This window comes from Pseudochrobactrum sp. Wa41.01b-1 (genome assembly GCF_019464455.1).
Classification (GTDB): Bacteria; Pseudomonadota; Alphaproteobacteria; order Rhizobiales; family Rhizobiaceae; genus Pseudochrobactrum; species Pseudochrobactrum saccharolyticum.
Genome location: NZ_CP080493.1, coordinates 1862501 through 1920171, shown reverse-complemented (window position 1 = coordinate 1920171; position 57671 = coordinate 1862501). Strand labels below are relative to the sequence as shown.

Below are 57671 nucleotides of genomic sequence, written 5' to 3'. Positions count from 1 at the left end.
CCGCGACCATCAGGCTGCCGGCAGCCTCGGGCGCATCGTCCGCGTTCTGCGACATCCATGTCATCCAGATGACCGAGAACATGGTGTTCATCGCGCCCCAGATGGCCATGAACAGACCCACGGCGGCGACCGAAAAGCCGAGAAGCAAAAGCCCGGCGGTGGCGCCGCCCATGACCAGCGCCGGCAGCTTCAGGAGGGGGGCAACATTGCCCTTGATGAACCGACCCGCCGCCCATGTGCCGATGAAGCCCGCACAGCCCAGAAGCAGCAGGAGCACCGAAAGCATGGTCACATCGACACCCGTCACCTGCTCAAGAAACGGGCGCAGATAGGTGAACATGGTGAAGGCCGAACCCCAGGACAGCATGCAGGCCACGAGGCCGCGCAGGAAGTACGGGCGTTTCATCAGGCCGAGCATGGCCCGGAAGTCCTGCTTCTCGCCGGCAGGCAGGGACGGCAGCGCGATCACATGCCAGACGAGATTGACGGCGACGATCGGCGTCAGCGCCCAGAAGACTTCGCGCCAGCCGAACATGCCGCCGAGATAGCTGCCGACGGGCGCCGCGAAGGCCGCTGCAATCGCCTGGCCGCCATACATCAGCGCAAGCGCGCGCGGCACATCCTCAGCGGGAACCAGACGCATGATGACCGCGGTCGCCAGCGCCCAGAAGCCGCCGATGCAGATGCCGAGAAGCGCGCGGCCGATCATCAGTACCGTGAAATTCGGCGCGGCGGCGACCAGAACCAGCGACAGTAGCATGAACGCCGTCAGCGCGATCAGCACCCATTTCCGGTTCAGCCTTCCGGCAACAGTGGTCACGAGCATGCTGGCCACGACGGCGAACAGCCCGCTGATCGAGATTGCCTGCCCCGTCTGTCCTTCGGTCGCATGCAGCCCCTCGGCCATCGGCGTCAGCAAGCTGACCGGCATGAACTCGGAGGCGATTAGCATCGCCACGCAGAGCGCCATCGAAAAAACGGCGCCCCAGGCGGCAGCGGGCTTACTACTTACATCTGCTTTGGCGGCATCCATACTATCCGCTTTCTCCTGAAATTTTGGCTGGCCTGAAACTTAGCGACATTGTGATCAAGCGATTAGTCGCCAAAATCCGAATGAAGCAATCGATCTCATCGATTAATCTTCACATATTCATGCTGTACTTGAAGCGACCATATGGGCGCGGTTGGATCGGCTGTGGCCCGCCGTCGTTCGGTAGCGTGCCGCGCCGTGGGTTAGGTGTAGGCGAGGAGCCGACCGGCGAAGATCACACCCGTCCATGCGATCAGCGACACTCCTGCCCCGACGCAGGCGGCGACCGGGGCAACGGCGGCATCCTTCCACTCATCGACCCGGCGGTAGACGCCGTAGTGGAACACCAGCACATTGAGACAGGCGAGGATCAGCAGGCCGAACTTCCACGGTGCAGCTCCAGTACCGGCGACCACGGTCGCCTGCGCGCTGAGCAGCGCAATGCCCGTGGCAACAGCGATGGCCATGCCGATGTGGGAGACCGGCAGTAGATAGCGCGCGGCTGTGGTTACGGACACGACGCGATGCCCGACTCCCAGCAATCGAAGGTCGAAGCTGAAAGCCGGGCCAACGAGGACAGCAATCCCAAGGATGTGGGTGGCTTCGAGCACGGGATAGAGGTATTCGGCATTCCGTACCGTCTCGCCGAGCGCAGAGCCCTGCAACAGCTTCAACAACGAGTTGAGCAAATCAAGCATACTTCGTTCAATTCTGTCTGGCGCTATGGCGGGGGCGGCGGAAACCCACCGCACCGGCTACGACAACGATCTCCTGAGTAGCCGCTTGACCTCCCGATCTCGGAGTCTGGGGCTACGTCTTTGGCATGGTGTTCGGGCTGGCATTCGCATCTGATGCGGAAGCCTAGTCCGGTATCGGCGCTCTTACCGGAAGCGTATTGCCGAGCACCTGGTTCACCGGCACGGCGTCATCCCCGAACCAGAAGACAACCGGACGGAACAGGCCGTCATCCGTCCGATTGATGTAGCCGACAGCCTGGAAACGCTCACCGATCTTCAGCGCACGGCCGAGGCCCCATCTGCCCGACCAGGCCGGCGGCGCAATAATGATCTGAAGCGCCTTGTGGGGGCCTTTGTACGAGAGGGCGGCATTGACCCGGCGACTGTCCTCCGGATTTTGCAATTGCTCTGGAATCGCCAGCTTCGGCGTGCGGGCAGGCAGGTTGCCGTCCAGCGTTATGTCGAAGAGCGAGTGCGGATTACCCCAGGTGCCATCCGAGGAGACCTTTCCCGCGATATAGATGAGACGATCGGTATGGAAGCCGGGCCAGCCATGATGCGCGAACGCCGGCACGGCCATAAACGACGAAAGGAACGGCGCAGCCGCAAGGCCGGCAGTGGCGAGGAGAATACGGCGGCGAACAGGTGATATTGCATCGTCGTCTTGCGTCCGAATTCGGTCTTGTTCAGGCATGCTCGGTCTCCCTTGCTATCCGCTTGATTTTGAAATTCTTGTTGGTCTGTATTGTAACTGCTTTGCGATCAAGCGATTACCCGCTAAAATCCGCATGAATCAATCGATACTGTCGATTAATGTTTTTGTGGACGCAGCAGGCGAGGCACATGGAGCAAACCGATTTCAACCACCTGACCTGGTTCCGGATCGTGGCCGAAGAGCGGAGCTTCACGAAGGCGGCGGCACGGATCGGCGTGGCGCAATCAACGCTCAGCCATACGATCAAGCAGCTCGAAGCGCGGATGGGTATCCGGCTTCTGACACGCACCACGCGCAATGTCGCGACCACGGCTGCGGGCGAGCGGCTGCTTCGCACGATCACGCCGCGCATGGCGGAGATCGAGGACGAGATCGCCGCACTGATGGAGTTTCGCGACAAGCCGTCGGGCTCGATAAAACTCACCCTGTCCGACCATGCGCTGGAAAGCATCGTTTGGCCGAAGCTGAAACCCGTCCTCAAGGACTATCCCGACATCAGTGTCGAATTGCTGCTGGACAGCACCTTCCGCAATATCGTCGAAGAAGGATTCGATGCTGGCGTGCGCTTAGGCGAAAGCGTCGAGAAGGACATGATTGCGGTCCGCATCGGACCGGACTGGCGGCTGGTTGCCGTGGCATCGCCGGATTATCTCAACGCGCATGGCGTGCCAGCACACCCGAAGGATCTCGTCCGGCACATCTGTATCAACATGCGCCACGAGACCGCAGGCGGTCTCTATGGTTGGGAGTTTGCAAAAGACGGTGAGGAGTTGCGGGTTCGTGTCGACGGCCAGCTCACCTTCAATAACTCTTACGCAATGATCGACGCCGCTTTGAATGGTTATGGCATCGCCTATGTGCCGGAGAACATTGTGGAGCGGCAGATCGCTTCGGGCGAACTGGTCCAGGTTCTCGACGACTGGTCGCCGTTTTTCGATGGCTATTTCCTCTACTATCCCAGCCGACGCCAGAACCTCCCAGCGTTCAAGATCATTGTGGATGCCTTGCGGCATCGCGATTGATCAGTGCGTTGGCGATCAACTCATTGGGCAACGGCCCATGCCGCGCTAAACGGCTCGTCATGCGAATACCTGCGGATCAGGCTTTTTCCGAGCTCCCCACGTAGATGCACCACGAGTGTTTTCGATAGCCGAGATGTGGCGCGGTAACAGCGCCACTGCAGACTGGAGCGCGCGTCGTTCCCAACCCGTTATGTCCGTAGAGCTTGCCCAGTAAAAGACCGGTCAGCTCTTGTTTGAAGGCATGAGGGGACGGTGGCCCTCAGTAAGTTCTTCAACGACGCGCTGCGATCAACTGGCGACCATAAGGCTGAAAAAACGATTAGTTCGTGTTCATCCGCAAACGACACAAAAGCCGGTCGAACGTTGGGAAGACTGAATTAGCCGCTCCAACGATGGTGAGTGGCATTCAACGCCAACTCCCTTTACGCGGCCCGATATCTGGCCAAGTCGATCTTTGGCTGAGGAACCCGGTATGGCACACCGAGCCAGTTCAACTCGCGCGCGATGAAGGGGAATAGATTAGGCGACTTGATCGCGGGCCTAATTGGGTTCGGCCTCATTGGCGATCACATGGGATATCAGGCGCCTTTCGCCGTGTCGGTGCTCGTCGACGAGATCCTCTTCACGCTCTGGCATGCCGCTTCCCTGAATCGACCGCGAAGCCATCGTCCGGGCTGTGTCTGCTCGGACGATGATTCGGATGCCTACCACTTCACGCGCAAGCCGAGATTGCCCTTGAAGTTGTAGCTGTCGCCAAAATCGTTTAGGCTGGTCTCGATCGTGCCTTCGCCGTAGAGCGAGAACTGGTCGTCGTTCCAATTATATGTCCCGCCGAGACCGATGCCGCCCCAGGTGCGATCGTTGCGGCTGGCAAGTCGCAGGGCGTCGAGATGGACCCTGCCGTCGCCCAGGAATTCGCGATGCAGATTAGCGATGCCGTAGACCATGGCGCGACGCGTCATGCCGGCCTCGTCCTTCCAGCTCAGACTGTTTTCCACCGCGACGCCCAGCCGGCCGAGTAGGCTCCTGTTGCGGTCCATTTTGATCGTCGCGCTGACCGGGTCGGTGAAACTGTCGAAATCGACATGCGAATAGGCAAGCTGCGCCTGCGGCGTCACCGACCAGTGTTCGTCCAGCATGAAGCGCCTGCCGCTTTCCAAAGAGAGGGCATAGCCGAAGCCGTCATTGTCTTCGGCGAGCGTCGGCGTCAGCGCGAAATCGGCGGAAAGATCACTCCTGTACCATGTCGCGTGGGCCTGGCCATCGATATAGAAGCCGTTCTGCTCATACCAGGTTAGCGTGCCGGACAGACCGTAACCGTCTGTATCGATCTCGCCATCGCCGTAGATCGAGGAAATATCCGCCTTCGCATGGCCGTAATGCGCGCCCAGCCCGCCGATCAGTCTGCCATCCTGCGTTTCATGTAGCAGGCCATCGATACCGGCCCGCAGCTTCCACCAGTCCGCGTCATAGCGAGTGCCGGTGGTGGAGTGGTCCGGCCTGAAGCGGGAAGACGATCCTTCGACAATGCCCCATACGCCATTGTTCTCGACTAGCGCGCGGGCCTGCCGGTCGGGATCAGCATGGGCCTGCGACCAGTAACGGTTGCCGACGCGCTGCTGCAGCGTGCCGACCCGGTTGAGGCTCTGCAAAAGATTGCCATAGGTTTCGTAGACCGGTGCGCCACGCTGGTAGATCGAGCCTTCCGGCTCGCCCGGCCCTTCGCCTGGATTTCCGCCGGGGTTTTCTCCGCCTTCTCCGGGTTCTTCCGGTTGCTTGGCCGCGGCGGAGCGCAGATACCAGTCGCCGTCATCGGCCGTCTCGATGCCGTTCTTGTAGAGCCTGTAGCCATAGGCGCCGGCATAGACCACCTTGTCGCCTTGGAAATAATCCCGGCTGTCCAGCTCGAACGTGCCTTTGGAATCGCCGTCGATCTGCACGATACGGATGCCGTTGACTGTCGGCGCGCCTTCGCCCTGCAGGTTGATGACGCGCACATGGGTGTGGCCATAGGTGCTGCCGGTCACATGTAGAAGATCGGTGCTGGAATTGTCATCGCCCAGAACGGTTTCGATCTCCAGAAGGCCGTTTTCGCCGATATAGTCACCGGCCACCGTCAAGGTGCCGATGGAATTGCCGGGCGCGATCGTGCCGAGATTGAGTGTCGAGCCGACCTCCCCGATGCCCTGTAGGCGGCCATTTCCGTTCACGGTCATGGAGCCGCCGAGAATGCCGTCCACCTGCAGCGTACCGCCATGGACCGTCGTGACGCCGGTGAATTCGGAATTGTCGGCTGCCAAACGGGTCAGGCCCGCATGATGCTCGATCAGCCCGTTGCCATGGAGGGTCGGCTGGAAATCATAGGCCCCGGTTTGCGCTGTGGCGGTATGGTTAAAGACCAGTTGCCCCGCACCGTCGCCGAACCGGAGCGCAGGCGCATCTAGCGTGCCTGCCTTAGCGGCAGCTTCATCCGCGGCCGCCCCGATGTTTAGCATGCCTGTCGCGGTGCCGGCGGCAGCGATATAGATATCGCCGCTGCTGACAAGGGTACCTTCGCCGAGTGTCAGAATGGCTGCGCCAGAAATTCCAACAACCGTTTCCTTGGCGACCGTTATCTTGCCTCCACGTGTGATCCGCAGCACGCCTTGTGAGCCGGGGGCGGCTGCCATCAGCAGATCCGAGCCAACGTCAAGTTCTGCCTGATCTTCCACCGTGGCTTCGACCTGACCGAATTCTCCGATCAATCCCCAGCCTGTGGTCGTGATGCGCGAGTCTTCGCCAGTCAGAAGAAGGCTGGTCAGCGTGCCGTCGTTGCTACCTAGCTGCAACATCCCGGTTCGGTCCGCATGGCCCGTGCCGATGATTGAAATCTGACCGCCATTGCTGACCGTGGTTGAGGTGTCGCCTGTGAACCCGGCTGCTGAAAGGTCTCGGCCCGTGATTGTTAGAAGCGAGCCGTCACCATCCACTGTGAGCGTGCCTGAACCGTTAAGATTGCCGAGGCTGACATTCCAGGCGTCAACCTTCGCGCCATTAAGGATTTCGACATGTCCAACCCCATTGCGGTTGTTGCCGATATTGAGATTAGTAAAGCTATTTCTGATGGAGAGACGCGCATTTTCTCCTGAGATGGCGAGCTTGCCATAACCTGTGGCGCCGATATCGAGCGTGCGGTTCGCATTGACGACTGAGTCTATGATGTTGAACGTGCCGGAACTGTAAGCAGAGCTGTTATGGCCGACATAGATCATGTCGACATCAAAGTTCGAGCTATTAGTCAAATTCAGTGTGCCGCTAGTGCCGCTTGCAGTGCCGACGTAAAGCTGCTGCCCTTTGAAGGTCACACCGGAAGCGGAGGCCATGTTGGGCGTCGTGGTTTCGATCCTGACCGAAGCGTTGGTATTGGTTGCCGGCGCGATCCCGCCGGTCCAGTTCTGCCCGTTGCTCCAGTCGCTGGACTGCGCGCCTGTCCAGCTCTGGGAGAGGCCTGGCGTCGCGGACAGGATCAGAAGAAAGGGCAGAGCGGAGACGCCACCTGCCAGTATTACGATTCTCCTCGAAACAGTGTTTTTGAAGAAACGGTTTGTACGGCGCCCCACACCCATTGTCTACACTCCTATACTTATAAATACATCTTGTTTAATGTAAATACATATTCCCTAATGTAAATACATATTCTCTAAAAGACAGACTAAAAATTATCCATTTTGAGCAGAGCCTACTCAATACGAGGTGGATATTCGCTGAGCTTAGGACTTGTTAAATCAAATCCAGAAGATTACGGCTGCTACGCTGCATATTCTTAAGAAGAAGGTGTGAGCGAAACGGTCATATCTGGTGTGAATTCTCTTCCAGTCCTTGAGCTGGAGTGCTCCCCATTTCACCGGACACGTCGGCTAGATTGATTTAGCCCTGATGAACTGCCGAGGGGAAGCCATCTTGAGAGCGGAATGGGGTTGGATTTCGTTGTAGTCCTCGATCCATCCGTCGATGAGACGGAGCGCTGTTTCGGTTCTGGCAAGAATGATCATGGCCATCCCTGGTTCGGGCGTCTGAAGGGGGCAGTCTTTCCGGTAGAGGTTGCGAAGGAAGCGAGCCGCATTCTTGTCCAAAATGGTGTCCGCGACAGCTGCTGTCGATTGAAATGCACAAAGTAGTAGTCGCTGCCCAGGATCAGCTTTAGGAACTCGATCCACGGTGTTTCGCTACATTCCTGAAAGGGCAGGCTCAGATTGATCACCTTGTCGACCCTGCCTGGATGCAGCTAGGCCACCCACCCCACGCGACCACTGCACCCCAATCATGACCAACAAAGGTCGAATTTAGATATCCGTAGTAATTGAGGAGGGCGATGAGATCGTCCGTTCGGTGTTCGATGTTATAGGACATCACCTCGTCCGGGCGGGACGAGGTGCCGTATCCCCGGTGGTTCGGGACGATGACATGGTAACCGGTAGCTACAAGTAGGGGCACCGGGTGACGCCAGGAATAGGCATGCTCCTGCCAGCTGTGGCATAGCACGATGGGGCTGCCCCTGTTTTCGCGACCAGCCTCGAAAACTGCGAGATCAATGCCGTTGACCGGAAGAAGGGTGACTTTGGAAAATTCAATGTATCAAGCATCACTTTCTCATATTGTTGAAACTCGCTGTCGCAGGCTAGAGGAAAACGGTGCCGCATTTTGTCACCTTTGAAGAACAATGAACCCAAATGAAAGCCCGCTTCCGACAATACGCTATCATGCGTAGCCTTCGCCACAATAGCACATCGACGCTCGCCAGTCTTGCAGAGGCCGTTGGCGCATCCAGACTCACGGTGCTGCGTGACATCAGCGCGCTGCTTGATCAGGGCTTAGTCATGTATTCCGAGTCGGGGCGCGGGGCGGCCTGCAACTGGAGCCACAATCCGTTTAGACTACAGCTCGGCTCTCGGTTACCGAATTTTTGCTCTGCTCATTAGCGTCGCACTGCCAGCCTGCCCTTCTCAAGTCTGCTCGCTGCTGGGTTTGACAAGATCGAGAGAGCTTCCCCCCAGACAACCTGCGGGTCCTGCGACGGATATTGATCTGCTTATATGTTGGGCAGCTTTCTCCGCTGGTCGATATATCGGATATGGGGACGATAGACCCTTGTTGCTATGGACTCTCGAGGCCACATTTCTCCGGCTGCGGCATTTGGGCATTCAATATTGTGACTTGACGAGAATCGTGACCAGCCGAAATGTCGAACCGCAGGCCATGCTTATCTTGCCGCCACTTTGGTATCTGGTGGCCTGGGATCCGGCGCGAGAGGGGGCGCCATTTCGCATGGACTGGTTCGGCTGGCTGGAAATCGAAGAAGGTGTGACTTTTCAGCGACGCTATGTACCATTCGAGGATCATGTTCGCCCGGTTCGTGATTTGTCGCGCTAGAGCGTTTCCGTATTTTTCTGAATCTAATGCGATTTCAAAATCAGTTTTATTCTGATTCATTGATGCTGGCTGTATGAAGGCCAGCATCCGATGACCGCACTGATATCGAATAATCTTCGAGAGCGCGTTGTTGTCGCTGTTCTGAGTGGCGAAAGCGTTCGTTCAGTGGCGACGCCATTTGAAACTGCTGCGTCTTCAGTCGTGAAGTGGTCCCAGCGCTATCGTGCGACCAGATCGGTTCATCCCGGCAAGATGGGCGGACACCGCAGGCGAATACTCGGACCACCTAGTGATATCATTGTGCAACGGCTCGCCGAGAACCTGCACTTGACGTTGCATGGCCAGAAGGCGGAGTTGTCCGAGGGTGGTATTCCGGCTCGCACAATACAATCTGGGAATTCATTCGCTGCGAAGAGCTACGTTAAAAAACGCTGTTCGCTCTTGAGCAGGCGCGTGCCGACGTCACTCACAGATGGCAGCAGTGGAATGCCCTGCAAAATCATCTCAATCCTGAACGGCTGGTTATCATTGGCTTACAGCACCATGTGTCTTCGACAGGCCGATGTGTGGTTAGTGTTTCCGTGTCTATGTCGAGCAGCAGTTGGTGCCGGTGCTCATGCCAAGTGACATTGTCGTAATGGATAATCTCGGCAGCCACAAGTCGGCAACCATCCACTAATTGATCAAAGCCGCCGGTGCGCAACTCTGGTTCCTGCCATCCTATTCGCTGGACCTTAACCCGATCGAACGGGCCTTCTCCAAGATCAAACACTGGATGAGAAATGCACAAAAGCGCACCATCAATGACACATGGTGTCATATTGGTAGGCTGGTCGAAACCATCCAGCCCGCCGAGTGCCAAGATTATCTAGAAAATGCCGGATATGCTTCCCTCACCATCGCCGGCATCGAAGTCGCGCATATAAGCCGTAAAAACCAGTTTGTAAATGACAACTGCTTACCATTTCAGGTCTTTACTGAACTCGCAGCTTAAGTGCGTCTACAAATACGCATACTTAGAGCTTGACAAAAACTTTGCGACAGAACCAACGACGCAATACCAAGACGGCCAAGCTGTTTATTCGTAAACTCTTGTCAAGCCAGCCAGCAAGACCGCGTGTTATGGTGACTGATAAGCTTGGCTCTTATGGAGCCGCTAACTGGGAGATTGGGCTCACAGCCTTTGATCCCTGTCAGCATAAAGTCCTCAACAATTGGGCCGAGAATTCATATCATCCAATCTCCGTTGGCGGTGTCAGACCGCCAGAACATGTGGCGTGAACTCGCATACCTGAAATCCGCGTAATATCAATGGTATAGATCGAGCTGCGTCCGCCCATAGGCTAAGGTTGCAAAGCCGGTAACTCTGTCGCTGTGTTTGCATTATGGTGTATCTGTTCAGCGGGCAGAATTTAACCCTCTTTGCCTGCAAGTCTAGGCTGTTTGTGACAGCCACGATGAAAGTTATATTGTTGGGGATCAGAATGCACTGCTCTTAAGGGTGGCAGTCGAAGCGTCTTAAGGATTCGGATGCTGTCGATTATCGACGGTATATGAGGTTTTTCTGCTTTGGTACATTAATCGCGATTGTTTGATGTATTTCATCTGCTGAGTTTTGCAGGGACTTCGAATATAAGCATTAAATAATAAATTATTTTAGAATAATAATAATTTTATACAAAAAAAGTCGATATTTGCATAGATTCTGAGCTTATAATCAATTTCATTATAAAATTAGAACTATGGCTTTGAAAATCGAACAGAAACTGCAATGAAATTGGGGATGTATTTTTATTTGATTTTCATATGGAGCTTATATTTTATTAGCATACTATAGCAATATACCCGCTTTAATGAGTGCAGTTAATGTTGATCGATTTTCTTTGCTTTTAAATAAGCGAAGGAGAACGTTATGATTGTTGTTGTTACACATAAAAATAATGGTCACGTAAATACTGTTTCTGGAAACAATATCACGCTATCCGAACCCAGCATCGTGAAGTTGGCGCTTAGCCCTCGTGATGTTGGAGATTTTCAGCGAGCAGGTGAAGATCTTTTGATCCATTTACATAATGGTACGACAATACGTATCGTTAATTTTTATAAGTATTTTATTAGCAATCAAGATAATGATCTCATTCTCGAAGACGGTGACGGAAAGCTGTGGGCTGGCCAGTATTCTGATGGTTTGGCAGACTTTAACTTTGCGGAGATTCAATCTGTCGATCAGCTGGTCGAGAAAGATCGGAGTTTACTACCTATCTTGTTAGGATTGGGCGGCCTTGGTGCTATAGGTGCTGCCGTTGCAGGAGGTTCGGGTGGAGGGGGAGATCGAGGCCCTGACGGGCAGCCTGGTGAGAGTGATCCTACACCTCCGGAAGCTCCTGTCATCAAACTTGAAAATGATACTGGAATTGTTGGTGACGGTATAACGAAAGACGGTAGTGTTATTGTCAGTAATCTGGAAGCCGGAGCAACTTGGGAATACAGTATTGATGGCGGTAAAACCTGGCAAAAAGGGACAGGTAACAGTTTTGAGTTAGCAGCCGGTAACTACCAGGACGGAGAAGTGCTCGTTCGGCAGATTGATCAGGCAGGGAACATAAGTTCAAATGGTTCTCTGGGGGAAATTACAGTTGATGTGACAGCGCCGGGTGCCGAGTTTGTTCTGAGTGATCCGGAAGGCGACAATATCCCGACGGCAACAGGCACAACCGAGCCGAATTCTGATGTGACAGTGACCTGGCCGGATGGTACGCAGACGCAGGTGACAGCAGACGGTTCGGGTGAATGGAGTGCGACAGCACCGGGCGTTCAACCGGACGGCGATGTCAGTGTTGTTGTCACCGACCCTGCCGGTAACAGCGGCACGGGTAATGAGAGCTGGACGGCGGATGATATTACACCGCCCGATACCAGTGGCACGACGGTGAGTGTCGGCACGATTGCCGGTGACGGTGTAGTTAATGCGAGTGAGGCAGCCGGTTCTGTTGCGATCACCGTGACGATTGCCAATCCGCCAGCGGATGCAGCGACGACAGCGGTCAATGTTCTGGTTGACGGTGTGCCTTATGCGGCAACGGCGAATGGCGACGGCACCTGGACGGCGTCTGTTCCGGGCAGTGCACTTGCGGGCGCAACGACCCCGACGGTGACAGCGGAAGCCGTGTTCACGGATGCGGCAGGCAATGCGGCTGATCCGGTGACAGGCTCTGCCAATTACAGTGTTGATGTGACAGCACCGGGTGCAGACTTTGTTCTGAGCGATCCGGACGGTGACAATATCCCGACGGCAACAGGCACAACCGAGCCGAATTCTGATGTGACAGTGACCTGGCCGGATGGTACGCAGACGCAGGTGACAGCAGACGGTTCGGGTGAATGGAGTGCGACAGCACCGGGCGTTCAACCGGACGGCGATGTCAGTGTTGTTGTCACCGACCCTGCCGGTAACAGCGGCACGGGTAATGAGAGCTGGACGGCGGATGATATTACACCGCCCGATACCAGTGGCACGACGGTGAGTGTCGGCACGATTGCCGGTGACGGTGTAGTTAATGCGAGTGAGGCAGCCGGTTCTGTTGCGATCACCGTGACGATTGCCAATCCGCCAGCGGATGCAGCGACGACAGCGGTCAATGTTCTGGTTGACGGTGTGCCTTATGCGGCAACGGCGAATGGCGACGGCACCTGGACGGCGTCTGTTCCGGGCAGTGCACTTGCGGGCGCAACGACCCCGACGGTGACAGCGGAAGCCGTGTTCACGGATGCGGCAGGCAATGCGGCTGATCCGGTGACAGGCTCTGCCAATTACAGTGTTGATGTGACAGCACCGGGTGCAGACTTTGTTCTGAGCGATCCGGACGGTGACAATATCCCGACGGCAACAGGCACAACCGAGCCGAATTCTGATGTGACAGTGACCTGGCCGGATGGTACGCAGACGCAGGTGACAGCAGACGGTTCGGGTGAATGGAGTGCGACAGCACCGGGCGTTCAACCGGACGGCGATGTCAGTGTTGTTGTCACCGACCCTGCCGGTAACAGCGGCACGGGTAATGAGAGCTGGACGGCGGATGATATTACACCGCCCGATACCAGTGGCACGACGGTGAGTGTCGGCACGATTGCCGGTGACGGTGTAGTTAATGCGAGTGAGGCAGCCGGTTCTGTTGCGATCACCGTGACGATTGCCAATCCGCCAGCGGATGCAGCGACGACAGCGGTCAATGTTCTGGTTGACGGTGTGCCTTATGCGGCAACGGCGAATGGCGACGGCACCTGGACGGCGTCTGTTCCGGGCAGTGCACTTGCGGGCGCAACGACCCCGACGGTGACAGCGGAAGCCGTGTTCACGGATGCGGCAGGCAATGCGGCTGATCCGGTGACAGGCTCTGCCAATTACAGTGTTGATGTGACAGCACCGGGTGCAGACTTTGTTCTGAGCGATCCGGACGGTGACAATATCCCGACGGCAACAGGCACAACCGAGCCGAATTCTGATGTGACAGTGACCTGGCCGGATGGTACGCAGACGCAGGTGACAGCAGACGGTTCGGGTGAATGGAGTGCGACAGCACCGGGCGTTCAACCGGACGGCGATGTCAGTGTTGTTGTCACCGACCCTGCCGGTAACAGCGGCACGGGTAATGAGAGCTGGACGGCGGATGATATTACACCGCCCGATACCAGTGGCACGACGGTGAGTGTCGGCACGATTGCCGGTGACGGTGTAGTTAATGCGAGTGAGGCAGCCGGTTCTGTTGCGATCACCGTGACGATTGCCAATCCGCCAGCGGATGCAGCGACGACAGCGGTCAATGTTCTGGTTGACGGTGTGCCTTATGCGGCAACGGCGAATGGCGACGGCACCTGGACGGCGTCTGTTCCGGGCAGTGCACTTGCGGGCGCAACGACCCCGACGGTGACAGCGGAAGCCGTGTTCACGGATGCGGCAGGCAATGCGGCTGATCCGGTGACAGGCTCTGCCAATTACAGTGTTGATGTGACAGCACCGGGTGCAGACTTTGTTCTGAGCGATCCGGACGGTGACAATATCCCGACGGCAACAGGCACAACCGAGCCGAATTCTGATGTGACAGTGACCTGGCCGGATGGTACGCAGACGCAGGTGACAGCAGACGGTTCGGGTGAATGGAGTGCGACAGCACCGGGCGTTCAACCGGACGGCGATGTCAGTGTTGTTGTCACCGACCCTGCCGGTAACAGCGGCACGGGTAATGAGAGCTGGACGGCGGATGATATTACACCGCCCGATACCAGTGGCACGACGGTGAGTGTCGGCACGATTGCCGGTGACGGTGTAGTTAATGCGAGTGAGGCAGCCGGTTCTGTTGCGATCACCGTGACGATTGCCAATCCGCCAGCGGATGCAGCGACGACAGCGGTCAATGTTCTGGTTGACGGTGTGCCTTATGCGGCAACGGCGAATGGCGACGGCACCTGGACGGCGTCTGTTCCGGGCAGTGCACTTGCGGGCGCAACGACCCCGACGGTGACAGCGGAAGCCGTGTTCACGGATGCGGCAGGCAATGCGGCTGATCCGGTGACAGGCTCTGCCAATTACAGTGTTGATGTGACAGCACCGGGTGCAGACTTTGTTCTGAGCGATCCGGACGGTGACAATATCCCGACGGCAACAGGCACAACCGAGCCGAATTCTGATGTGACAGTGACCTGGCCGGATGGTACGCAGACGCAGGTGACAGCAGACGGTTCGGGTGAATGGAGTGCGACAGCACCGGGCGTTCAACCGGACGGCGATGTCAGTGTTGTTGTCACCGACCCTGCCGGTAACAGCGGCACGGGTAATGAGAGCTGGACGGCGGATGATATTACACCGCCCGATACCAGTGGCACGACGGTGAGTGTCGGCACGATTGCCGGTGACGGTGTAGTTAATGCGAGTGAGGCAGCCGGTTCTGTTGCGATCACCGTGACGATTGCCAATCCGCCAGCGGATGCAGCGACGACAGCGGTCAATGTTCTGGTTGACGGTGTGCCTTATGCGGCAACGGCGAATGGCGACGGCACCTGGACGGCGTCTGTTCCGGGCAGTGCACTTGCGGGCGCAACGACCCCGACGGTGACAGCGGAAGCCGTGTTCACGGATGCGGCAGGCAATGCGGCTGATCCGGTGACAGGCTCTGCCAATTACAGTGTTGATGTGACAGCACCGGGTGCAGACTTTGTTCTGAGCGATCCGGACGGTGACAATATCCCGACGGCAACAGGCACAACCGAGCCGAATTCTGATGTGACAGTGACCTGGCCGGATGGTACGCAGACGCAGGTGACAGCAGACGGTTCGGGTGAATGGAGTGCGACAGCACCGGGCGTTCAACCGGACGGCGATGTCAGTGTTGTTGTCACCGACCCTGCCGGTAACAGCGGCACGGGTAATGAGAGCTGGACGGCGGATGATATTACACCGCCCGATACCAGTGGCACGACGGTGAGTGTCGGCACGATTGCCGGTGACGGTGTAGTTAATGCGAGTGAGGCAGCCGGTTCTGTTGCGATCACCGTGACGATTGCCAATCCGCCAGCGGATGCAGCGACGACAGCGGTCAATGTTCTGGTTGACGGTGTGCCTTATGCGGCAACGGCGAATGGCGACGGCACCTGGACGGCGTCTGTTCCGGGCAGTGCACTTGCGGGCGCAACGACCCCGACGGTGACAGCGGAAGCCGTGTTCACGGATGCGGCAGGCAATGCGGCTGATCCGGTGACAGGCTCTGCCAATTACAGTGTTGATGTGACAGCACCGGGTGCAGACTTTGTTCTGAGCGATCCGGACGGTGACAATATCCCGACGGCAACAGGCACAACCGAGCCGAATTCTGATGTGACAGTGACCTGGCCGGATGGTACGCAGACGCAGGTGACAGCAGACGGTTCGGGTGAATGGAGTGCGACAGCACCGGGCGTTCAACCGGACGGCGATGTCAGTGTTGTTGTCACCGACCCTGCCGGTAACAGCGGCACGGGTAATGAGAGCTGGACGGCGGATGATATTACACCGCCCGATACCAGTGGCACGACGGTGAGTGTCGGCACGATTGCCGGTGACGGTGTAGTTAATGCGAGTGAGGCAGCCGGTTCTGTTGCGATCACCGTGACGATTGCCAATCCGCCAGCGGATGCAGCGACGACAGCGGTCAATGTTCTGGTTGACGGTGTGCCTTATGCGGCAACGGCGAATGGCGACGGCACCTGGACGGCGTCTGTTCCGGGCAGTGCACTTGCGGGCGCAACGACCCCGACGGTGACAGCGGAAGCCGTGTTCACGGATGCGGCAGGCAATGCGGCTGATCCGGTGACAGGCTCTGCCAATTACAGTGTTGATGTGACAGCACCGGGTGCAGACTTTGTTCTGAGCGATCCGGACGGTGACAATATCCCGACGGCAACAGGCACAACCGAGCCGAATTCTGATGTGACAGTGACCTGGCCGGATGGTACGCAGACGCAGGTGACAGCAGACGGTTCGGGTGAATGGAGTGCGACAGCACCGGGCGTTCAACCGGACGGCGATGTCAGTGTTGTTGTCACCGACCCTGCCGGTAACAGCGGCACGGGTAATGAGAGCTGGACGGCGGATGATATTACACCGCCCGATACCAGTGGCACGACGGTGAGTGTCGGCACGATTGCCGGTGACGGTGTAGTTAATGCGAGTGAGGCAGCCGGTTCTGTTGCGATCACCGTGACGATTGCCAATCCGCCAGCGGATGCAGCGACGACAGCGGTCAATGTTCTGGTTGACGGTGTGCCTTATGCGGCAACGGCGAATGGCGACGGCACCTGGACGGCGTCTGTTCCGGGCAGTGCACTTGCGGGCGCAACGACCCCGACGGTGACAGCGGAAGCCGTGTTCACGGATGCGGCAGGCAATGCGGCTGATCCGGTGACAGGCTCTGCCAATTACAGTGTTGATGTGACAGCACCGGGTGCAGACTTTGTTCTGAGCGATCCGGACGGTGACAATATCCCGACGGCAACAGGCACAACCGAGCCGAATTCTGATGTGACAGTGACCTGGCCGGATGGTACGCAGACGCAGGTGACAGCAGACGGTTCGGGTGAATGGAGTGCGACAGCACCGGGCGTTCAACCGGACGGCGATGTCAGTGTTGTTGTCACCGACCCTGCCGGTAACAGCGGCACGGGTAATGAGAGCTGGACGGCGGATGATATTACACCGCCCGATACCAGTGGCACGACGGTGAGTGTCGGCACGATTGCCGGTGACGGTGTAGTTAATGCGAGTGAGGCAGCCGGTTCTGTTGCGATCACCGTGACGATTGCCAATCCGCCAGCGGATGCAGCGACGACAGCGGTCAATGTTCTGGTTGACGGTGTGCCTTATGCGGCAACGGCGAATGGCGACGGCACCTGGACGGCGTCTGTTCCGGGCAGTGCACTTGCGGGCGCAACGACCCCGACGGTGACAGCGGAAGCCGTGTTCACGGATGCAGCAGGCAATGCGGCTGATCCGGTGACAGGCTCTGCTAATTACAGTGTTGATGTGACGGCACCTGGTGCACCTGCTCTTGAACTGGCAAATGATACCGGTGTCGACGGCGATGGCATATCGAGTGTCGGTACGGTTACAGTCACCAATCTTGAGAGCGGCGCTCAGTGGGAATACTCGACTGATAATGGTGTGACTTGGAACAATGGGACAGGCACAAGCTTTGTCTTGCCGCAGGGAGATTATGCCGCCGGTGCAGTGCAAGTCCGTCAAACCGACAGTGCCGGTAATACAGGAACAGCCGGCTCGTTAGGCGCTACGTCTATTATCAGCCTTCAAGGCGCAAATGATGCGGCTGATGCGGATATGGGTACTCGCGAATCCGTAACGCATGCCCCTGTATCGGATGAAAATCTGCAGCTTCTTGGGCTGCTGGATAATGGCAGTCAGGCCGCGGGTGTCAGCTTTACTGTGGGACAGGGCTCCACAGGCGATATTGTAATCCAGGTCAGTCAAAATGCATTGATCGCTGTTGCTGATGCTTTCAACGTAGAAATCTACGATGCAGCCGGTAATCTTGTTCACGTCCTGACAACAGGTAACGATCCGCTTGTGGGGGATGTGCTTGGTACAGGAGTATTGGGTCTGACAGGTGATAACACTCTTGTTGCCAATATTACCGGACTTGCTCCGGGTGAGTATAAGGTTGTGGTCCGAAAAGGGGAAAGTGCTCTTGGGACATTGCTGGATGCAGACGGTAACGGGGTATCGCTGCAGGAACTCGGACAAGGTGGTGTTGTCCTTGGTCAGGAAAATCAGGCTCTTGTACTGGCAGCAATTGAAAATGCACTGAACGGAGCGCTTTTACCCGGCCTTAATCTGCCTCTGGGAACAGTCGTCAAAAATATTCTGCTGCCTGTTCTTGATACAACGACTGCACTTGGTGCCGGTGATCTTGTTGAAGTGCTGAGTAACAGCCTGAATGCTCTAGGTTTGTCTCATCTGCTTGATCAGGTGCTTGGTGCTGTTGCGCATGCACTTCTCAATAATACATTGACGCTTATTCAGGATACATCAGTGTCGGTCTCGTTGACTGAGCACAGTTTTGCTGATGGCGATACGCCGGTCAGCGGCAATGTGATTGACCCTGATATAAACGCCGACGGAGAGGCCGGAGAAGATCAGGTTGTTCCCGGAACGAAAGTAACCCAGATTGAGAACAGTGACGGGGAGGTCATACAGCTCAATAACGGAAGTGCCACAATAGAGGGTAATCATGGTACTCTGGTTATCAATGCGGATGGTTCATATACCTATACACCGAATGGTAGTCCAGCTTCTGTGGGGCAGTCGGATACATTCAGCTACACAATTTCGGACGGCACAAATTCGACAACCGCGAATCTGACAATCAATATTGATGGTGCGCTTGTAACGAATGATACTGCACAAGCCGGTATTGAGTATGAGTATCTTGTGACAGCCGGCGTTAATATGAATGACGCAATTAACGATAGCTGGACGCTTACGCTTTTTCCGCGTGAACGGACAAGCGCATCGCTGACTGTAGCCCAGAATACCACTCAGGATGTTACCTTAACCATTGATGCCGGTAATCTGTTAGGTCTCGGTGGTTCGGTTGTGGTCTATGTTGAAGTGCGCACGCCAGGAACAAATACCTGGACGAGCCATGCGACCTACAGTTCATCGCAATTGCTAAGCTTGTTAGGAAGCGGGGGGCCGGGTAAAATTCTGGTTCCTGATCTGGACGCGGGTGAATATCGCATCAGGACCGTTACCACAGGGGTTGGTGTTGCCGGAAGTTTCTCGGTGGACATTACTTCTGAAGTTACTCATCTTGATCAATATGCACCAAATCCTCACGCATTTTCTGCTCATGGCGATTTGTTTGCGAATGATCTTGTGGGTGCGGACATTCCGCCATTGTCGATCTCTCATGATGGCACAACATTTACCAATGTTGTATCCGGCACGCCGCAGGTTGTTCAGGGGGCATATGGTTCGCTGCAAATCAATGCAGATGGTACATATACCTATACACCTGATAGCCGTGCTTCTGTTGGGGGTGAATATACAGATACATTCACGTACCGTATTGAACATAACGGAACTTATCAGGAAGCAACACTGACTGTAACAATCAATACGACTGTTCAGGGTGATACTGTAGATTCCGGTGCGGCAATGGTTGCGTTCTCCATTGATGATGCGGATGTTGTTCCTATGAACGACTTGCTGGCGGATGCAGATGACACTCCGGCCGGACAAGATCATAATATGGCAGATCTTTTACAAGATTTTGCCCTTGATGATGGCAGCAATGATGTGACGCTGCCGTTCAGTGATACAATGTCTGATGAATTTGAACCTGCGAGTATTTTCACAGAAAATCTCACGGCACCTATGACGACAATGATACCGGAAGATCCGCTTGCTCATTTGGTCTTGGACCCTCTGATCAAGGATGATGACTTACATTCGATGCATATAGCCTGATCAATATTTTGACCTTCGCTGCGGCTTAAATCGTGGCGGAGGTTAACTACAGCTTTCAGGGGACTGAGCATAACGGATTGTAAATGCAGAAAAATACGGTCTTAGGACGTTTGACAATTATAATATTGTTTTTCTTTCTTTTGTCTGGTTGCCAGACATCAGAGGCTGAACTTGTACCTTCTACAAAAAAAACTGTGCTGCCAAAAACCGGAGAGATATCCTCATCGGATACTATCAATAAAAATGCTGCAGCCGCTGATTATTCAAGTCATTCTGACGTAAGTGGTAAAGCTGGTTCGAAGCGCGCAGATAACGGCTCTCTTACTCTGGAGACTGCAGTCCGGCGGGCTGTCGCATGGCATCCGGCAGTGGACGAGGCAACCGGACGGATTTACGAGGCAGATGAGCGTATACGGGCTGCTGAAGCCGGATATTACCCCCAGTTAAAAGCGGGCATTGGGTCCGGCTATCAAAGTCGCAACCGTGATAGCTGGCGGCCGGATTTTAATATTACCGCTTCGCAATTATTATATGATTTTGGCAAAGTCTCAGGCTCGGTAAATTTTGAGAAGGCGGGGAAAAATCTCAATCATGCACGTCTTCTGGCCGCAGTCGACAATCTTTCACGAGACACAGCCAATGCGCTGATAGAAGTACAGCGATATGAGCAGCTGTCAGGTTTCGCACGGGCACAAGTCGAAGGGGTGAAACGTATCGCCGGTCTGGTTGAAGAGCGGACGAATAAGGGCGCGAGCACCATGTCGGACAAAGTTCAGGCCGATGCGCGTGTCGAAACCGCGTTAGCTACGCAATTGCAATATCAGTCTGAGCTTGATCGTTGGCAAGTGGCATTAGGTTCTTTGATTGGCAGCGCCTCTGCCCGTCCTGTTTCAGATGTCCCTGCATGGCTCAGCAAATCATGCGACGTGGCTAATCCTGTGTGGGAGGATGTTCCTGCAATGCTTCAGGCTGAGGCTGAGAAAGAAGAAGCTAAGGCACAGCTGTCGATGAATAAAGCAGAAGCGTTGCCGACTGTTTCTCTTGAAGCATCCACAAACTATGATCTCAATGGATCATATAATAACACGACTGATCGTGATCGCCGGCTGGATTACAGCGTGGGGCTGAATGTATCTTCCAGCTTATATAATGGCGGCAGAACCAATGCGAAGAAAAGAGCTGCGGCATATGCTCTGGAAACAGCGGATGCTGCAATCAGAAGAGCGCGTTATGATGTGCAGCGCAATTTGATGGAAGCACGTAGTCAGATAGGTTCATTAAGCCGGTTACAAGGTTCTTTAAAGACGCGCGCGAGCATGATGGTACAGACACGAGATCTCTATCGCGAGCAATATTTAGAGCTTGGTACCCGTACTCTGCTGGACTTATTAAATGCGGAGCAAGAGCTGCATGAATCCCGTTTTCAGCTTGCCAATACTGAACATGATTTGCGCCTGTTGAATATTGGCTGCCTTTTTAATTCAGGCAAGCTCAGGAACAGTTTTGGTATTAATCCGGACACACTGCGCGGAGGGGCGTCGGTTCAATGAAGGGCGGGGATGTTTCAAGAGAAGAGCTCAAATTAAACTCCGGCATAGCTAATCAGGAAGCTGACAGACAGTTTCATGATGATATGTGGTTGGAATCTTTATCTTTAATAGCGAAATACTATCGTCTTCCTATCTCTCCGGAGAGTTTGCGCCTGACTGCTCAGGCCGATGACGGTTCCGGTGATGAAGTAAAAATCCGTACAATTGCCCGGCGTATCGGATTAAGCGTTAAGCTCATAGAGCGACCGCAAATAGAACTTTCTGCGTGGCATGTGCCCTTCGTGCTTGAATTGCAAGGCGGGCAGCTGGCTGTTGTTCATAAAATATCCCAAGGCCAGATGGCTGGCGTCTGGCTGAGCGGCGATCAGGGATTGGAACACCAGTTTCCGCTCGACGAGCTGCTTGTCAAAACGCAGCGTGTTTTACTTGCCCGTTTATCAAAAAGTGCTCCTGATGTGCGGGTTGATGCTTATATCAAACCATATGAAGATAACTGGCTGAAGCGGATAATTTTCAGCGATCTAAAGTCATACAGCCATGTGATGATTGCTTCACTCATCGCAAATACACTAGGATTGGCCGGCATTATTTTCTCAATGCAGATATATGACCGTGTTATTCCTGCTCAGTCATTTAACACATTATATGTGCTTTTTAGCGGGGTCGTTCTGGCAATCGCATTTGATTTTATGATGCGCAGAACTCGCATGAGCATAATTGATATGCTTGGAAAAAAAGCAGATCTGCAAATGTCTGATGTGGTTTTCGGGCATGCTTTGAGAATTAAAAACCGCGCCCGACCGGCCTCCACCGGTTCTTTCATTTCGCAGTTGCGCGACATTGAACAGGTGCGGGAGTTGCTGACGTCAACATCGGTCGCAGCAATAGCGGATTTACCTTTTTTCCTGCTGTTTCTTATATTGTTTTGGTGGCTGACAGGATCACTTGTTTTTATCCCTCTTGCCGCTCTTGCCGCTTTGCTGTTGCCGGGAATTCTTTTGCAGCCGCGACTGCGCAGACATGCCAATGAGGCTATGCGCGAAGCCTCCTTGAGGAATGCCATGCTTCTGGAAACTGTTCAGGGCATTGAAGATATTAAGTCCCTGCAGGCAGAGAGCCGTTTTCAACAGCAATGGAACCATTTTAATGCGGTAACCGGTGAAGCGCAGATCCGGTTGCGTTCCGTGACGAATACACTGGGTGTCTGGACACAAAATGTGCAGGCGGGTGTTTATGCGCTGACTGTTTTTATCGGCGCGCCCATGGTGATCAGCGGAGATCTTACGACCGGTGCTTTAGTGGGCGCTTCAATCCTTGGCTCAAGAATGCTTGCGCCTATGGGACAAATCTCTCAAATTGCCGGCCGTTTCCAGCATGCAAAGATTGCCAAGAAAGGTCTTGATGATCTGATGCGGATGCCTGTTGATCATCCTGATCATGAAAACCGCATTCATTGCCCGAATATATCGGGTTCCTATAGTTTTAAAAACGCGCTGTTCCGCTACGGCGGGCAAGACACACCCCCTGTGCTTTTTGTGAAAAAACTACAAGTAAAACAGGGGGAGCATATTGCTGTTCTGGGGCGGAACGGGGCAGGCAAGTCGACATTACTGATGGCAATGTCCGGATTGCTGGATGCCTGTGACGGCGAGGTCTTGCTGGATAATTTGTCATTGCCCCAGATTGATCCTGCGGATGTGCGGCGCGATGTCGGCTTGTTGACGCAGAACTCACGGCTTTTCTTCGGAACACTGCGTGAGAATATTACTATGGGCGCACCTTATGCGTCTGATGAGCAAATTCAACGTGTGCTTGTCATGGTTGGAGTTGATGGCTTTATCAAGAAGCTGCCTGAAGGGCTTGAACATCTTGTTCAGGAGGGCGGAGCCGGTCTTTCAGGCGGGCAGAAACAAGCAATTTTGTTAGCTCGCTTATTGATCCGTGATCCGGCGGTTATTTTGCTTGATGAGCCGACATCTTCAATGGATGAAGCGACCGAGCGGCATTTTATCGAGCAATTCTCGAAATGGAGTACGGGGCGCACGGTCGTTATTGCAACACATCGTATGCGGGTACTGGAACTGATCAATCGGTTGCTAGTCGTCGAGAATGGTCAGATTGCTTTGGATGACACAAAAGAGCGTGGTCTGCAGACATTGTTCGGCATGAGCAAAGTTGCAATGCCCAAAACAGAACTGTGAGGAAGCCGATGGCTGCCATTGGTGACGATTTTGAAAACTGGGTAAACGGAAGTCAGGACGGTCAAAGACTGAACCGTTCCAAAAAACTTGTCCGGCTTGTCTTTCTGCTTTTCCTCGTCATGCTGATCTGGGCTTACTGGGCAGTGCTTGATGAGGTATCCACCGGTACGGGCAAAGTCGTACCGACATCACAAGAGCAGGTGATACAGTCACTGGAAGGCGGTGTTTTGGCTAAGCTGTATGTCCGGCAGGATGATGTCGTCGAGCCGGGTCAAATTCTTGCACAACTTGATCCTACGGTTACGGAAGCGACGGTGCAGGAAAGCGCAGCTAAATATCGGGCGGCACTTGCCAGCTCTGCCCGTTTGACCTCAGAGGTTAATGGTACGGAAGTTGCATTTCATCAGGATCTTAATGGTTTTCCTGAGCTGATTGCATCAGAAACAAAACTATATGAAGCCCGTCGCCGCAGCTTAACAGAGTCGTTGAATTGGATCGCTGAATCTAAAAAACTTGTTGAGGACGAACTGGCGATCAGTCAGTCGCTGACTAAAATGGGTGCAGCGAGTAACGTGGAAGTCATTCGCTTGAAACGACAGCTGGTAGAGCTGCAGTTGAAAGAAACAGAAGTACAATCGGATTATATTGTAAAAGCCCGGGAAGAGCTGGCAAAAGCAAATGCGGATGTTGAGGCGCTTTCATCTGTTATTCGCGGTCGTTCAGATTCACTTCAACGAATGACACTGCGCTCACCGGTACGCGGTATTGTTAAAAATATTGAGGTCTCAACCGTAGGCGGCGTGGTTCCGCCAAATGGTAAGCTGATGATTATTGTTCCGCTTGATGAACAGCTTCTGATTGAGACTCGTGTTTCACCACGGGATATTGCGTATATCCACCCGCAACAAAGGGCCAGCGTTAAGATTACGGCTTATGATTACGCAATTTATGGAGGGATGGAGGGCAAAGTTGTCAGTATCTCTCCGGATACGATCCAAAACGAAGTAAAACCGGAAGAATTTTATTACCGCGTTTTTATTAAGACGGAAACTGACGCTCTTTTTAACAAGAACAATGAACGGTTTCCGATCGTGCCGGGAATGGTGGCTTCAGTCGATATTCATACCGGTAGTAAAACTGTTTTTGAGTATCTCGTGAAACCATTCAATAAGGCAGGGGAGGCTTTGAGAGAACGATAATATTTCAATATTATTATTTTTAATCCTGATTACTTAGCGTGCTCTGCCGGAATAAGGCCTTAACCCGTTGAGGCTTTATTGGCTCCGCGCTTCAATCCGTCTAAAAGCTCAATAAGTTTTGTTAATATAATGTCAGGAAGTTTCTTGCCGAATACGGAAACCCATGAGCCCCAGCTTGAACAGCTAAAGCAAGATATTGCACAACTGCGTCAGGAACTGGTTAGGCTGAGAAAGCATGAAGCTGCTATTACAACATTTATAAATAATGCTCAGAAGCGTAATTTCTGGGTGATTTGCATGATTTTGATCGCAATAATAATAGGTTGGCTGGCAAGCGGCTCGGTTTGGTTGCGATGGTATGTTCTGCCTGTTACGCTTCTCTTATACGGTATATTTTCAGCAGGGGCTGGCGCACTGAAATTTTATGCAACACGTAAAATTGCGAGGCTTGAAGCTGTCGCAGCCAATGCAGAAATTGCCATTTCCGAGTTCAAAATTTGAGATTGAGTTCAGGTTGGATGCAAATTGAAGTTTATTATTAAACCAGCAATTGCTCTCAAATATGTGATTGAAGCAATTGCTGATTTTTTTGCGACAGAGATGATCAGGTGAGTGGCGACATGACACCTTTTTGGTATGCCGGGCGGGATTTTAGTCCTTCATACCAATCTTCCAGAGCCGGCATTGATGGCCGTTCTATAGGAAATGAGAACCACGAATATGCGATAGCGCCTAAAGGGATATCTCCAATCCCTAAGTGGCTGCCTGATAAATAAGGTGTTTTTTCCAGCTGAGCATTTGCCATGGCCATCAAAGGCGTACAGTGTTTAATGCCCAGAGCGATTTCCTCTTCACTGCGCTGCTCGGGGCTATGCCGGATCAGGTTCCAGAATAGATCCCGAAAAGGCATTCCGAAAGACAAGGATGCCCAGTCCATCCATTTTTCAGCCGCATACCAGGTTTGGATATCAGCTGGTGCGAAAGATTCCTGACCGTATTTTTTAGCCAGATAGCGCACAATTACATTGGATTCCCAAAGCACGAATTCTCCGTCTTCAAGGCAGGGGATGCGGCCATTGGGGTTTTTTGCAAGATATGACGCTTCGTTTACGAGCCCGAATTCACCACCTGCCGGAATGGATTCATATTTAAGTTTAAGCTCTTCCGCACACCAAAGTACCTTGCGGACATTTGTTGAGTTAGTTCGACCCCATATTTTCATCAATGCACCTTAAAATTATGCAAATAAGCAAGAACCGGATCATCTAAGCGCCGAGTCTAAAGGATACGCAATGCCTGCGGGATGGTTTCCGGTGCAAGAGGAACATAAATTCGGTGCATCGGTTTGATTGCGGGGAGCAAGTCAGCCGGTGTGAAGATACGAAGGCACAGAAAGACGAGGCCAGAGAAAACTCCGGAGAGACAAATGCGTAACTATCTGGGTTTGGCGGCTTTAATGCAGGAGAAAAACTACCCGCTTCACCGTAAAATAATCAGCATGCATCGTGGCAGTGAGCTGCATTTATTCAAAAGGCTTTGTGGGGGGGGCTGAGTAACTATTTTCTCATTTTCCGAAACTGTGCCGGACTGGAGCCTATAAAACGCCCAAAGAGCCGGGTGAGATGAACCTGATCTGCAAAACCGCATTCATAAGCAATTTGAATAATCGGCATATTAGTGTCAGTTAACAGGCTGCGTGCCTTCTCAATTCTGCGCTTAATAATAAACTGATGCAACGTGACATCTGTTGTGCGTTTAAACAAGCGTGCAAACTGTGCAGCTCCTACTCCTGCCATAGATGCAAGTTGTTCTACGCTAATACGCTGATGAAGATGTGCATCAATAAAGGAGTAAACCTTTTGAAGCACAGGATGGGGTAATCCTGTTTCTAAGTTCGGATTATCCGATGCGCATAATGAGTATCTGGCAATAATGCGGGCGACTATGGTGCGTGCGATATACTGCATTTCCAGCGGCGAGAAATGTCCGCTGGAGCAAAGAGCATTGTTCACTGTACCAATAAAATTTTCAAGGAACCCGTCTATAATTTGAAAATTATGAACTAAATTAAATAATGTGTTTGTTAAAGTTAAAAACTCAAAAGCAATATCTTGCAGTAAATCCTTTGATATGTAGATATTTATAACTTTTGCATGCGTGCATATTGAAGCTTCAAAGGCAACATCAGGAGGCAGGCAAAGTATAAATCCTGGTTGCAGAAAAATATCGCTTACCAAATTTCCGATTTTTAAAGTGCCCCGAATGTTCCCTTCGAGCACCATGGAAATTAATAATGAATCCACAGCGGCAAAATCAGTATTAAATGGGCGTATGACAGCAGTATACACATACACGTTGTGCCATCCACATTGTGCGCTCGTGTTTAGAATCTCTATGTTGTTAATACGTCCAGTATCATGGAAATTAACTGCACGAGTTGTTTTCTGCACGAATAGGCCTCTTTAGCAACATTTATAAAAATACATTCACACGCAAATTTATGCGCTTTCCGTCATTTTAATTGCTATCCCATTTAATTGTCCGATGCTCCGCTATTCTTATTTTTTATTCATTATATACGCGAGAGGAGTCTTTAACTTGATATATTAAGTTCGCAACAATTACAATTATTTAATGTACGAAATATTTCCGCCGTTCAACGCTTGCTAGCGACAGTGCCCTATGGGGGGCGTTTGGGTTCTGTCGCAATGATATTTTGCGTTGTCTGATTTTATCGCAGCCTGGTTGGTTCAGTTGATAATGAGCGGAGACGGATAATGGTCGATTTTAAGGGGGCTACGTTTGCTAAAACTGTCAACCTGCGCGCTATTTTCATTTGCGTGCACTATCCAGTTTCTGAGCGCGATCTTCAAGAAATTCTGGCAGGACGCGGTATATACGTCGATTGTGCAATCCTTACTTTGAAAACCAGTCCTAATTGCAGCGATGTTTGCACAGCCAGATCCGAATAACGCGGCTGACCACCCGCGATCTTAAGATGGGGCGTGTCATGTCGCAAGCACTTCCTCATCCACCCAGAATGCAAGACTGCCACGCTGCCTCAGGCCTGCTTCATAGACCGGCCAATTCGTTACCCTAAACTTCTGCTTTGGGATACTATACGATAGGCAACGTTGTGTTTGAACGGCAAGAATATATGCCCTGAGCCGGGGAAAAGCTGAAAATTATCAGTGATAGCTGACGCTGCATTCCGAAAATTCAGATCCCTACACCAAAGCCATTCGACGTGCTAAGTCGCAGCATCCAGATGTTCAGTCAAGAGCCGAAAGTTCCCGCATAAAGGGGGGGCGCTGGAATGGACGTTTTTTGCTCTTTTTGCTCTCGAGATTGGCGGTACGCATGGCACAGACGGTGACGCTCTGACTGGCGGGGTTAGGCACTTGCAGACAGTTCTTTGCCATCTTTGTGAAGGGTATCGTGTACTGTGACCTGCATGGATCTGTCTGTAGGCGTGATAGTATCTCTCTTTTAAAAGTTGCTAGATCGCGACCTCCAGCGAATGTCGGTATCGGTAGTTGCGCGCCCCCGCAACCAAATAAACAGCCCGCTCTTTGAGCGGGATTTTTTTTGTAACGGGTCGTAGATTTTAAGCCTAGTCAGAGGCCCGCAAGGAGGCAAAGCCGACAAAGCGGGAGACAAAATCACAAATCCTGCGCCCAACCAAGATCTCCCAATAAAATACATTCGAAATTCAATAGTTCTGCAAACCAAGCAAAACTATAAAGGCAGTCCCGTCGGTCTAAAGCCGATAAACAAGCAACTGCTATAAAGCCCTCAACCCCACACGTTTAAGCGACGGAGGGAAAGCTATAAACTGCTACTTACGCTGTCAGAGTAAGCGTTCCTGATAAAGACTGCCTTCCAGACGCAACAGTGCTTCTTTCTTGGCTAGGCCGCCGCTAAAGCCTGTCAGCTTGCCATTGGCGCCGATAACGCGGTGGCAGGGAACAATAATCGAAATCGGATTAATCGCATTCACACGGCCAAAGGCACGCGCAGAACCACGATGACCGGCACGTTCTGCAAGTTCACCATAGGTAACGACTGTACCATAAGGCACTTTTGCAAGCTCCTGCCAGGCAGCCTTCAGAAAAGGCGTGCCAAGCGGTGCTAGTGTAAGATCAAAATGACGTCTCTCCTTTGCGAAATACTCGTGTATCTGTTCAGCGACATGGCGCACAGCCGCATCATCATGCCGCGTAACAGGGATTTGTGTATTGGCCGGATGAACGCGGCTGTCATTCTCAAAATCAAGGCGCATAACCGCGCCCTGATCATTCACAATAACGGTCAGCTCACCAATAGGCGTCCGAATACAGCCTGAATAAAAACATACCGGCATGAGCAATGTTCCGCTTGAATGTTTTGAACGCATAAAATGGTAATAATCTACCACTTTATGCTTGATGGAGCAGGACCAGCAATCGAAGGAAATAAAGGTAAAACCTCTTCTGCCAGCTCTTGTATAATCTCTGATGGCGGACGTGAAGCAAATTGCATACCAAGTGCCGCATGATTAACGCCGGCTTGCTGCCATTCACCGAGAAGGTCAATCAGTCCCTTACGTCCTGTTTTTAAAACAAAGCCGCCATTGAGTGGTGTACGCGGAAAATCAGGATCTTCCGTCAATTCCAGCCACTCATTGGTCACATGCGGGCGAAATCCGCGGTCAGGAATTGTATCGCGCCAGCGACGGATATTCTGTGCCAGACGTAACGGCCCTTCTTGCGTATGCGTCTGTTGCGGATAAGTCAGCCAACCATCCGCATGCTCGGCTATCCATTGTGGTGTTTGCCGGCTTGATCCTGTGACCAGCAAAGGAATTCGTCCATAAGCTGGCTTTGGCAAAAATTCTGCTTGTGCAAGTTCTCCCAAACTCGAGCGTATCGGCAGTGAGCTTTCTGCCAGTAATTGACGAAAATAGATGACCGTTTCTGCAAAACGCTCAGCTCTTGTATCCAGATCTAAGCCATAGGCTGGAAATTCGACCGGCCTGTCACCTGATGCTATTCCAAGAACAAGCCGCCCGCCGGATAAATGGTCAATGGTGCTTGCTGCTTTGGCGAGATCAATCGGGTGACGCAGGGAGAAAATCGCACTGCCGGTTGCCAGTGAAACTCTGGTTGTTTGTGCGGCAAGATAGGAAAGATAGGTGAACGGATCAAAAATCTGGCCGGCATCACCAAAAGACGGATCATATAGCGGAACATCCCGCACCCAGACGGAAGCAAATCCGCGTTGGTCAATGTCTTTGACAAGAGCAGTTTGCCCTTCAAGAACGCGCATATCGCCTTGATAAAAGCGAAGCGGCAGAAATATGCCAATCGTAAGTTGATTGGCAGCAAACATACGGGTGTAACCCGGATGGTGCGCAAAGGCTTCTGATGACATACCGGATGTAATTTCCGAAGCAGACAGATTGTTGTTCATGATAAGGCTTTCAAGGAATAGAAAACTTGGCAGATCGAGGCTAAGGACCGGTAGCCGGTTGCGGCAAAGTAATGCCGCGCAATACAGCAGGCCGCGCAGCAATTTTTTGATGCCAGTTGTTTAAGTACGGATGGTGATCGAAATTGAAGCCGCAAATCTGAGCAATATGTGTCCAGCCGAAGGCCGCTATATCCGCAATGGAATATTCTGATCCGGCAAAATATTCAGCGTTACTCAGCCGTTGATTGAGCACCTGATAAATATCGTTTGTCAGATTTTGGTAACGGGTAATAGCGGGCTGCAATTTGGTTACAGCGAAGATTTCGAAATGAACACGCTGACCAAAAATCGGCCCCATGCTGGACGAAAGGAATTGCAGCCATTGAAGTGCCTGCCAGCGCTCCGCAAAAGATTTTGGCAGGAGCTGGCCGGATTTTTCAACGATGTAGAGCAGAATGGCAGCAGATTCAAACAGCACTATTCCTGTTGTACTGTCTGTGATGACAGGTATGCGCCCATGCGGATTGAGTTTCAGGAAATCCGCGCTGCGGTGTTCACCCTGTTCAATCTGAATATGATGCAGTGTGTAGTCTAAGCCTGTTTCTTCAAGGGCAATGGTTGCTTTGAACCCGTTCGGAGATGAATCGCTATAAAGTTCAATCATTTTTTCCTTTTGATGATGTGTCAGAAAATCTAAATTATGGTAGCATCATCTGAAAACATATTTATTTGGTAATAGTGTATTTCTAAAACGATTGATTCTGATCTTTGAGTTTAGGAAAACTAAATTATGGGTAAGGTTTTGCCATTGCTGGCTTTACGGGCTTTTACCGAGACCGGACGCACGGGCAGTATTAAAAGTGCAGCTGAGATGATGGGAGTAACGTCAGGTGCTGTAAGCCAGCAAATCCGTCTGCTTGAGGAGCGGACAGGCGTAACGCTTTTCAGGCGTACCCGATATGGTGTGGAACTGACGGAAGCAGGGGCGGGTGTTTATCCCGCATTGATGCGGGCATTCGCACAGATTGAAGCGAGTCTTGCCGCTCTTGAGGCAAGCACGGAGCGGCAAACTTTAACTGTCAGCACACTGCCTTCTTTTGCTGCTTCATGGCTGGTGCCGCGTCTGGGCAAATTTATGGAACAAAATCCGGAGATTGAAGTCCGTGTTGAGGCGTCGTCCGGTTTAACCAACCTGCATGGCGGGCGTGTCGATATAGCGATCCGTCACGGGCTTGGTGATTATCCGTCTTATGATGTGCAGCCTTTGATTGCGCCGGAGCTTGTGCCGGTGATGTGTCCTGCATTACTGGCTTCCGGACCTGCTATTGATGAGCCTTCAGATTGTCTGGCCTATCCTTTGCTGCAGGATTCAGACCGTGCTGACTGGCGTTTGTGGCTTGCTGCCTGCGGTGTGGAGCCGACGCCGGAAGCTGAGCGGGGCACCGCTTTCGATGATGATTTCCTGTTATTGCGTGCTGCGGAGGCGGGACAGGGAATCGCCCTTGTGCGGGATATTTATGCCAGACCGGAAATTGCGGCGGGGCGTCTGGCGCTTGCCATAGACCGCCCCTGGCCTACGCAATTTGCTTATTATGTGCTGACCTTACCCGAAAATGCACAAAAACCTGCTGTGAAGCTGTTTATTGAGTGGCTGCATCAGGAGGTGGCTACAGAGAGCAGGTAGCTTACAGGCGGCGCCCAACACGGGATAAGACGATGACCGGCAGGATACCGATGGCAACAATTGCCAGTGCTGCAATCGAGGCTTCCTCATAGGTACCGCGTGCCGCTTCTCCGTAAAGATGGGTTGCCAGTGTTTCGATGTTGAGAGAGCGCAGCAGCAGGGTAGCCGGAAGCTCTTTCACGCAATCAACAAAGACCAGCAACGCCGCTGCACTGAGCGCTGTTTTGGACAGAGGCAAATGAATGTGCCGGAATGTGCCGGTTGCCGTCTCACCCAATGTTCGGGAGGCCTGATCATAGGTGACGGGAATACGGTTGAACCCCGCATCAATACTACCGGCGGATATTGCTAGAAAGCGTACCAGATAGGCATAGATCAATGCTGCGCCGGAGCCCAGCAGGAACAGGCTGACCGACATATTAAACCATGACATGGCGATCTGGCTGATAAAGCGATCCGCTGCGCCGGTGATAATGAGTACGCCGATCGCAATCACCGTTCCGGGGGCTGCATAGCCCATGGTGGAAAAGCGGAAGAACCATTGCGAGGCATTACCCGGACGTAGCCGGATTGCATAGGCAACGATCAGGCCGATGGTGAGTGTAACGATCGTCGCGACCGAAGCCAGTATTACCGTATTGATGATTTCATCATAAAGGCGCGGCGAGATGCCGGCAAAACGCATGCGTTTCCATGCTTCAGTCGCCAGATAAATAGCCGGAAAGACAAAACCGAGCAGGATTGGTGTAAGCCCCAGCAAAAAGAAAATGCCGCCACGTGTTGCACTGACTTTATGTGGCGTGAATTGCTGGCTGCGTTTTGCACTGGATGAAAAACGCTGTTTGCGTCGCGCCCAGCGCTCAAGCGAGACGAGGCAGACAACAATCAGCAAAAGTGCCAGTGCAATTTGTGCAGCCCCCGGCAGGTCTGAACGTGTGACCCATGTTGTATAAATGGAAACGGTGAGCGTGCGGATGCCGAGAAATTCAGCTGCACCAATATCGTTCAGTGTTTCCATCAAAGCGAGACTGATGCCGACGGCAATGGCAGGACGTGCCATTGGCAGAGCCAGACGCCAGAAAATCGCATTACGGGTGACACCTAAAGTCCGTGCCGCATCAATCAATGAAGAAGACTGGGTGAGGAACATCGCCCGTGTCGGTATATAGACATAAGGATAGAGCACAAAACCGAGCAGCAGAATGCAGCCGGTCATGGAGCGGATATCCGGCAGGCGGAAATCGCGCGGGCTGGCAAACCCTAAGAGCGCACGTAATGCGCTTTGAACAGGGCCGATCGGGTGCAGAATATCAAGATAGGCATAGGCGATAATGTAAGTCGGAACAGCAAGCGGCAGCAGCAAAGCCCATTCCAGAATCTTGCGCCCGCGAAAATCATAGGCTGTTACCAGCCATGCTGCAGATGTACCAACAATTGCAACAATAATGCCGACACCGGTCAGCAGAATGAGTGTGTCAACGAATGCAACCGGTAATGTTGTGGCCAGAAGATGTGACCATAAACCGTCAGAACCCTGAGCGGCTTGTAAAGCAAGCGCCAGCACCGGCAGAAAAACCAGAAACGCGCTGACTGCTGAAAGGCAGAGCCATAAAGATCCGGCACGGAAAAACCGGCTTTTAGAATATGCTGGCATATTAAGGCTCGCCATTATCCGGAGCGGCTTTGATTTGTCCTGAAACGGAAAACCGCTCTTTCTCTCAGTGTTGCAGTTGAAACGAATCGTCGTCGTAACTGCTTTAATATAAAAAACGCCGCTCTTCATTATTCATAAAGAGCGGCGCTTTTTTATTAATTGTCGAAGCCTACTTTGTCGACCAGCTCACTGGCCTGTTTGCGATGGCTTACGATTTCTGTGAGCGGGGTTTTGTCGATTGTCAGCTCACCGAAGGATTTCACAATCGGATCAAGCGGCGCACCGGCTTTAACCGGATATTCGAAATTGGCTTCCGCATAGATTTTCTGAGCTTCATCAGAGACCAGATATTCAAGCAGCTTCACAGCGGCGTCTTTGTTCTTGGCATGTTTGGCAAGGGACGCACCGCTGATATTAACCTGTGTGCCGCCTTCTTTGAAGGTTGGCAGAATGACTTTGAGGCTTTCACCCCATTTGACCTGCTCTTCACCGCCTTTGCCGGAACGCATCAGGCCGACATAGTAGGAGTTTGCAACTGCGATATCGCAAATGCCGCCTGCAATGTCTTTCGCGCCGTCACGGTCACCGCCGGCAGCTTTACGTGCCAGATTGGCTTTGACGCCTTTCAGCCACTCTTCGGTTTTTTCAGCGCCGTAATGGGCGATGTAATCGGCGATCAGGGCTGTGTTGTAAGGATGCTGGCCTGCACGGATACAGATTTTGCCTTTCCATTTCGGATCGGACAGATCTTCATAATTCAGAGCGGTAACATCCAGATCCTTGGCGGCGTAAACAACGCGGGCGCGCATGGACAGGGCAAACCACTCACCTTTAGCATCGCGCAGCTGTGCCGGAACGGCTTCTTCCAGTACTTTGGACGAAACAGGCTGGGTGAGGCCTTTTTCAGTCAGGTCGATCAGGTTGCCCGCATCAACGGTCATCAGAATGTCCGCAGGGGAATTTTCACCTTCAGAGGCAACGCGCTCAGCCAGACCGTCTTTCAGGAATACTGTGTTGACTGTAATACCGCTGGAAGCTTTGAAGGCATCAAGCAGAGGCTGGATCAGACCCGGTTCGCGGGTGGTATAGATATTGACTTCCTCTGCATTCGCAGCGCCTGCGAAAAGGGTTCCGAGGACGAGAGCAAAGCCTGCTTGCGCATATCCGGTTCTGGTCATTGTATCTCTTTCATGATTGAAACTGCATGGACAGAAATTATGATTAATAAAGTCAACTATTGGTTGACTTTGACTGTCAAGTCAAGCCTTTGTGAGCAGGTTGTATGTGCGTTTAATCGCGGAAGAAGAGCGCTTTGTCCGTATCAAGCTGCAAATGTATTTTCTGAATATTGGCCGGTAACCGGAGAGAGGTGCGGATGCGCAGGGGCGTTTGCAGATCACCGGTGCGGATGAGCAGTTCTTCAGTTTCGCCCAGAAAATGACGGCCTGTCACTGTGCCTTCAGTTGTGTTCTGCAGATTATCTGTACCGGCCACCGGAAGAATATGGGAAGGTCGCAGATACATTGTTACCGGTCCGTCGCTGAGCTCTGTATTGCTGACCGGAAAAGTGCCGAGCGGGGTTTCAATCGTCCCGCTTTTGATTGTGCCCGGAATAGCGTTGAAACTGCAGAAGAAATCAGCTGCGTAACGTCCGTTCGGGTGGTCGTAGATTTCATGCGCTGTACCCTGCTGGATGATTTTGCCTGATTTCATCAGGATAATCCGGTCTCCGGCAGACAAAGCCTCTTCGGCATCATGCGTCACGATAATAACGGTGGTGCCCAACTGGCGCAGCAGAGCTATGGTTTCACTGCGTACTTTCTGGCGCAAACCCTGATCGAGATTGGAAAAGGGTTCATCCATCAGCAGAATGTCCGGGGTCGGCGCCAGTGCGCGCGCCAATGCCACGCGCTGTTGTTCACCGCCCGAGAGCATATGCGGATAGCGGGATGCCATATGGGACAAGCCAACCAGAGCCAGCAATTCATCGGCACGGGCCGAGGCTGTTGCCCGCGGTGTTTTCCGCAAGCCGAACAGGACATTTTGCTTTACCGTCAGATGCGGGAACAGGGCGTAATTCTGAAAGACTACGCCGACGCGGCGTTGCTCCGGTTCGATAAAATGCGTACCGTTGACGATAGGCTGATTATTGATGAAAACCGACCCGCTGTCCGGCGTATCAATACCGGAGATAATCTTCAGCAGAGTGGTCTTCCCGCAACCGGAATGACCGACAAGACAGATGATTTCACCGGAAGCAACAGACAGCGAAATATCCTGCAGTGCGGCAGTGGTGTCGAAATGTCTGCTGACGGATGAAACCTCCAACGCAGCAAGTCTGTTATCACTTTGTCCGGTGTGGTCTTTTGAATGCACTGTTCACTCTGCCTGTTTCCGTTCTGATTTTGCTATAACACCGGTTCCGGAGTTGTACTATAAAAACCTGACATTTATTATCTTGTAAAACTGAATATGTTTGGCAATGCCGGAGGAGCACGGGCAATGTTGAAAATCGCAGTGAAACGGATTTACGAAGATGTATCACCGGATGATGGTTTCAGAGTGCTGATTGACCGCATCTGGCCGCGCGGTGTGAGCAAAGAAGAAGCTGCCCTTGACCTCTGGCTCAAAGAGATCGCGCCGACAACGGAACTGCGGCAATGGTTTCATCATCAGGAAAGCAGTCCGGAAAACTGGCAGATATTCTGCGGGCACTATCGTGAGGAATTGCGGCATAATCCCGAACCTGTGAAACTGCTTTTGCAGCATTGTTCAGAGGGAGCGGTTACGCTGCTTTATTCGGCGAAAGATACAGACCATAATCAGGCAATTGTTCTCAGAGATTATTTGTCCGGGCAACAAGCGCCGTAAACGGCGATAGTTTGATGGATGTTTTCTGACTTGTATGAAAAATTGATTGTAATCAATGAATTAATGCAGGAATCTGCAATTCTGCCCTCATATCCGGTAGCAGACATGCACTGCAAAAGGCCATATTGCGGCCGTGTATAGAAGGCATGTTGACCGGCAGGTTTTCGATCCTCAAGACGAAAAGGATATGATTATGACTGTTACCAATAAGGTTGCGTTAGTTACCGGTGCGGCTCAGGGTATTGGCCGCGGCATTGCGTTGCGCCTGGCAAAAGACGGTTTTGATCTGACACTGGTTGATCTGAAAGAAGATAAGCTTGAAGCGGTTGCCAAAGAGATTGAAGCGCTCGGGCGCAAGGCAACGACTTTTGCTGCCGATGTCAGCAAGCGCGATGATATTTACGCGGCCATTGAATATACCGAGAAAGAGCTTGGTGGTTTTGATGTGATTGTGAACAATGCCGGTATTGCGCAGGTTAAGCCGCTTTCCGAGGTCACACCGGAAGAAGTTGACCGGATCTTTAAGATCAATATTGACGGTGTGCTCTGGGGTATTCAGGCGGCGGCGGCAAAATTCAAGCAGCGCGGCCAGAAGGGTAAAATCATCAATGCGTCGTCTATTGCCGGTCATGATGGTTTTGCGATGCTTGGCGTTTATTCCGCGACCAAATTTGCAGTACGTGCGCTGACGCAGGCTGCGGCGAAAGAATATGCCAGCGCGGGCATTACAGTGAATGCTTATTGTCCAGGCATTGTCGGTACTGATATGTGGGTGGAAATTGACGAACGGTTCTCTGAGTTGACCGGTGCACCGAAGGGTGAAACCTATAAGAAGTTTGTTGAAGGGATTGCCCTTGGCCGTGCACAAACACCGGATGATGTGGCGGCGCTGGTTTCGTTCCTTGCAGGGCCGGATTCTGATTATATTACCGGTCAGGCCATTCTGACTGACGGCGGTATTGTTTATCGCTAAGTGTTTCACTTTTTTGGAAAAGAAAGCCCGCCGGAAATTCCGGCGGGCTTTTGTTTTTAGAGCATTTCACAGTCAAGTTGGATCAACTTGACGTCGGGATAATGCGACAAACTAAAAAATCTAGAGCGAGCACTGTGATCCAACATGAACGTAAACCGCTCTAGTCTACCAGAGCGCCATAATGCTGAATGGTTTTGGCTGCGGTTTGCGCTGCAAAACGGATGGCGACCTCGGCATCGCCGGTTTGTGCAAAATGCCCCAAGAATGAGCCGTTGAAACTGTCGCCTGCACCTGTCGTATCAATAATCTGTGCGACAGGCGCTGTTTTGACAGTAAAAGACTGGCCGTCAAAAAGAACTTCAATTTCATCCGCACCGTTTTTGACAATGATCCGTTTCAGTCCATAGCTGCGATAGCGGCTGATTGTGTCTGCTGTTGTCAGATCGCCGAAGCAGGCGGCCTCATCATCAAAACTTGGCAGCACCAGATTGCTGGCTTTGGCACCACGGATCAGTTGTGTGCGCATATGGTCTTTATCTGCCCAGAGGCGCGGGCGGATATTGGGATCGAAGGCGATAATCTTATCCGTATCGCGGAGCTCTTGCAGAATGTTGAGCAGGTTATCAGCCCCGTCACCCTCAAGAATTGCCAGCGTGATGCCGGAGAAAACAACAATATCAGAAGCTTCAATGGCTTGTCGCAATGCCATTTTGTTTTCTGCCAGCAGACGAGCAGCGGATTGCGACCGCCAATAGGAGAAACTGCGCTCACCATTATTGAGATGCACCATATAGAGACCGGGCATGCGCGATGCATGGCGGCCTATATAGTCGGTTCCGATCTGTTTTTGTGCCATGAATGCCAGCATGGCATCAGACATTGCATCCTGCCCGAGCAGGGTGAAATAGCTGACCTGCCAGTCTGCTGGCAGCGCCGCACGGGCATAATAAGCGGCATTGAAGGTGTCTCCGGCAAAACCTTGCCGTAACAAGCCGCTGCCATCAGGGGCAAGCTCGATCATTGCCTCACCGATGGCGAGAAACTGTCCGCTCATGATTAACCTCAGACCAGCTTGCCACGGGCTGCAATCGGCCAGCTTTCCGTGACCATGCCGTTGCGCTGGATATAGAGGCTGTCAAACATATTGGTAACGACGCAAACATGGTTCGGGATGATCCGCACTTTGTCACCGACTTTGAGGTTGATCGGTTTTTCGCTGACCAGACGGCCGTGTTCTTCCGATAACTGATCGATGCGGATATCATCGCGGCCGAGTACATGGCCATAACCACTCAATCCGAACAAATCAGAAGTCAGCGTTTTGCTGCCGGCATCAATAATCGCTCGGTTGTCAGACGGAACGGACACAACGGTTGCCAGTACAAAAAACGCACAATCATCATAGGTGCAAGCGCCGCGCTCAACCAGTGAGCGGTCATTATAAATATAGGTGCCGGGGCGGTATTCTGTAACAACAGGGGCATCAGCCGCGCTCATCATTGAGGGCGTGCCGCCGGAGGTAATGAGCGGAACTGTAATGCCTGATGCTTCGATTTTTTGCTTTGCCTGTTCCATGAAGTTTTCAACCGCAGCATGGGCATTGGCAGGCGGATAGGTCATCAGGCCGCCGAAATGCAGCCCTGCAGCGTTATGAATGGCCTTGGCAAGTTCTGCTGCTGCTTCAGGCGTTGCTACACCGCAGCGGTCTGCACCGGTATTGCACTCTACCAGCACCGTTAAAGGCTGTGTCTCATTGGCGAAAGCTTCGGACAGACCGTTAATCACAGTCATATTATCCGCAACCACACTCAGTTTTGAGCGGTGTGCGAGCGCTTTGAGCCGGTCAAGTTTTTCGCTGCCTAAAATATTATAGGTAATCAACAGGTCAGGGGAGAGACCATATTGTTTTTGCAAGCCGTCGAGCATGGCTTCTGCTTCAGAGATTTTCTGGCAGGTAATGCCGTCTGCGCCTGCTGCAAGCTGGGCATAGGCCAGCGCCGGTAATTTATGCGTTTTGATGTGAGGACGCACCCTGAAACCATGTTGGTTCGCATAGGACTGAAAATTACGGATATTTCTTTCCGCAATATCCAGATCAACGACAATTGCCGGTGTGTTCAATTGGTCCGCAAGTTTTGGTTCCATTTTTCCTCACAAATTCCGCGACCCTGTTGGCTTGCCTTTCAGACGTCAAAAAACGTACCGGTCAGGCTGGTCGCCCCCTTGACAAGTTATGCATACTGTATTGAGATACGTCAATCCGGTAAAATAGACTAATGTCCATTATTTTGGACAAAATGAAAAATCATACCGAGGAGGAGCTGCATCACCTGATGCAGGCAAACAATTGGGGGTTCAGAAAATGCAGGCAATGAAACTGGCACTGTTATTGGGTGCCGCGACAATCGCATTGACACCATCCGCTTTCGCGCAGCAAAAAGGCGGCGTGCTGGATGTGGCAACTATTGGTGAGCCGCCGACACTGGACCCGATGGTCTCAACGGCTGATCTCGTAGGCATTGTCAGTCAGCATATGTTTGAGACGCTTTATACTTTCGATAAAGACTGGAAACCGGCGCCGCTTCTGGCTGCCAACCTTCCGGAAATCTCTGCTGACGGAAAAACCTATCTGATTAAACTGCGTGAGGGTGTTAAATTCCACGATGGTTCGGACATGACATCGGAAGATGTTGTGGCATCGCTCAAGCGCTGGACAACCTTAGCCTCGCGAGGCAAACAGGCAGCAACTTTGATTGAAGCCATTGAGCCTGTTGACGATTACAGTATCAAAATCACGCTTAAGCAGCCTTATGCACCGCTGACATCTCTGCTAGCGTTTAATAATTCCGCGGCCATTGTTTTGCCTTCTGAAAAACAGGCTGAACCGATGACTGAATTTGTTGGCACCGGCCCTTACCAGTTTAAAGAGCGCAAGCCGGACCAGTATATTCAGCTGGTGCGTTATGACGGGTATAAATCGCAGGAAGGCGAGCCGAGCGGTTATGCCGGTGGCCGCCAGCAAAATCTCGATGAAATCCGTTTTGTGCCGGTGCCGGATGCCAATACCCGCGTAGAAGCTGCGGTTTCCGGCCAGTATGGTTATGTGGATGCGCTGCCGGTTGAAGCTTTTGACCGCGTGTCCGGCTCGGCATCTTCGGATGCGGTGATGCTCAAGCCGTTTGGCTGGCCGGTGTTCATTATGAATACTTCCAAAGGCATTGCTGCAAACCGTGATCTGCGTAAAGCTGTTCAGGTCGCATTGAATAATGAGGACATGTTGACTGCCGCCTATGGCAGTAAGGATTTCTTCAGCGCCGAGCCGTCACTTTATCCGTCCCAATTCATCTGGAGCACAGATGCGGGATCGGAAGGCAGTTATAATGTAGGCGATGCGGAAGCTGCAAAAGCCCTGCTTAAAACTGCGAATTATAATGGCGAGCCGCTGCGTATTCTCACCAGCCGTCAATATGAGTTCCATTATAAAATGGCACAGGTTGCCGCTGAATATCTGAAACTGGCCGGTTTCACTGTTGATATGCAGGTTGTGGATTGGGCAACGCTCACTCAGCGCCGTGCTGATCCGGCACTCTGGGATATTTACATCACGCATAGTCCGTTCCTGCCGGAACCGGCTCTGATCGATCCGCTTTCAGTGAGTGCACCGGGCAAGTGGAATACACCGGCGCGTGCCAAGGTGATGGATGCATTTAATGCGGAAGCTGATCCGCAGAAGCGTGCGGCACTCTGGGCAGATGTGCAGAAAGTTGTGTTTGACGAAGTGCCGTTCATCAAGGTCGGTAATTTCAACAATCTGTCTGCCAAATCCAAGAAACTGGATGGTGTGACGCCTGCACCATGGCCATATTTCTGGAATGCTTCCGTTACACAGTAAATAAAATAGGCCGCGCCAGCTTCGGAGGAGAAGCGGCGCGGCTTTAAGTTTTGGGTATTCCCGAATTGGGTGGAGACTGAATGCTACGCTATATCATACAGCGTCTGATAGGCATGATCGTGGTCATGTTTCTGGTTGTGACGATTGTTTTTGTGATCGTCCGCGTTACACCGGGTGATCCTGCAGCCGTCATGCTGGGGCCGGAAGCGACACAGGCTGATATTGAAGGACTGCGGGCTAAACTTGGTCTCGATCGCTCATTGCCGGTGCAATATGGCTATTACCTGCTGCAATTACTGCGCGGTGATCTTGGCCAGTCGATCTTTCTCGGTCAGCCGGTTGCCCATGCTTTGGCAGAACGGGCAGAGCCGACATTCTTTCTGACATTGTTCTCCATTCTGATTGCCAGTGCGATTGCCTTGCCGGTCGGTATTTATGCCGCGGTTAAGCGGGGTTCATTTTTCGATCAGACCGCAACGGCGCTGGCGATGTTTGCAGCCAGTATTCCAAGCTTCTGGCTCGGCCTGCTGCTGATGCAGGTTTTTGCCGTGCGCTACGGCTTGTTTCCGGTCTCCGGTTATGGCGGGCCGGATACGAGTTTCGGCGAACGAATGATGCATCTGGTACTGCCGTCTTTCGCACTGGGTATTGTGTCTTCTGCTTTGATTATGCGTTTTACCCGCGCCTCTATGCTGGATGTGCTGGGCGATGATTATGTGCGCACAGCCCGAGCCAAAGGGCTGAATGGCAGACGCGTGGTGATGAAACATGCGTTTAAAAATGCGCTGATTCCGATTTTGACAGTGATCGGCCTGACCGCAGCTGTACTGATTTCCGGTGCGGTGGTCACAGAGACGGTGTTTGGCCTCCCGGGCGTTGGCAATCTGGTGGTGTCGGCTGTGATGCGTCGTGATTATCCGGTTATTCAGGGGGCATTGCTGGTGATTGCCGCGCTCTATGTTCTGATTAATTTTGCCATTGATATGCTTTATCTGGCCGTCGATCCGAGGGTGCGTTACTGATGACCGGTTCCAGTGTAAAATCCTCAGAAACATGGTTGTTTATCCGTCGCCTGTTGCGTCGCCGCACCGTTGCATTCGGCCTGTTCGTCCTGATCGTTTTCGTGCTGCTAGCCGTTCTGGCACCACTCATTGCACCCTATGCACCGGGTAAATTGTCGATCAGCAATCGTTTGACCGCGCCGAATGGCACATGGTTTTTCGGTACCGATGAATTTGGCCGTGATGTATTTTCCCGCACACTTTATGCGGGGCAGTTGTCATTGGCAGTCGGTGCCGCCGTGGTGGTGCTGGCAAGCCTGATTGGTATCACACTAGGCTTGCTGGCCGGTTTTTTCCAGCGGCTGGATACGCCGATTGCGCGTCTGATTGATGCGATGATGGCTTTTCCGGATATTCTGCTGGCGATTGCGCTGGTGGCAGCACTCGGGCCTTCGCTGACAACAGTGATTGTGGCGCTATCGATTGTCTATGCACCGAGACTGGCGCGTGTGGTGCGTGCTTCAACACTCGTTATCCGCGAACTGCCTTATATCGAGGCATCGCGTGCGCTGGGCATTTCCACGCCGCATATTATGACCCGCCATGTGTTGCGCAATTTGCTGTCGCCTATTTTGGTACAGGGCACGTTTCTGTTTGCGCAGGCCATGCTTGCTGAGGCCGGTCTGTCCTTTCTGGGGCTTGGTGTCAGTCCGGAAATTCCGACATGGGGCACGATGATTGCCTCCGGCCGTCAGTATGTCGGGCAGGCAGACTGGATGACGCTGTTTCCGGGCTTTGCCATCATTCTCGCTGTGCTGTCGTTGCAGATGGTGGGTGACGGATTGCGCGATCTTCTCGATCCGCGTTTGCGTAAAGATATGTGAGGGCATGATGAGCCATTTATCAGACAAACAGCCTGTGCTCCGCGTGCAAAATCTCACAACGTCTTTTCTCGGTGAGGGCGGCTGGCGGCCGGTTGTGAAAAATATCTCCTTTGATGTCGGTGCAGGAGAAACTGTGGCGCTGGTCGGGGAGTCCGGTTCCGGAAAAAGTGTAACGTCTCTTTCGGTGATGCGATTGTTGCAGCCGGATACCAGCCGGATTGAAGGGAATATTCTGCTTGCCGGCAAAGATATCTTGCAGCTGTCCGAGCATGAAATGCAAAAAATACGCGGCAATGATGCCGCGATGATCTTTCAGGAGCCGATGACGTCGCTCAACCCACTTTACACGGTGGGAGATCAGATTTGTGAAGCCCTGCTATGCCACCGCAATATGAGCAAGGCAGAGGCAAAGGCTGAAGCTTTGCGACTGATGGAAAAAGTACGCATTCCTTCTGCCGCAAGCCGGTTCAATGAATATCCGCATCGTTTCTCCGGCGGTATGCGCCAGCGCGTGATGATCGCTATGGCGCTGGTCACCCGCCCGAAACTGCTGATTGCCGACGAGCCGACTACAGCGCTGGATGTAACCATTCAGGGGCAGATCCTCGACCTGATTAAAACCTTGCAGGAAGAGGAAGGCACTTCGGTACTATTTATCACCCATGATATGGGCGTGGTTGCAGAAATCGCTGATCGTACCGTGGTGATGTATCATGGCGATGCGGTGGAAACCGGTGATACGGCCACGATTTTCCGCGATGCAAAACATCCTTATACGCGGGCTTTGCTATCAGCAGTGCCTGCACTTGGTTCGATGACTGGACGTGCGCGTCCGCTGCGTTTTCCGGTTGTTGATATCCGAACCGGCACGGCACTGCCGCCGGTGGAAGCTGCCGATACAGTTGCACAGGATGCACCGCCGGTTCTGGATGTGAAAGGGCTGACGACACGCTTTACCATTCACAGCGGACTATTTGGGAAACTGGCAGGGCGCGTTCACGCAGTGGAGAATGTTTCTTTCTCGCTACAGCCGGGGGAAACGCTGTCACTGGTGGGCGAGTCCGGTTGCGGTAAATCGACGACCGGCCGCTCAATCATGCGGCTGATACAGCCGCAAAGCGGTTCCGTTATGGTCAACGGGCAGGATGTGATGGCGATGGCAGGGCATGAGCTGCAAGGTCTGCGCCGTACCATGCAGATGATTTTTCAGGACCCTTATGCCAGTCTCAATCCGCGTATGCGGGTAGGGGCGTCGATTGCGGAGCCATTTCTGGAGCATAAGCTCGGTACAAAACATCAGGCACGGGAACGTGTGGCCGATCTTCTGGAGCGTGTGGGGTTGAAAGCCGATATGGCGTCTCGCTTCCCGCATGAATTTTCCGGCGGGCAGCGTCAGCGTATTTGTATTGCCCGCGCGTTAGCGCTTGATCCGAAACTTATCGTTGCTGATGAATCTGTCTCAGCGCTCGATGTTTCCATCAAGGCGCAGGTCATCAATCTGTTGCTCGATCTGCAATCCAGTCTCAACCTGTCTTTTCTGTTTATCTCGCATGACATGGCGGTTGTTGAGCGTCTCAGCCACCGTGTTGCGGTGATGTATCTGGGCGAGATTGTCGAGATCGGGCCGCGTGCAGCGGTGTTTGAAAACCCTCAGCATCCTTATACGAAGAAACTGATGGCTGCAGTGCCGGTGCCTGATCCTGCACGGCGCGGTATGCGGCGCGGGCAGATTGCTGATGAATTGCACAGCCCTGTCCGTGCGCCGGATTATGTGCCGGTTGAACGACAGGTGCGTGAGGTTTCAGAAGGACATTTCATATTCCAATGAGACGTCCGGTGAAACAAAACTTCATATGTCTTCGGGCGGGGGAGGCGCTCAGCGGCTGTACCGGATACCGGTCAATGTTTGCCGCTGAGCGCCCGTGCGGCATCCTTCAGGCATTGCAGATAGAAAGCATGGTTCTTCAGCCCGTCATCGCGGGGGGCAACAAGGCACAGCGTTGCTGTGGTAATGCCCTGCGCATCACGCATCGGTACGGCAAAACAATGGGTAAAATTATCGACCGTGCTGTTGAAGGTAAATTGACCGGTTCTGTCGGCTTCGCGTACCTGCGCGATAAATTCAGCCGGATCAAGCCAGCTGCCATTAGGCATCTGAAAATCGGCAGCGGGAATGAAACTGGTAATTTCTTCATCGCTGAGATGGGCAACCAGAAGGCGGCCGGAAGCTGTCCACGGAATAGGCACGGAATGGCCGACATCCGAGGAAATGCGGAACGGACGCACGCCTTCCTTCATACGGGCAACGGTATATTTATTACCATCGAGCACGCAATATTGCGCTGTTTCGCGGGTCTGTTCGGCAATGCGTTCCAGTGCGGCATCGCAGGCGCGCATGAAGTCAAAATGATCTTCATAGGCCGCACCGAGAAAATAGAGTTTGCGTCCGAGAAACACACGACCGTCGCCGCCGGTAAATTCGAGAATACCATTGCGCAACAGCAGATTGACCAGCTCGTAAACCGAGGAACGCGGGGCACCAATTTGGGCGGCAATTTCATTGGGTTTCAGCGGTTCACGCTTGTTGCGCAGAAAATCCAGTATCTCAAAGGCACGATCCAGACCGCGCGCACGTTTGCTGCTGTCTTCTTTGGGCGTGACCGGAGTGGTTGCGGTACTGTCTGACATGCTGCCTCCGATGAGCGCTATAATGTTATTGTGTCTGTTATATTGGATTTTATCATGCAGGCAAGCAGAAGTTTACAATCAGAAGTGACGATGACAGAAGGAAATACGGGTATGATTATGCGTTATCAAAAAGGCAGCCGGATGAGTCAGGCTGTGAGCTATGGCGGCATGGTGCATATTGCCGGTCAGGTGGCTGAAAACCGCAAGGCTTCCATTGAAGAGCAGACCCGTGATGTTTTGGGCAAGATCGACCAGCTTTTGCAACAGGCGGGCAGTGACCGTTCCAAATTGCTGGCGGTAAATGTGTTTCTTCCGGCCATTGTTGATTTTGATGCGATGAATTCGGTCTATGATGCATGGATCGATCCTGAAAATCCACCGGCGCGTGCCTGTGTGGAAGCGCGCCTTGCTGATCCTGATCTGCGGGTTGAAATGACAGCAGTTGCTGCCCTTTAATGCTCAATTAAGTGCCGGAGCCGGATATGACTCAAACGCTCATTCGTAATGCCCGTATCATTGATGGCACCGGCGCGCCCTGGTATCGCGGCGATGTTTTGCTGGGTGACGGACTGATCCGGCAGATCGGAAGAGGTCTGAAAGCAGACGGTGATGTGCAGATCATTGATGCGGATGAGCGTTATTTAAGCCCCGGTTTTATTGATGCCCATTGTCATGATGATCTGATCTTTCTGCGCGAGCGGGACAGGCCGGAAAAGGCGATGCAGGGCGTGACCAGTATTGTGGTCGGCAATTGCTCTTTTTCGCTCTATCCGGCAGCAGAACAGTCCCGCGAATATCTGCGTCAGCATTTCTCCGGCCTTCTCGGTGAAACGCGATCTGATGAGATTTTTGATGATTTCTCGGGATATCATCAGGCGCTGGAAGGAGAGGGGATTGCCCTCAATCTGATCTCGCTTGTCGGCCATGCGGCTTTGCGGCTGGCAGTAATGGGGCATGACCGGCGACCTGCAACGGAGAACGAGCTTGCAGCGATGTGCCGGTTACTCGAAGTGCAAATGACGCAGGGGGCGGCAGGTCTGTCGCTGGGGCTGGTTTATCCGCCAAGTGCTTTTGCTGAGATTGAAGAACTGGTGGCGCTTGGAAAAGTTGTTGCCGGTTTCGGCGGCGTGCTGGCTGCGCATATCCGCTCCTATGAGGCAGGGCTGATGCAGGCGACCGAAGAATTCGCTGAGGCGGTGCGGCTGTCCGGTGCAGCCGGATTACTGTCACATCTGCAATCGGCGGGACGACCGAACTGGGGCAATGTACCGGCGGTGATTGACTATCTGGAAAGCCTGCGATCTGACGGCGTGGATATCAGCTTTGATATGTATCCCTATCCGGCAGGTAGTACATGGATATTACAGCTTCTGCCAGCAGCGGTGATGGATGGTGGTTTGCCGGCTTTGAAAGCGCGCCTGCAGGATATGCCATGGCGGCAGAAACTGGCGCATTGGGTGGAACATGGCGGTGATGATTATCACGGCCAGAGCAAAATCTCGCTGATTGGCTGGGAGAATGTGCGGCTTTCAGCAATCGGTATTGATGTGCTGAAACATCTGGAAGGGCAGACCATACGTGAAGCTGCCTTTACACTTGGCACCACGCCTTTCGATCTGCTGGTGCGCTTTGTTGAAGAAGATGACGGGCAGACGGGGATTATCCTGTTTCAGCTTGATGAGGATGATCTTCATGCGGCCTGTTGCAACCGGTTGTTTATGGCGGGGTCTGACGGCTTGCCGCGCCCAGGCTCTAAACCGCATCCGCGTGCTTTCGGGACTTTCCCGCGCATTGCCGGTCCTTTACGGCGGGAGAAAAAATGGTTTCCGCTTGAGGATGCCGTACGCCGGATGACTTCGGTTGCTGCACAGCGCTTTTCTCTGCATGATCGCGGCCTGTTGCGCCCCGCAATGGCTGCTGATCTGGTGCTGTTTGAAGATGCGATCACCGACCACGCGACTTTTGAAAATTCCACACAGATGCCGTCTGGTATCAGCCATGTTTTTGTCAACGGACAGGCGGTGATTGCGGATGGCAAACCAACCGGTAACAGAGCCGGAAAAGTGCTGCGACGCTGATGATTCCTGTTCTGATGGCGTATTGGTCTGTCTTGTTGTGACGTTTATAAAATCTTAAGGCGGTATTTACCGGAAAACGATATTAATCCTGCTAATATCAGTAATATTTGAAGCAGGAATAATGTCATGAACGGGCAGACCGGTGATCAGCGGTGTCATATCCGCGATCTTATGCCAGCGATTGCATTGCTGGTTCTGTTGCTTGGCGGGATTGCCGTGGCTTTTCTCAAGCCAACCGGCAAAGATGACCAATATATCGTTATGGTCGCTCCCTGGCGCACATTGAACTCTGTTATCAGCTCCATTCAGACCGCTGAAGGTGCGATTATTTCTATCAATGCTTCATCCAGCCTGATTACAGTTTATTCCGAAAATAAAGATTTCCCAAACAGGCTTTACAGTGCCGGTGAGTGGCTGGTTTTTGAACCGCTTCTGCCTGGTGGTTGTTATGCCATTCAGGAACGGACGACAGCCGCATGATCCTAGAACTTGACGACCTTCGCAGCCGGTTTGGCCGGTTTTTGGTGATTTTATTCTGGCTGCATGTCCCGCTTCTGGCGCTGGTTGCTTATATCACCGGACATTCGCCGGTCGGCGCAGCTTTGGCAGGCGTGGTACTGGCTGGCGCCTATCATATGTCATGGCTGCGCTCAGGCATTGCTCCGGTAACGCGCTATATTTCCGGTGTTGCCCTGATGGGGCAGCCCGCATTGCTGCTGTATTTTATGAGCGGTCAGCTCTGGCAAATGGATATGCATATGTATTTCTTTGCTATGCTGGCGCTCACGGTTGCGTGGTGTGACAAGCGTGCAGTTCTTTTTGCCGCCGCTGCCGTGGCTTTGCATCATTTAACGCTGGATTATCTGATGCCAGCAGCGGTGTTTCCTGAAGGCGGGGATATCAAGCGCGTTCTGCTTCATGCGGTGATTGTTGCGTTTCAGGCTGCAGTTCTGGTGTGGTTCGGCGATATGCTTGTCGATTGTTTCAACCGCATTAATGCCATGCGCGATGAAATTATTGCCAAGAATGCGGCACTGGAACAGCGCACATTGGAAGCGGAAGCTGCAAGCAAATCGAAGAGCATGTTCCTCGCCAATATGAGCCATGAAATCCGCACGCCGATGAATGCCATTCTGGGTTTTTGCCATCTGGTGTTGCGTACGGATCTGGATCTGCGTCAAAAAGAATATGTCTCGAAAATCAGCAATGCCAGCACGGCTTTGCTGCGTCTGATCAATGATATTCTCGACTTCTCCAAGAATGAGGCAGGCAAGCTTTCTCTCGAGACACGTCCGTTCAATTTACGCTCTTCTTTGCAGAGCCAGCTTAATCTGGCGGCAATTAATGCGGAGAATAAAGGCGTCAGCATTGAGACCGTAATTCAGAATGATGTGCCTGCGGTTCTGGTCGGCGATGAATTGCGCCTGAATCAGGTGCTTCTCAATCTCGTCAGTAATGCGGTGAAGTTCAGCGAAAAAGGGACAGTCACAGTCACGGTTGATGCGGAAGAACAGCAGGATGCAGGTGTTAAACTACGCATATCGGTGCGCGATCAGGGCATCGGCATGGCGCCGGAACAGCAGGCTTTGCTGTTTAATTCTTTCACACAGGCAGACAGTTCCATGACGCGCCGCTTTGGCGGAACCGGACTTGGACTTGTTATCAGCAAACAAATTGTTGAGCAGATGGGCGGCACTATCGGCGTGGAAAGCATGCCGGGTGTGGGCAGTACTTTTACCTTTACCGTCAATATGGCAATTGGTGAAATGCAGGCTGAACCGGAGCGCCTTGCTTCGGCAGAGATTGCAGGTTTGCGTGTGCTTGTGGCTGATGATAATCCGGCCTCGCGCGAGATTTTCCATGATGTCTTTAATTCATGGGGTTTGAATATTGATCTCGTTGCATCCGGTGAGGAAGTTCTGGGCGCGCTTGAGGCGGCGTGTAAAGCCGGTCAGCCTTATGATCTGGTGGTTCTGGACTGGAAAATGCCTGGCATGGACGGTCTGCAAACAGTACAGGCGCTTCACCGTAATGAGAATCTTTCGCCGCTGCCTTATGTGGTGATGGTGACAGCCTATGGTAATGAGGACTTCCGCGCGGAAACTGAGCGTTCGGGTATTGCTGCCTTCCTGACCAAGCCGATTGTCCCGAATGTGCTTTTTGACACGATTACCGGCTTGTTTGCCCGTGAAACAGCGGCGGATGCGCCGCATGCGGAAATCGGCCAGACTATTCCGATGGTGGCGGAGCAGCTGCGCGGGCTGAAGGTTCTGCTGGCTGAAGACAGTATGATCAACCGTGAGATCGCGGTTGAGCTGCTGCAGGATGCCGGATTGGTGGTTGATGTTGCTGAAAACGGCCGTATCGCCTGCGATCTCGTTCTTCAGGATCCGCTGCCCTATGACGGCATTTTGATGGATATCCAGATGCCGGAAATGGACGGTATTGAAGCCACTTTGCAGATCCGTAAAAAATGGTCTGCGGAGCAATTGCCGATTATTGCCATGACCGCGCATGCCTATGAGGAAGAGCGGCAGAAATGTTTTGCTGCGGGTATGGACGACCATGTGGCCAAACCGGTTGATCCGTTCCTGTTGGTGCGCACGCTTGATCGCTGGTTGAAGCCGCGCAGCAATGAAGCTTCGCATCCGGTCGCAGAGTCTGCTCCGGTTGCAGTGAAGCCTGTAAGCGATCTGCCAGAAAGCCTGCCGCCGTTTGATCTTACAAAAGCGCTGGCGCGTATGAATGGTAAAACATCACTATTGCGTAAGCTGATTATTGATTTTGGACAGAGATTTGCTGCAACGCCGGAAGAGCTCAACGAGCTGATCGGCCGCGGTGCATTGGATGATGCACGGCGCAGCGCCCATACGCTGAAAGGTGTGGCGGGATCGCTGGAACTGGCAGAGGTTTATGAACAGTCTGCCAAGACTGAAGCTGCATTGGCACAAGGTGATGTGGTTGCGGCTAATATATTGATTGCTGAATTGGAGCAGGTACTGAAACCGGCAATAAAAGCGGCTAAGAGTCTTGTAACTACAACAGAAGATGATAATAAACCGGTTCCGGCAGGACAAGCTGATCCGGTCAATATTCAGGCGGAGATTCTGGTTTTCCGCGGGCTTCTGGAGCGCAGAAGTCTGAAGGCACGCAGCAGTTTTGAAAAATTGGCGATTACGCTCGGTATGACACCTGACACTCTGCAGGTTCATCCGGTGAAGATCGCTCTCGACAATCTTGACTATAATCGCGCCCTCACATTGCTGGATGCTGAATTTGCTGATGTTTTGCAAGCTTCACCGGACACTGAGCGTATCGGAGAATAATTATGACAGACCGCGCGGTCATCCTCATTGTGGATGATGAAATCTCAAATATTGAGATTATGAGTGCAGTACTCGAGGACGATTATGAAGTATGTTTTGCGACTTCAGGTGAGGAAGCATTAAAAGTTGCACAGACGGTGTTGCCGGATCTTATTCTGCTCGATGTGCTGATGCCGGGTATTGACGGATATGAAGTTTGCCAGCGTCTGAAAAAAGATCGCATGCTTGCGGATATTCCGGTGATTTTTACAACCGGCCTGAATGATCAGGATGCGGAAGTGCGCGGGTTATCTGCCGGTGCGATCGATTATGTGACCAAGCCTATTCAGCCGGTTATTCTGCTGGCGCGTGTGGCCAATCATGTCGAATTGAAACGTCTGCGCGATCAGTTGGCGCAAATGGCTGTGACAGATGCTTTGACCGGTTTAAGCAACCGCCGTCATCTGGAGCAGACATTGGCGACGGAAACCACGAAACTGGCCCGCACAGGCGACTGGCTGTCGGTTATCATGGTCGATATCGACTTCTTCAAACTGTTCAATGATACATTTGGTCATCCGGCCGGTGATCGTTGTCTGGCGATGGTTGCGGCGGCTCTTACACGCGCGGTGCATCTGGCAACAGATGTAACAGCACGTTATGGCGGTGAGGAATTTGTCTGTGTCTTGCCGGGGCGGGATCATGATGCGGCGGTATTGGTGGCCAAAGAAATACAGGAACAGGTCAGTTCTTTAAGAATTCCGCATCCGGGTTCAACGGTTTCCCCTTGTGTCACGGTCAGTATCGGCGTTGCTTCGGCGTGTTGTCTGCCGGAAATGTCTGCATCGCAGTGGATGGCACATGCTGATCGCCAGCTCTATCTGAGTAAACGTGCCGGCCGGAATGAAATTTTCAGTACTGTTTTCAATGCGCAGGAAATCGGTCTGATTTCTGAATAATTTGGGATCATTGCACTATGACCGGCAAATTCAGCTGTTTTGCCGGTCAGTGATCTCACACAGATGCAACTGAAGCTTATGTGTCTGTATTTTCTCAAAAATATGCGGCGCCGGTGCTTTGTCGGTGATAATAGCATCGACAATATTCAGTGCGCCGAGTTTAACAAGCGCGCGTTTGCCGAATTTGCTGCTGTCGACAGCCAGTAATTTGTGTCTGGATTGGTAGAGCGCTTTGGATACCGCCGCCACTTCTGTCCGGTCATCATCACACAGGTCACCGTCATCATCGATGCCGCTGACAGAAATCACCGCATAGTCGAATTTGAAACGGTTGATGAAATCGGGTGTGTCTTCCTGAAAAATTCCGCCATCTACGGCGCGGACAAAACCACCCGGAATTGCCAGTGCGAAGTCGGAATTCTCGCTGATGAGTGATGCCACACGCAGACTATAGGTGACAATGCGCAAGCCCTGCCTGTTTTTTATCAGCGCAGCGGCAATGGCCTCGCAGGTCGTGCCCGTATCAATGAAAATCGTTGTGTTGTCGGGAATGTAATCGGCTACAAATGCGGCAATTGCCTGTTTTTCTGCGGCCTGATCCAGACGCCTCTGACGATAGGTTCCGGCATCCATCGGAGCCGCGATCGTTGCGCCGCCATGGATACGGCGAACTTTGCCTGTGGTTTCCAGCGCCATGATATCGCGGCGCGCGGTCTGCATTGTCACCGAACAGAGATGTGCGATTTCTTCCAGAGAAATATAATGATTTTGCTCGAGATATTGCAGCAGAAACGCCTGACGGTTGTCTTTTTTGTTGCCGCCGGTTGATGCCGAATTGTCAAATCGCATAGCGCCCCCTGTACTCCACGTATTTCGGACAAAAAAAATTATGCGTCAAGAAAATGATTTTTGACAATCATCCGGATTGTATAAAAACTGACATATGACTCGTCTAATGTAAGAAAAGTGACATTTTATGTCTCAAATCTTATTATCAGGATGATATGATGAAACAGCAGCGGTCAGGCGCAAGGCATAAGCGTAAATTAACGGCAGGGGTAGCAAGTGCAATATTGCTGGCTGCGCTGAATACAAATGCACAGGCAGAACCAGCAAAAACACAGAATTTTTCTCTGACCGTGATGGGTTTTAACATCTGGAATAACGGCCTTGATTCCAAAATGTGGGATGCTGAAGCAAAAAAGAATGACCAGCTGATTTATAATAAGGCGATGCAGGATTTGCTGCGTGGCGTTGCCCCTGATGTGCTGGTTATGCCGGAACTTTACAACAATAGCGGCAGGCCGTTTGGCGATACGACGGTTGTTAAAGCCCATGTGAAAAATACTCTGGATCTGCTTAATGAAAAAGCAGACAAGCTGGGTGCATTTGAAAAAATCAAAGACCATGGTTCCCGTGAAGGCGAAGGCATGGTCTTTACAAGCGGTGAAACGGAATATCTGGCGGCGAATACGGTTGTCGTGAAGCCGGGTAATGGTTTCCCTGATACGGTTATCGCCGGTCGTCATTTCAATTATGCAGACACATCATCTGGCCGTATCGCTCAGGCAAAAGATGCCAACAAACTGGCACAATCTACCCTGACGCCGACAATATTGCTCGGTGATCTGAATGCCGGTGATGTATCGGAACGAGGCCTGCTGAGTGTGGATGCGCAACTGCGCCTGATAAAAAAAGCCGCTGGTAACGCATTTTATAAAACGCTGGCTTATGAATATCTTGAGCGGGCGGATGCAACAAAATGGCGTGCAATCATTCAAGCCGAACACCCGAATGCCAATATTGACAATCTGTCATGGGAGCAGTGGGGCAATGCACTGGACAAAGCCTATCAGGCACAAAAAGATATAGGTTTTGTCGGAGAGACCTATCCGGTAGACAATAATCTTCCGGTGACGATGAATATTCTGAAACAACAATATCAATTGATTCAGCTTGAGCGGAACCGTGAACAGTTCAAACCAAGTGAAGTTGGTGATGAACGTGCGACCTGGACCAGTGACGGTGAAGAATCCACCAATACATGGCCGAGCTGGGATCGTGTGAATATTGATCATATTCTGGTTTCCCGACCTTTCGCAAAATGGGTTGAGATTGTTGATAATGGCCAATGGTCCGGCACACTTTCCAAACCGTCATTACTGCCAAATGGTAATTCGCTGTCGGATCACGATCCGGTTGCACAAGAGCTGCGCTGGGTCGGGCCAAAGCTTGAGAGTTATAAAGACGGCGATGTTGAGAAAAGCCGTTTGATCTGGGGCGCCGGTGCATCCGGTTTTGAAGCCAAAGGCAAAGAGTTTTTCCTGACCCGTAATAATAACCGTAATGATGTTTATCTTGGTCAGGTCGCGGATGAAAACGGCAAACCGATCCTTAAGAATCTGACGCAGGAAGAAAAACAAACACTGCTCAATTGCCAGACAACGGATGTACGCTTTGCGCAGGCTGTGAGAGATTATTGTATTGATAATCACAATTTCATTGGCGAAACCTCGGTTTCTGATGGCGGAACGGTGATTGTTTTTGAAGATGCGGCGCTGGGCAGTGCATCAGCAAATTTACGTCTGAATGATGGTGGTCTGCGCGTGGCCGGTCTGGCAATGAACAGTCTTGAGCGCAAAATCGTGCTGGACGGCAATGGCTGGATTGATGTGACTGAGGCTGCCAATAATCTGAAAGTTAATCAGGAGATCAGCGGCAGCGGTGCTCTCATCAAACGCGGCGAGGGCGCTCTGACACTGAATGCTGTCAATAGCTACAGCGGCGGCACATCCGTAGAGCGCGGCGGATTGATTGTTGGCGATGCAGATCATACCGGTGCTTCAGTGAGCGGTATGATTAAAGTCAGCAATGGTGCATTTCTTGCGGGTTCAGGAACGCTCGGCGGCATTCATATTGCTGCGGATGCTGTTCTGGCACCGGGTAACTCAATCGGCTCGCTGAAAACTTCCGGCGATCTGGTGATGGAGGCAGGCTCTCTTTATCATGCGGAAATCAATCCGGATGGTACATCTGATCTCGTTCAGGCTTCCGGTACTGCAACAATCGACGGTGCCCGCGTTTATGTCGATAAAGCGGGAGGCACTTATATACCGGGCAGCCGTTATACCATTCTCACAGCGGATGGCGGTGTGAACGGTACTTTCGCTGACCTTAGCCAGAATATGCCATTCATTAATCTCGGCCTGATTTATGATCCGAAGGCGGTTTATCTGGATGTGCTGCGCAATCAGGTTGCGTTTGACGACATCGGCGAAACGGCTAATCAGCGTTCTGTCGCAGCCTCTGTTGAATCTCTGGGCAGCGGGAATGCTGTTTATGATGCTGTGCTCGGGCTGGAAAGCAAAGAACAGGCTTTGGCTGCTTTTGATCTGCTGACAGGTGAGGTACATGCATCCGCTAAAACGGCTCTGATGAATACGAGCAGCGATCTGCGTAACGCAGCTCAGGATCGTCTTCGTTCCGCTTTCGGGAATGCACATGCACAGAAGGGCGCACAGGTTGTCTCAGCCAAAGATGCGCCTGCTGCATTGTGGGTTCAGAGCTTCGGCACATGGGCTGAGAATTCTGCAAACGGCAATGCTGCAAAACTCAGCCAGACGACGGGTGGTGTCTTTGCCGGTTATGATGCAGAGATTGCTGAGAATGCCCGTCTTGGTGCACTTGCCGGATACAGTCGCACCAGTTTTGATGTTGATGACCGTACCTCATCCGGTGAGAGTGATAATTATCATCTCGGCATTTATGGTGGTTCGCAATGGGGCAATACTGCTCTGAGCGCTGGTCTTGCCTATAGCTGGCATAAGGTGGATATCAGCCGTTCAGTCCGTTTTGCTGATTTTTCGGATAAACTCACCGCTGATTATAATGCAGGTACTGTGCAGGCTTTCGGTGAACTCAGCCATAAGCTGCAAACCGATAATGCGGTCTTCGAGCCTTTCGCCAATCTTGCCTATGTTTCTGTGAAGACGGATAGTTTTACCGAAACCGGCGGACAGGCTGCTCTGACTGTTAATGGTGACAGAATGAGCACCGTGTTCACAACGCTTGGTATTCGCGGAGCAACAGAGATGATGTTTGGTAATATCAAAGCCGAGCTGAATGGTACGCTGGGCTGGCAGCATGCATTTGCTGATACTGATCCGGTCAGTCGCGCATCTTTTGCAACGGGTTCTGCATTCGATATTTCCGGTATTCCTGTGGCAGAAGATACGGCGCTGGTTCAGGCAGGTTTTGATATTAAGGCCAGTGAACAGGCGGTTTTCGGTATCAGCTATCGCGGTCAGTTCGGATCAGGCTTTCAGAGCAACTCGGTTAACGCTAAGCTTGGCATTAAATTTTGATCTGAAGCATAATGAAATAACGGCCTGCTTTCTATCGGGGAAGCAGGCCGTGTTGTTTTTATCGACAGTGAGCTTCAGGCATGGCATAGGAGCCTGACCAATCACAAGGCCTCCTGTTTCATGATCCGCATTGACAATATCAGTAAGTCCAACAGCCATCGCATTCTGTTTATCGAAGCGTCTGCCGCTTTGAACCGTGGTGAAAAAATCGGCCTTGTCGGGCCGAATGGTGCCGGTAAAACAACGCTTTTCCGTATGATTACCGGCGAAGAACAGCCGGATGAAGGACAGGTTACGGTCGAGAAAGGCGTGACAATCGGCTATTTCGATCAGAATGTCGGTGAAATGGGCGGACGTACGGCCGTTGCGGAAGTGATGGATGGTGCTGGCCCTGTCAGTATCGTAGCTGCAGAATTGCGTAAACTTGAAGCTGCAATGTGCGATCCGGATCGTATGGACGAGATGGATGCGATCATTGAGCGCTATGGTGAGGTTCAGGCGCGCTATGAGGAACTCGACGGTTACGGTCTTGATGGTCGTGCGCGTGAAGTGCTGGCAGGTTTGAGTTTTTCTCAGGAGATGATGGACGGCGACGTCGGTAAATTGTCCGGCGGCTGGAAAATGCGCGTGGCCTTGGCGCGTATTCTGCTGATGCGTCCTGATGTGATGCTGCTTGATGAACCGTCCAACCATCTTGATCTAGAAAGCCTGATCTGGCTTGAGAATTTTCTCAAAACCTATGACGGCGCTTTGCTGATGACATCGCATGACCGCGAATTCATGAACCGCATTGTCTCCAAGATTATTGAAATCGACGGCGGTAATCTCACGACCTATTCCGGTGACTATGTTTTTTACGAAGGCCAGCGTGCTCTGAATGAAAAACACCAGCAGGCACAGTTCGAGCGCCAACAGGCAATGCTTGCCAAAGAAATCAAATTTATTGAACGCTTCAAAGCCCGTGCGTCACATGCCTCACAGGTGCAGAGC

Annotated in this window: 41 protein-coding genes and 4 pseudogenes (2 of these 45 running past the window's edge); 26 read left to right on the top strand and 19 right to left on the bottom strand. The window is 52.4% G+C overall.

The window, feature by feature from the left end; all coding sequences use genetic code 11:
* The 3 genes from K1X45_RS08900 to K1X45_RS08890 all read right to left on the bottom strand — a co-directional run.
* On the bottom strand, positions 1-1033 hold the 5' portion of the coding sequence (locus K1X45_RS08900) for an MFS transporter (RefSeq protein WP_220158608.1). It extends 158 nt beyond the left edge of the window; 1033 of the gene's 1191 nt are visible here — the first part of the coding sequence; the start codon lies at positions 1031-1033; its stop codon lies off the left edge, out of view.
* A 200-nt stretch (positions 1034-1233) separates the two neighbouring features.
* A complete protein-coding gene (locus K1X45_RS08895) occupies positions 1234-1728 on the bottom strand; it encodes a hypothetical protein (protein ID WP_220158607.1) in 495 nt (164 codons plus the stop codon).
* A gap of 163 nt (positions 1729-1891) precedes the next feature.
* A complete protein-coding gene (locus tag K1X45_RS08890; RefSeq protein ID WP_220158606.1) occupies positions 1892-2461 on the bottom strand; it encodes a hypothetical protein in 570 nt (189 codons plus the stop codon).
* A 149-nt stretch (positions 2462-2610) separates the two neighbouring features.
* Between K1X45_RS08890 and K1X45_RS08885 the strand changes: the two genes are divergently transcribed.
* Positions 2611-3504 (top strand): LysR family transcriptional regulator, encoded by an 894-nt coding sequence (locus K1X45_RS08885; RefSeq protein WP_220158605.1) that lies wholly within the window; start codon positions 2611-2613, stop codon positions 3502-3504.
* Between the two features lie 704 nt (positions 3505-4208).
* Here K1X45_RS08885 and K1X45_RS08880 read toward each other — a convergent pair.
* From K1X45_RS08880 to K1X45_RS16065, 3 genes and pseudogenes are all read right to left on the bottom strand, one after another.
* On the bottom strand, positions 4209-7109 hold the full coding sequence (locus tag K1X45_RS08880; RefSeq protein ID WP_220158604.1) for an autotransporter outer membrane beta-barrel domain-containing protein: 2901 nt from the start codon (positions 7107-7109) through the stop codon (positions 4209-4211).
* Positions 7110-7400: 291 nt separating this feature from the next.
* A pseudogene (locus K1X45_RS08875) lies at positions 7401-7526 on the bottom strand (integrase core domain-containing protein); the annotation flags it as partial.
* A 214-nt stretch (positions 7527-7740) separates the two neighbouring features.
* A complete protein-coding gene (locus K1X45_RS16065) occupies positions 7741-7977 on the bottom strand; it encodes an alpha/beta fold hydrolase (RefSeq protein WP_370627008.1) in 237 nt (78 codons plus the stop codon).
* Positions 7978-8213: 236 nt separating this feature from the next.
* On the opposite strand from K1X45_RS16065, the gene K1X45_RS16010 reads away from it, so the two are divergent.
* From K1X45_RS16010 to K1X45_RS08825, 9 genes and pseudogenes are all read left to right on the top strand, one after another.
* A complete protein-coding gene (locus K1X45_RS16010; RefSeq protein WP_370627007.1) occupies positions 8214-8462 on the top strand; it encodes an HTH domain-containing protein in 249 nt (82 codons plus the stop codon).
* A 286-nt stretch (positions 8463-8748) separates the two neighbouring features.
* On the top strand, positions 8749-8913 hold the full coding sequence (locus K1X45_RS16005) for a hypothetical protein (protein WP_255560367.1): 165 nt from the start codon (positions 8749-8751) through the stop codon (positions 8911-8913).
* Between the two features lie 90 nt (positions 8914-9003).
* A pseudogene (locus K1X45_RS08860) lies at positions 9004-9907 on the top strand (transposase).
* Between the two features lie 29 nt (positions 9908-9936).
* The gene (locus K1X45_RS08850; protein ID WP_220158602.1) at positions 9937-10194 is read left to right on the top strand and encodes a DDE-type integrase/transposase/recombinase; all 258 of its coding nucleotides are present in this window, start codon (positions 9937-9939) and stop codon (positions 10192-10194) included.
* Positions 10195-10825: 631 nt separating this feature from the next.
* On the top strand, positions 10826-19927 hold the full coding sequence (locus K1X45_RS08845) for a BapA/Bap/LapF family large adhesin (RefSeq protein WP_220158601.1): 9102 nt from the start codon (positions 10826-10828) through the stop codon (positions 19925-19927).
* An 83-nt stretch (positions 19928-20010) separates the two neighbouring features.
* Complete coding sequence (locus tag K1X45_RS08840; protein ID WP_220158600.1) at positions 20011-21477, top strand: TolC family outer membrane protein; 1467 nt, start codon at positions 20011-20013, stop codon at positions 21475-21477.
* Complete coding sequence (locus tag K1X45_RS08835) at positions 21474-23678, top strand: type I secretion system permease/ATPase (RefSeq protein WP_220158599.1); 2205 nt, start codon at positions 21474-21476, stop codon at positions 23676-23678. Before K1X45_RS08840 ends, K1X45_RS08835 begins: the two co-directional genes overlap by 4 nt.
* An 8-nt stretch (positions 23679-23686) precedes the next feature.
* The gene (locus tag K1X45_RS08830) at positions 23687-24877 is read left to right on the top strand and encodes an HlyD family efflux transporter periplasmic adaptor subunit (RefSeq protein WP_220158598.1); all 1191 of its coding nucleotides are present in this window, start codon (positions 23687-23689) and stop codon (positions 24875-24877) included.
* A gap of 144 nt (positions 24878-25021) precedes the next feature.
* Positions 25022-25378, top strand: coding sequence for a hypothetical protein (locus tag K1X45_RS08825; RefSeq protein WP_220158597.1), 357 nt, complete (start codon positions 25022-25024; stop codon positions 25376-25378).
* A 103-nt stretch (positions 25379-25481) separates the two neighbouring features.
* On the opposite strand, the gene K1X45_RS08820 is transcribed toward K1X45_RS08825, so the two are convergent.
* On the bottom strand, positions 25482-26102 hold the full coding sequence (locus K1X45_RS08820; protein WP_220158596.1) for a glutathione S-transferase family protein: 621 nt from the start codon (positions 26100-26102) through the stop codon (positions 25482-25484).
* Between the two features lie 201 nt (positions 26103-26303).
* Here K1X45_RS08820 and K1X45_RS16000 point away from each other — a divergent pair, with 201 nt between their 5' ends.
* Entirely contained in the window at positions 26304-26429 is a 126-nt protein-coding gene (locus K1X45_RS16000; RefSeq protein WP_255560366.1) for a hypothetical protein, read from the top strand.
* A 4-nt stretch (positions 26430-26433) separates the two neighbouring features.
* Here the strand turns inward: K1X45_RS16000 and K1X45_RS08815 are convergent, their stop codons facing one another.
* Positions 26434-27327 (bottom strand): helix-turn-helix domain-containing protein, encoded by an 894-nt coding sequence (locus tag K1X45_RS08815; protein WP_220158595.1) that lies wholly within the window; start codon positions 27325-27327, stop codon positions 26434-26436.
* 327 nt (positions 27328-27654) lie between these two features.
* Here K1X45_RS08815 and K1X45_RS15995 point away from each other — a divergent pair.
* A pseudogene (locus K1X45_RS15995) lies at positions 27655-27795 on the top strand (IS6 family transposase); the annotation flags it as partial.
* On the opposite strand, the pseudogene K1X45_RS15990 reads toward K1X45_RS15995, so the two are convergent.
* From K1X45_RS15990 to K1X45_RS08800, 4 genes and pseudogenes are all read right to left on the bottom strand, one after another.
* Positions 27780-28028 (bottom strand): annotated as a pseudogene (locus K1X45_RS15990) (transposase); the annotation flags it as partial. The pseudogenes K1X45_RS15995 and K1X45_RS15990 overlap by 16 nt on opposite strands.
* Before the next feature lie 699 nt (positions 28029-28727).
* On the bottom strand, positions 28728-29240 hold the full coding sequence (locus K1X45_RS08810) for a methylated-DNA--[protein]-cysteine S-methyltransferase (RefSeq protein WP_220158566.1): 513 nt from the start codon (positions 29238-29240) through the stop codon (positions 28728-28730).
* Positions 29241-29287: 47 nt separating this feature from the next.
* A complete protein-coding gene (locus K1X45_RS08805; protein ID WP_220158594.1) occupies positions 29288-30328 on the bottom strand; it encodes an LLM class oxidoreductase in 1041 nt (346 codons plus the stop codon).
* Positions 30329-30368: 40 nt separating this feature from the next.
* Positions 30369-30992, bottom strand: a complete 624-nt coding sequence (locus K1X45_RS08800) for a glutathione S-transferase family protein (RefSeq protein ID WP_220158593.1) — start codon at positions 30990-30992, stop codon at positions 30369-30371.
* Between the two features lie 126 nt (positions 30993-31118).
* Here K1X45_RS08800 and K1X45_RS08795 point away from each other — a divergent pair, with 126 nt between their 5' ends.
* Positions 31119-32012, top strand: coding sequence for a LysR substrate-binding domain-containing protein (locus K1X45_RS08795; RefSeq protein WP_220158592.1), 894 nt, complete (start codon positions 31119-31121; stop codon positions 32010-32012).
* Position 32013: 1 nt separating this feature from the next.
* On the opposite strand, the gene K1X45_RS08790 is transcribed toward K1X45_RS08795, so the two are convergent.
* The 3 genes from K1X45_RS08790 to K1X45_RS08780 form a co-directional block, all read right to left on the bottom strand.
* On the bottom strand, positions 32014-33666 hold the full coding sequence (locus K1X45_RS08790; protein WP_220158591.1) for an iron ABC transporter permease: 1653 nt from the start codon (positions 33664-33666) through the stop codon (positions 32014-32016).
* Positions 33667-33821: 155 nt separating this feature from the next.
* The gene (locus K1X45_RS08785) at positions 33822-34844 is read right to left on the bottom strand and encodes a Fe(3+) ABC transporter substrate-binding protein (RefSeq protein ID WP_022709352.1); all 1023 of its coding nucleotides are present in this window, start codon (positions 34842-34844) and stop codon (positions 33822-33824) included.
* 112 nt (positions 34845-34956) lie between these two features.
* Positions 34957-35994, bottom strand: coding sequence for an ABC transporter ATP-binding protein (locus K1X45_RS08780; RefSeq protein ID WP_022709353.1), 1038 nt, complete (start codon positions 35992-35994; stop codon positions 34957-34959).
* Positions 35995-36168: 174 nt separating this feature from the next.
* Here K1X45_RS08780 and K1X45_RS08775 point away from each other — a divergent pair, with 174 nt between their 5' ends.
* Together K1X45_RS08775 and K1X45_RS08770 are read left to right on the top strand one after the other, a co-directional pair.
* Entirely contained in the window at positions 36169-36537 is a 369-nt protein-coding gene (locus tag K1X45_RS08775) for a DUF488 domain-containing protein (RefSeq protein WP_220158590.1), read from the top strand.
* A gap of 193 nt (positions 36538-36730) precedes the next feature.
* Entirely contained in the window at positions 36731-37510 is a 780-nt protein-coding gene (locus tag K1X45_RS08770) for an acetoin reductase (RefSeq protein ID WP_220158589.1), read from the top strand.
* A 160-nt stretch (positions 37511-37670) separates the two neighbouring features.
* Here the strand turns inward: K1X45_RS08770 and K1X45_RS08765 are convergent, their stop codons facing one another.
* Both K1X45_RS08765 and K1X45_RS08760 read right to left on the bottom strand, forming a co-directional pair.
* On the bottom strand, positions 37671-38564 hold the full coding sequence (locus tag K1X45_RS08765) for a sugar kinase (RefSeq protein ID WP_220158588.1): 894 nt from the start codon (positions 38562-38564) through the stop codon (positions 37671-37673).
* A gap of 8 nt (positions 38565-38572) precedes the next feature.
* Positions 38573-39655, bottom strand: a complete 1083-nt coding sequence (locus K1X45_RS08760) for a D-TA family PLP-dependent enzyme (RefSeq protein WP_220158587.1) — start codon at positions 39653-39655, stop codon at positions 38573-38575.
* A 217-nt stretch (positions 39656-39872) separates the two neighbouring features.
* Between K1X45_RS08760 and K1X45_RS08755 the strand changes: the two genes are divergently transcribed.
* From K1X45_RS08755 to K1X45_RS08740, 4 genes are all read left to right on the top strand, one after another.
* Positions 39873-41402 (top strand): ABC transporter substrate-binding protein, encoded by a 1530-nt coding sequence (locus K1X45_RS08755; RefSeq protein ID WP_370627112.1) that lies wholly within the window; start codon positions 39873-39875, stop codon positions 41400-41402.
* Between the two features lie 80 nt (positions 41403-41482).
* Positions 41483-42424 carry an ABC transporter permease gene (locus K1X45_RS08750; RefSeq protein WP_022709304.1) on the top strand — a complete coding sequence of 314 codons (942 nt, stop codon included), beginning with the start codon at positions 41483-41485 and terminating at the stop codon, positions 42422-42424.
* Positions 42424-43287: an ABC transporter permease gene (locus K1X45_RS08745; RefSeq protein WP_022709303.1), complete on the top strand. Its 864-nt coding sequence runs from the start codon at positions 42424-42426 to the stop codon at positions 43285-43287. Before K1X45_RS08750 ends, K1X45_RS08745 begins: the two co-directional genes overlap by 1 nt.
* Positions 43288-43291: 4 nt before the next feature.
* Positions 43292-45115: an ABC transporter ATP-binding protein gene (locus tag K1X45_RS08740; protein ID WP_220158586.1), complete on the top strand. Its 1824-nt coding sequence runs from the start codon at positions 43292-43294 to the stop codon at positions 45113-45115.
* A gap of 71 nt (positions 45116-45186) precedes the next feature.
* On the opposite strand, the gene K1X45_RS08735 is transcribed toward K1X45_RS08740, so the two are convergent.
* Entirely contained in the window at positions 45187-45975 is a 789-nt protein-coding gene (locus K1X45_RS08735) for an IclR family transcriptional regulator (protein WP_220158585.1), read from the bottom strand.
* A 111-nt stretch (positions 45976-46086) separates the two neighbouring features.
* Between K1X45_RS08735 and K1X45_RS08730 the strand changes: the two genes are divergently transcribed.
* The 5 genes from K1X45_RS08730 (at position 46087) to K1X45_RS08710 (ending at position 52317) form a co-directional block, all read left to right on the top strand.
* Complete coding sequence (locus K1X45_RS08730) at positions 46087-46431, top strand: RidA family protein (protein WP_220158584.1); 345 nt, start codon at positions 46087-46089, stop codon at positions 46429-46431.
* Positions 46432-46457: 26 nt separating this feature from the next.
* Positions 46458-48053 (top strand): amidohydrolase family protein, encoded by a 1596-nt coding sequence (locus K1X45_RS08725; protein ID WP_220158583.1) that lies wholly within the window; start codon positions 46458-46460, stop codon positions 48051-48053.
* Positions 48054-48179: 126 nt separating this feature from the next.
* Complete coding sequence (locus K1X45_RS08720) at positions 48180-48533, top strand: hypothetical protein (protein ID WP_220158582.1); 354 nt, start codon at positions 48180-48182, stop codon at positions 48531-48533.
* Positions 48530-51379, top strand: a complete 2850-nt coding sequence (locus K1X45_RS08715) for a hybrid sensor histidine kinase/response regulator (protein ID WP_220158581.1) — start codon at positions 48530-48532, stop codon at positions 51377-51379. Before K1X45_RS08720 ends, K1X45_RS08715 begins: the two co-directional genes overlap by 4 nt.
* Positions 51380-51381: 2 nt before the next feature.
* Complete coding sequence (locus tag K1X45_RS08710; protein WP_220158580.1) at positions 51382-52317, top strand: diguanylate cyclase; 936 nt, start codon at positions 51382-51384, stop codon at positions 52315-52317.
* A 30-nt stretch (positions 52318-52347) separates the two neighbouring features.
* On the opposite strand, the gene K1X45_RS08705 is transcribed toward K1X45_RS08710, so the two are convergent.
* Positions 52348-53166 carry a DeoR/GlpR family DNA-binding transcription regulator gene (locus K1X45_RS08705; RefSeq protein ID WP_220158579.1) on the bottom strand — a complete coding sequence of 273 codons (819 nt, stop codon included), beginning with the start codon at positions 53164-53166 and terminating at the stop codon, positions 52348-52350.
* Positions 53167-53321: 155 nt separating this feature from the next.
* On the opposite strand from K1X45_RS08705, the gene K1X45_RS08700 reads away from it, so the two are divergent.
* Together K1X45_RS08700 and K1X45_RS08695 are read left to right on the top strand one after the other, a co-directional pair.
* On the top strand, positions 53322-56681 hold the full coding sequence (locus K1X45_RS08700) for an autotransporter domain-containing protein (RefSeq protein ID WP_255560365.1): 3360 nt from the start codon (positions 53322-53324) through the stop codon (positions 56679-56681).
* Between the two features lie 120 nt (positions 56682-56801).
* A protein-coding gene (locus K1X45_RS08695; protein WP_220158578.1) for an ABC-F family ATP-binding cassette domain-containing protein crosses the window boundary here: on the top strand, positions 56802-57671 show its 5' portion. It continues 753 nt past the right edge of the window; only the first 870 of its 1623 coding nucleotides appear in the window; it begins with the start codon at positions 56802-56804; the stop codon falls past the right edge of the window.

Coding starts and splice junctions, on each gene's coding strand:
- K1X45_RS08895 (WP_220158607.1), bottom strand. CDS start 1,728: ATGCTTGATTTGCTCAACTCGTTGTTGAAGCTGTTGCAGGGCTCTGCG.
- K1X45_RS08890 (WP_220158606.1), bottom strand. CDS start 2,461: ATGCCTGAACAAGACCGAATTCGGACGCAAGACGACGATGCAATATCA.
- K1X45_RS08885 (WP_220158605.1), top strand. CDS start 2,611: ATGGAGCAAACCGATTTCAACCACCTGACCTGGTTCCGGATCGTGGCC.
- K1X45_RS08880 (WP_220158604.1), bottom strand. CDS start 7,109: ATGGGTGTGGGGCGCCGTACAAACCGTTTCTTCAAAAACACTGTTTCG.
- K1X45_RS16010 (WP_370627007.1), top strand. CDS start 8,214: ATGAAAGCCCGCTTCCGACAATACGCTATCATGCGTAGCCTTCGCCAC.
- K1X45_RS08845 (WP_220158601.1), top strand. CDS start 10,826: ATGATTGTTGTTGTTACACATAAAAATAATGGTCACGTAAATACTGTT.
- K1X45_RS08840 (WP_220158600.1), top strand. CDS start 20,011: ATGCAGAAAAATACGGTCTTAGGACGTTTGACAATTATAATATTGTTT.
- K1X45_RS08835 (WP_220158599.1), top strand. CDS start 21,474: ATGAAGGGCGGGGATGTTTCAAGAGAAGAGCTCAAATTAAACTCCGGC.
- K1X45_RS08830 (WP_220158598.1), top strand. CDS start 23,687: ATGGCTGCCATTGGTGACGATTTTGAAAACTGGGTAAACGGAAGTCAG.
- K1X45_RS16000 (WP_255560366.1), top strand. CDS start 26,304: ATGCGTAACTATCTGGGTTTGGCGGCTTTAATGCAGGAGAAAAACTAC.
- K1X45_RS08810 (WP_220158566.1), bottom strand. CDS start 29,240: ATGCCGGTATGTTTTTATTCAGGCTGTATTCGGACGCCTATTGGTGAG.
- K1X45_RS08805 (WP_220158594.1), bottom strand. CDS start 30,328: ATGAACAACAATCTGTCTGCTTCGGAAATTACATCCGGTATGTCATCA.
- K1X45_RS08800 (WP_220158593.1), bottom strand. CDS start 30,992: ATGATTGAACTTTATAGCGATTCATCTCCGAACGGGTTCAAAGCAACC.
- K1X45_RS08795 (WP_220158592.1), top strand. CDS start 31,119: ATGGGTAAGGTTTTGCCATTGCTGGCTTTACGGGCTTTTACCGAGACC.
- K1X45_RS08790 (WP_220158591.1), bottom strand. CDS start 33,666: ATGCCAGCATATTCTAAAAGCCGGTTTTTCCGTGCCGGATCTTTATGG.
- K1X45_RS08785 (WP_022709352.1), bottom strand. CDS start 34,844: ATGACCAGAACCGGATATGCGCAAGCAGGCTTTGCTCTCGTCCTCGGA.
- K1X45_RS08775 (WP_220158590.1), top strand. CDS start 36,169: ATGTTGAAAATCGCAGTGAAACGGATTTACGAAGATGTATCACCGGAT.
- K1X45_RS08770 (WP_220158589.1), top strand. CDS start 36,731: ATGACTGTTACCAATAAGGTTGCGTTAGTTACCGGTGCGGCTCAGGGT.
- K1X45_RS08765 (WP_220158588.1), bottom strand. CDS start 38,564: ATGAGCGGACAGTTTCTCGCCATCGGTGAGGCAATGATCGAGCTTGCC.
- K1X45_RS08760 (WP_220158587.1), bottom strand. CDS start 39,655: ATGGAACCAAAACTTGCGGACCAATTGAACACACCGGCAATTGTCGTT.
- K1X45_RS08755 (WP_370627112.1), top strand. CDS start 39,873: ATGCAGGCAATGAAACTGGCACTGTTATTGGGTGCCGCGACAATCGCA.
- K1X45_RS08750 (WP_022709304.1), top strand. CDS start 41,483: ATGCTACGCTATATCATACAGCGTCTGATAGGCATGATCGTGGTCATG.
- K1X45_RS08745 (WP_022709303.1), top strand. CDS start 42,424: ATGACCGGTTCCAGTGTAAAATCCTCAGAAACATGGTTGTTTATCCGT.
- K1X45_RS08740 (WP_220158586.1), top strand. CDS start 43,292: ATGATGAGCCATTTATCAGACAAACAGCCTGTGCTCCGCGTGCAAAAT.
- K1X45_RS08735 (WP_220158585.1), bottom strand. CDS start 45,975: ATGTCAGACAGTACCGCAACCACTCCGGTCACGCCCAAAGAAGACAGC.
- K1X45_RS08730 (WP_220158584.1), top strand. CDS start 46,087: ATGATTATGCGTTATCAAAAAGGCAGCCGGATGAGTCAGGCTGTGAGC.
- K1X45_RS08725 (WP_220158583.1), top strand. CDS start 46,458: ATGACTCAAACGCTCATTCGTAATGCCCGTATCATTGATGGCACCGGC.
- K1X45_RS08720 (WP_220158582.1), top strand. CDS start 48,180: ATGAACGGGCAGACCGGTGATCAGCGGTGTCATATCCGCGATCTTATG.
- K1X45_RS08715 (WP_220158581.1), top strand. CDS start 48,530: ATGATCCTAGAACTTGACGACCTTCGCAGCCGGTTTGGCCGGTTTTTG.
- K1X45_RS08710 (WP_220158580.1), top strand. CDS start 51,382: ATGACAGACCGCGCGGTCATCCTCATTGTGGATGATGAAATCTCAAAT.
- K1X45_RS08705 (WP_220158579.1), bottom strand. CDS start 53,166: ATGCGATTTGACAATTCGGCATCAACCGGCGGCAACAAAAAAGACAAC.
- K1X45_RS08700 (WP_255560365.1), top strand. CDS start 53,322: ATGATGAAACAGCAGCGGTCAGGCGCAAGGCATAAGCGTAAATTAACG.